The organism is Faecalicoccus acidiformans, assembly GCF_014202635.1.
Lineage (GTDB): Bacteria > Bacillota_I > Bacilli_A > Erysipelotrichales > Erysipelotrichaceae > Faecalicoccus > Faecalicoccus acidiformans.
On the sequence record NZ_JACHHD010000016.1, the window covers coordinates 1 to 40,870 of the forward strand.

At 41.1% G+C, this 40,870-nt stretch carries 46 protein-coding genes and 7 tRNA genes; 35 read left to right on the forward strand and 18 right to left on the reverse strand.

The window, feature by feature from the left end; translation table 11 throughout:
• Nucleotides 1–306: 306 nt before the first annotated feature.
• Nucleotides 307–699 (forward strand): group II intron maturase-specific domain-containing protein, encoded by a 393-nt coding sequence (locus HNQ43_RS09335; protein WP_425321254.1) that lies wholly within the window; start codon nt 307–309, stop codon nt 697–699.
• 211 nt (nt 700–910) lie between these two features.
• On the opposite strand, the gene HNQ43_RS07595 is transcribed toward HNQ43_RS09335, so the two are convergent.
• The gene (locus HNQ43_RS07595; RefSeq protein WP_183376457.1) at nt 911–1,183 is read right to left on the reverse strand and encodes a DUF2500 family protein; all 273 of its coding nucleotides are present in this window, start codon (nt 1,181–1,183) and stop codon (nt 911–913) included.
• 169 nt (nt 1,184–1,352) lie between these two features.
• On the opposite strand from HNQ43_RS07595, the gene HNQ43_RS07600 reads away from it, so the two are divergent.
• Nucleotides 1,353–1,958: a hypothetical protein gene (locus HNQ43_RS07600; RefSeq protein WP_183376459.1), complete on the forward strand. Its 606-nt coding sequence runs from the start codon at nt 1,353–1,355 to the stop codon at nt 1,956–1,958.
• 2 nt (nt 1,959–1,960) lie between these two features.
• Here HNQ43_RS07600 and HNQ43_RS07605 read toward each other — a convergent pair whose 3' ends face one another.
• The 11 genes from HNQ43_RS07605 to HNQ43_RS07655 all read right to left on the reverse strand — a co-directional run bounded on the left by HNQ43_RS07605 (nt 1,961) and on the right by HNQ43_RS07655 (nt 5,387).
• Nucleotides 1,961–2,317, reverse strand: coding sequence for a hypothetical protein (locus HNQ43_RS07605; protein WP_183376460.1), 357 nt, complete (start codon nt 2,315–2,317; stop codon nt 1,961–1,963).
• Nucleotides 2,318–2,330: 13 nt separating this feature from the next.
• On the reverse strand, nt 2,331–2,807 hold the full coding sequence (locus tag HNQ43_RS07610; protein WP_183376461.1) for a helix-turn-helix domain-containing protein: 477 nt from the start codon (nt 2,805–2,807) through the stop codon (nt 2,331–2,333).
• Nucleotides 2,808–3,068: 261 nt separating this feature from the next.
• Nucleotides 3,069–3,551 carry a type III toxin-antitoxin system ToxN/AbiQ family toxin gene (locus tag HNQ43_RS07615; RefSeq protein WP_183376462.1) on the reverse strand — a complete coding sequence of 161 codons (483 nt, stop codon included), beginning with the start codon at nt 3,549–3,551 and terminating at the stop codon, nt 3,069–3,071.
• Nucleotides 3,552–4,033: 482 nt separating this feature from the next.
• Nucleotides 4,034–4,636, reverse strand: coding sequence for a hypothetical protein (locus HNQ43_RS07620; protein WP_183376463.1), 603 nt, complete (start codon nt 4,634–4,636; stop codon nt 4,034–4,036).
• 131 nt (nt 4,637–4,767) lie between these two features.
• Nucleotides 4,768–4,843 (reverse strand) — tRNA-Phe (locus tag HNQ43_RS07625).
• A 1-nt stretch (nt 4,844) separates the two neighbouring features.
• A tRNA-Met gene (locus tag HNQ43_RS07630) sits at nt 4,845–4,921 on the reverse strand.
• An 18-nt stretch (nt 4,922–4,939) separates the two neighbouring features.
• Nucleotides 4,940–5,030, reverse strand: a tRNA-Ser gene (locus HNQ43_RS07635).
• A 15-nt stretch (nt 5,031–5,045) separates the two neighbouring features.
• Nucleotides 5,046–5,122: transfer RNA gene (locus HNQ43_RS07640), tRNA-Ile, on the reverse strand.
• 9 nt (nt 5,123–5,131) lie between these two features.
• Nucleotides 5,132–5,208, reverse strand: a tRNA-Met gene (locus tag HNQ43_RS07645).
• A 13-nt stretch (nt 5,209–5,221) separates the two neighbouring features.
• Nucleotides 5,222–5,298: transfer RNA gene (locus tag HNQ43_RS07650), tRNA-Pro, on the reverse strand.
• A 12-nt stretch (nt 5,299–5,310) separates the two neighbouring features.
• Nucleotides 5,311–5,387: transfer RNA gene (locus HNQ43_RS07655), tRNA-Arg, on the reverse strand.
• A 176-nt stretch (nt 5,388–5,563) separates the two neighbouring features.
• Here HNQ43_RS07655 and HNQ43_RS07660 point away from each other — a divergent pair.
• From HNQ43_RS07660 to mnmM, 8 genes are all read left to right on the forward strand, one after another.
• Nucleotides 5,564–6,238 (forward strand): N-acetylmannosamine-6-phosphate 2-epimerase, encoded by a 675-nt coding sequence (locus tag HNQ43_RS07660; protein ID WP_204686391.1) that lies wholly within the window; start codon nt 5,564–5,566, stop codon nt 6,236–6,238.
• Nucleotides 6,239–6,302: 64 nt separating this feature from the next.
• A complete protein-coding gene (locus HNQ43_RS07665) occupies nt 6,303–7,691 on the forward strand; it encodes a TldD/PmbA family protein (protein WP_183376466.1) in 1,389 nt (462 codons plus the stop codon).
• The gene (locus HNQ43_RS07670; protein WP_183376468.1) at nt 7,684–9,009 is read left to right on the forward strand and encodes a TldD/PmbA family protein; all 1,326 of its coding nucleotides are present in this window, start codon (nt 7,684–7,686) and stop codon (nt 9,007–9,009) included. The genes HNQ43_RS07665 and HNQ43_RS07670 overlap by 8 nt, the downstream gene beginning before the upstream one ends.
• 5 nt (nt 9,010–9,014) lie before the next feature.
• A complete protein-coding gene (locus tag HNQ43_RS07675) occupies nt 9,015–9,785 on the forward strand; it encodes an enhanced serine sensitivity protein SseB C-terminal domain-containing protein (protein ID WP_183376470.1) in 771 nt (256 codons plus the stop codon).
• Nucleotides 9,786–9,817: 32 nt separating this feature from the next.
• Nucleotides 9,818–11,131 (forward strand): CCA tRNA nucleotidyltransferase, encoded by a 1,314-nt coding sequence (locus tag HNQ43_RS07680; RefSeq protein ID WP_183376472.1) that lies wholly within the window; start codon nt 9,818–9,820, stop codon nt 11,129–11,131.
• Complete coding sequence (gene rmuC / locus HNQ43_RS07685) at nt 11,128–12,072, forward strand: DNA recombination protein RmuC (RefSeq protein ID WP_244957059.1); 945 nt, start codon at nt 11,128–11,130, stop codon at nt 12,070–12,072. The genes HNQ43_RS07680 and rmuC overlap by 4 nt, the downstream gene beginning before the upstream one ends.
• Nucleotides 12,069–12,593 (forward strand): macro domain-containing protein, encoded by a 525-nt coding sequence (locus HNQ43_RS07690; protein ID WP_183376474.1) that lies wholly within the window; start codon nt 12,069–12,071, stop codon nt 12,591–12,593. Before rmuC ends, HNQ43_RS07690 begins: the two co-directional genes overlap by 4 nt.
• Nucleotides 12,590–13,135 carry a tRNA 5-(aminomethyl)-2-thiouridylate-methyltransferase MnmM gene (gene mnmM / locus HNQ43_RS07695; protein WP_183376476.1) on the forward strand — a complete coding sequence of 182 codons (546 nt, stop codon included), beginning with the start codon at nt 12,590–12,592 and terminating at the stop codon, nt 13,133–13,135. The genes HNQ43_RS07690 and mnmM overlap by 4 nt, the downstream gene beginning before the upstream one ends.
• Here the strand turns inward: mnmM and HNQ43_RS07700 are convergent.
• Both HNQ43_RS07700 and HNQ43_RS07705 read right to left on the reverse strand, forming a co-directional pair.
• On the reverse strand, nt 13,127–13,729 hold the full coding sequence (locus HNQ43_RS07700; protein ID WP_183376478.1) for a hypothetical protein: 603 nt from the start codon (nt 13,727–13,729) through the stop codon (nt 13,127–13,129). The genes mnmM and HNQ43_RS07700 overlap by 9 nt on opposite strands.
• Nucleotides 13,730–14,119, reverse strand: coding sequence for an HIT family protein (locus tag HNQ43_RS07705; RefSeq protein WP_183376480.1), 390 nt, complete (start codon nt 14,117–14,119; stop codon nt 13,730–13,732).
• A 393-nt stretch (nt 14,120–14,512) separates the two neighbouring features.
• On the opposite strand from HNQ43_RS07705, the gene HNQ43_RS07710 reads away from it, so the two are divergent.
• The 15 genes from HNQ43_RS07710 (at nt 14,513) to HNQ43_RS07780 (ending at nt 28,063) form a co-directional block, all read left to right on the forward strand.
• A complete protein-coding gene (locus tag HNQ43_RS07710; RefSeq protein WP_183376482.1) occupies nt 14,513–15,874 on the forward strand; it encodes a UDP-N-acetylmuramoyl-tripeptide--D-alanyl-D-alanine ligase in 1,362 nt (453 codons plus the stop codon).
• Nucleotides 15,871–16,926: a D-alanine--D-alanine ligase family protein gene (locus HNQ43_RS07715; protein ID WP_183376484.1), complete on the forward strand. Its 1,056-nt coding sequence runs from the start codon at nt 15,871–15,873 to the stop codon at nt 16,924–16,926. The genes HNQ43_RS07710 and HNQ43_RS07715 overlap by 4 nt, the downstream gene beginning before the upstream one ends.
• Nucleotides 16,920–18,071 carry an alanine racemase gene (alr, locus tag HNQ43_RS07720; RefSeq protein ID WP_183376486.1) on the forward strand — a complete coding sequence of 384 codons (1,152 nt, stop codon included), beginning with the start codon at nt 16,920–16,922 and terminating at the stop codon, nt 18,069–18,071. The genes HNQ43_RS07715 and alr overlap by 7 nt, the downstream gene beginning before the upstream one ends.
• A 4-nt stretch (nt 18,072–18,075) precedes the next feature.
• Nucleotides 18,076–19,089, forward strand: a complete 1,014-nt coding sequence (locus tag HNQ43_RS07725; RefSeq protein ID WP_183376488.1) for an acyltransferase — start codon at nt 18,076–18,078, stop codon at nt 19,087–19,089.
• On the forward strand, nt 19,086–20,651 hold the full coding sequence (locus HNQ43_RS07730) for an NAD(P)/FAD-dependent oxidoreductase (protein ID WP_183376490.1): 1,566 nt from the start codon (nt 19,086–19,088) through the stop codon (nt 20,649–20,651). Before HNQ43_RS07725 ends, HNQ43_RS07730 begins: the two co-directional genes overlap by 4 nt.
• A 24-nt stretch (nt 20,652–20,675) precedes the next feature.
• On the forward strand, nt 20,676–21,197 hold the full coding sequence (locus tag HNQ43_RS07735; RefSeq protein ID WP_183376492.1) for a YqeG family HAD IIIA-type phosphatase: 522 nt from the start codon (nt 20,676–20,678) through the stop codon (nt 21,195–21,197).
• Nucleotides 21,190–22,269 carry a ribosome biogenesis GTPase YqeH gene (gene yqeH, locus HNQ43_RS07740; protein WP_183376494.1) on the forward strand — a complete coding sequence of 360 codons (1,080 nt, stop codon included), beginning with the start codon at nt 21,190–21,192 and terminating at the stop codon, nt 22,267–22,269. Before HNQ43_RS07735 ends, yqeH begins: the two co-directional genes overlap by 8 nt.
• Entirely contained in the window at nt 22,269–22,559 is a 291-nt protein-coding gene (locus HNQ43_RS07745) for a YhbY family RNA-binding protein (protein ID WP_183376496.1), read from the forward strand. The genes yqeH and HNQ43_RS07745 overlap by 1 nt, the downstream gene beginning before the upstream one ends.
• On the forward strand, nt 22,556–23,575 hold the full coding sequence (gene nadD, locus HNQ43_RS07750) for a nicotinate (nicotinamide) nucleotide adenylyltransferase (RefSeq protein WP_183376498.1): 1,020 nt from the start codon (nt 22,556–22,558) through the stop codon (nt 23,573–23,575). The genes HNQ43_RS07745 and nadD overlap by 4 nt, the downstream gene beginning before the upstream one ends.
• 4 nt (nt 23,576–23,579) lie before the next feature.
• Nucleotides 23,580–23,918 (forward strand): ribosome silencing factor, encoded by a 339-nt coding sequence (gene rsfS / locus HNQ43_RS07755; protein WP_183376507.1) that lies wholly within the window; start codon nt 23,580–23,582, stop codon nt 23,916–23,918.
• A complete protein-coding gene (locus tag HNQ43_RS07760) occupies nt 23,884–24,609 on the forward strand; it encodes a class I SAM-dependent DNA methyltransferase (RefSeq protein ID WP_342353968.1) in 726 nt (241 codons plus the stop codon). The genes rsfS and HNQ43_RS07760 overlap by 35 nt, the downstream gene beginning before the upstream one ends.
• 1 nt (nt 24,610) lies before the next feature.
• Nucleotides 24,611–25,288 carry a 5'-methylthioadenosine/adenosylhomocysteine nucleosidase gene (locus HNQ43_RS07765; RefSeq protein ID WP_183376509.1) on the forward strand — a complete coding sequence of 226 codons (678 nt, stop codon included), beginning with the start codon at nt 24,611–24,613 and terminating at the stop codon, nt 25,286–25,288.
• Nucleotides 25,289–25,391: 103 nt separating this feature from the next.
• A complete protein-coding gene (locus HNQ43_RS07770; RefSeq protein WP_183376511.1) occupies nt 25,392–26,735 on the forward strand; it encodes an MATE family efflux transporter in 1,344 nt (447 codons plus the stop codon).
• Nucleotides 26,736–26,802: 67 nt separating this feature from the next.
• Nucleotides 26,803–27,267, forward strand: a complete 465-nt coding sequence (locus tag HNQ43_RS07775) for a low molecular weight protein-tyrosine-phosphatase (RefSeq protein ID WP_183376513.1) — start codon at nt 26,803–26,805, stop codon at nt 27,265–27,267.
• The gene (locus HNQ43_RS07780) at nt 27,239–28,063 is read left to right on the forward strand and encodes a histidinol-phosphatase (protein WP_183376515.1); all 825 of its coding nucleotides are present in this window, start codon (nt 27,239–27,241) and stop codon (nt 28,061–28,063) included. The genes HNQ43_RS07775 and HNQ43_RS07780 overlap by 29 nt, the downstream gene beginning before the upstream one ends.
• Here HNQ43_RS07780 and HNQ43_RS07785 read toward each other — a convergent pair.
• Both HNQ43_RS07785 and HNQ43_RS07790 read right to left on the reverse strand, forming a co-directional pair.
• Nucleotides 28,053–29,036, reverse strand: a complete 984-nt coding sequence (locus tag HNQ43_RS07785) for a P1 family peptidase (RefSeq protein ID WP_183376516.1) — start codon at nt 29,034–29,036, stop codon at nt 28,053–28,055. The genes HNQ43_RS07780 and HNQ43_RS07785 overlap by 11 nt on opposite strands.
• A gap of 4 nt (nt 29,037–29,040) precedes the next feature.
• Nucleotides 29,041–29,847 carry a nitrilase-related carbon-nitrogen hydrolase gene (locus HNQ43_RS07790; RefSeq protein ID WP_183376518.1) on the reverse strand — a complete coding sequence of 269 codons (807 nt, stop codon included), beginning with the start codon at nt 29,845–29,847 and terminating at the stop codon, nt 29,041–29,043.
• Between the two features lie 66 nt (nt 29,848–29,913).
• On the opposite strand from HNQ43_RS07790, the gene HNQ43_RS07795 reads away from it, so the two are divergent.
• Genes HNQ43_RS07795 through crcB form a run of 5 tightly spaced genes read left to right on the forward strand, consistent with a single transcriptional unit; the run spans nt 29,914 to nt 33,549 of the window.
• On the forward strand, nt 29,914–30,876 hold the full coding sequence (locus HNQ43_RS07795; protein WP_183376520.1) for a type I phosphomannose isomerase catalytic subunit: 963 nt from the start codon (nt 29,914–29,916) through the stop codon (nt 30,874–30,876).
• 18 nt (nt 30,877–30,894) lie between these two features.
• Complete coding sequence (gene mutY, locus HNQ43_RS07800; protein WP_183376522.1) at nt 30,895–31,899, forward strand: A/G-specific adenine glycosylase; 1,005 nt, start codon at nt 30,895–30,897, stop codon at nt 31,897–31,899.
• Nucleotides 31,881–32,357 (forward strand): S-ribosylhomocysteine lyase, encoded by a 477-nt coding sequence (locus HNQ43_RS07805; protein WP_183376524.1) that lies wholly within the window; start codon nt 31,881–31,883, stop codon nt 32,355–32,357. The genes mutY and HNQ43_RS07805 overlap by 19 nt, the downstream gene beginning before the upstream one ends.
• Nucleotides 32,354–33,190, forward strand: coding sequence for a carbohydrate kinase family protein (locus tag HNQ43_RS07810; protein WP_183376526.1), 837 nt, complete (start codon nt 32,354–32,356; stop codon nt 33,188–33,190). Before HNQ43_RS07805 ends, HNQ43_RS07810 begins: the two co-directional genes overlap by 4 nt.
• Nucleotides 33,187–33,549 (forward strand): fluoride efflux transporter CrcB, encoded by a 363-nt coding sequence (gene crcB / locus HNQ43_RS07815; RefSeq protein WP_183376528.1) that lies wholly within the window; start codon nt 33,187–33,189, stop codon nt 33,547–33,549. Before HNQ43_RS07810 ends, crcB begins: the two co-directional genes overlap by 4 nt.
• A 9-nt stretch (nt 33,550–33,558) precedes the next feature.
• Here crcB and HNQ43_RS07820 read toward each other — a convergent pair whose 3' ends face one another.
• Together HNQ43_RS07820 and HNQ43_RS07825 are read right to left on the reverse strand one after the other, a co-directional pair.
• Nucleotides 33,559–33,777, reverse strand: coding sequence for a helix-turn-helix domain-containing protein (locus HNQ43_RS07820; RefSeq protein WP_183376530.1), 219 nt, complete (start codon nt 33,775–33,777; stop codon nt 33,559–33,561).
• Between the two features lie 9 nt (nt 33,778–33,786).
• Nucleotides 33,787–34,254: a hypothetical protein gene (locus tag HNQ43_RS07825; RefSeq protein ID WP_183376532.1), complete on the reverse strand. Its 468-nt coding sequence runs from the start codon at nt 34,252–34,254 to the stop codon at nt 33,787–33,789.
• A 212-nt stretch (nt 34,255–34,466) separates the two neighbouring features.
• Here HNQ43_RS07825 and secA point away from each other — a divergent pair, with 212 nt between their 5' ends.
• The 5 genes from secA (at nt 34,467) to cysK (ending at nt 40,776) form a co-directional block, all read left to right on the forward strand.
• Nucleotides 34,467–36,860, forward strand: coding sequence for a preprotein translocase subunit SecA (gene secA / locus HNQ43_RS07830; protein ID WP_183376534.1), 2,394 nt, complete (start codon nt 34,467–34,469; stop codon nt 36,858–36,860).
• Nucleotides 36,860–37,961, forward strand: a protein-coding gene (prfB, locus tag HNQ43_RS07835) for a peptide chain release factor 2 (protein WP_183376536.1) whose coding sequence is annotated in 2 segments (ribosomal slippage) — nt 36,860–36,931 and nt 36,933–37,961 — 1,101 coding nt in all. Because the reading frame shifts where the segments join, the coding sequence is not laid out codon by codon here. Before secA ends, prfB begins: the two co-directional genes overlap by 1 nt.
• 91 nt (nt 37,962–38,052) lie before the next feature.
• Nucleotides 38,053–38,862, forward strand: coding sequence for a transketolase (locus HNQ43_RS07840; protein ID WP_183376538.1), 810 nt, complete (start codon nt 38,053–38,055; stop codon nt 38,860–38,862).
• A gap of 1 nt (nt 38,863) precedes the next feature.
• Nucleotides 38,864–39,787 carry a transketolase family protein gene (locus HNQ43_RS07845; RefSeq protein ID WP_183376540.1) on the forward strand — a complete coding sequence of 308 codons (924 nt, stop codon included), beginning with the start codon at nt 38,864–38,866 and terminating at the stop codon, nt 39,785–39,787.
• Nucleotides 39,788–39,849: 62 nt separating this feature from the next.
• Nucleotides 39,850–40,776: a cysteine synthase A gene (gene cysK, locus HNQ43_RS07850; RefSeq protein WP_221248041.1), complete on the forward strand. Its 927-nt coding sequence runs from the start codon at nt 39,850–39,852 to the stop codon at nt 40,774–40,776.
• Nucleotides 40,777–40,870: the final 94 nt, after the last annotated feature.

Sequence of the window (40,870 nt, forward strand, 5' to 3'; positions counted from 1 at the left end):
TTCTTTTTCTTTTTCCGGTCTTCCGGTATATGTTTCTTCGGTGATCTGATTGAAATCAAAATACTGTTCTTTCAGCTCATAAGCTTTTTTCAAATGGTACTGCTTGCAAAGAGCGAGAGAGCGGCTAAACGGCTACTGGAAACAAGCACAACATATCTGGAAAACAAGCTGAAGCTGACTGTCAACAGAAAGAAGAGCAAAGTGACCAGTGTGTATGCGATTCGAAATTTTAAGTTCCTCGGCTTCGCATTGGGAAGGAACGGAAATGGTACATTCATTCGAGTTCATCCGAAGTCGTGGAAGAAGATGAAAGCCAAACTGAAAAGCCTGTCCACCCGCAGACATGTTCAGAGCGTAATACCGGCACTGTGCAAAATCAGAGAGTATATGCGAGGATGGCTTAATTACTATGGAATCGCAGCGATGAAGCATGCAGTTGAAGAGCTGAATGGATGGCTATACCACAGAATACGTATGTGTATATGGAAGATGTGGAAAAGGCCGAGGTCGAAGATGAAGTATCTGATGAAGCTTGGGATACCGAAGTACTATGCACATATGGCGGCTAACAGCCGCAGAGGGCATTGGTTTACATCGGCAACCAGCACAGTAAACAGAGCTTTATCAAAAGAAATACTGGTACGCAAAGGCTTTTATGATTTAGCCGATGCATACCAGCAAATGCACGTCAACTATTGAAACCGCCGTATACGAGAACCGTACGTACGGTGGTGTGAGAGGACGGCGGTTAGTCACCGCCTCCTACTCGATTTGCCAGTCAATTTTAATTTGTCTATGCTTCTTTACGCAGTCATCTAAATACATATTTATCAATGTTTGATAAGGGATGCCTGAGATGATGGATCGTTCTTTTTCGAGTGACATAAAAACTAAGGAGACACTATGTTTTTCATTTCTCTATGTCTTTTATCCATTTGCCAAATGAGATTAATTGATAGCCTTGGAAAACCAATAGGCCTTCCATGCCTATTTCGACCACATTGTATTCAAACATACTAACTTCAAAAGTTTTATTTCCTTCTTCAGTCATGAAAATCAATTCAAATACCTGTTCTGGTGTTGGTATTTTTCCTGGGATACGAAAATATTCATTTTCTTTTTTATCAATCAATTTTGCGCGTAGAGATTCTCTCTTATTATTGTTTTTTGTATACCATTTCATATGAGCGCCTCCTATGTTTTTTCTACTTCTAGTATATAAATTGACATTAGCTTGTATCAATTTGTTTTTATATCACTTTTTGTTTAGGAAAGGAAAAAAGAACAATCAGATTTGTATATTAATATATTATAATATTAGTATAAAACAATACTAATACGAGGTTGCTATTATGCAAAAAGAATGGAAACAATTAAGCAGAGAAAAAAAACAAGTTTTTTCAAAAATAAGAAATCGCATGCGAGGGATGGGTATTAATAATGCTGCGTATAACGATCTTCTAAATACAGTATTTATGGATGTTCAAAATCAGTTTTCTGAACTATCCGATTATGAAAATTATTGTCAAAAGATAGCCGAAAAAACTTTACGTAAAAACTTTTTAGAATGGTTCTTCCTGATAACGGCAGGCACATTACTCATTTTATTTATCGAAATGCTGTCAGATTTCTTATGGCTTGGAAATAATTTACCATATAATGAGATCTGTATTTCTTTATTGGACATCATCTATGGAATTAATCTATTCTTCCTTATATTTTGGATGAACCTTGTTATTTCTTGGAATACTTTCGAATTTAACTTTTATCGATGGATCCTTTGGGGTATGTATGCTTTATTTAGTATCATCTTATTTAAAATCTTTATCCCGGATGTGGTTTTTACAATTTCACTTTATGAACTTATTCTTCTCGGAGTATTCGCTTTAGCATTTATCTTAATTTATAAATACTATAGTAAGTATCGTTATAAAAAACGCGAAACATCCGAACAGTAATTTCAAACTTTGAAGTCTTTATTTTTCAAAACAACGATAATGAGTGAAATAATCGCAATCAATATTCCAAGCGAAAAAAGTGAGATTTGAACAATTTGGTTAAATTCCACGATCCCGCCAAATAGTGCGGCCATCATACCAAATGAAAGAAATGAATCGAGCTTGGTTCGGTTTTCAAAAGGGTTCTTTTTGCGGATATTCCATTCTACGACCAACAAGATTCCTAACATAAATACGGAGATAGATAGACAATAAATCGTGCTCAGTTCAGGGTTCTCTTGGTTTGTAAATATGACCATAATTCCTGCTATGCTGGTAATGAAAACTGTTAAAGATTTAAATATCAGGTATTTTTTCATAAAATGGCTCCTTTCAAAGCAAATCTTTTTCTAGAAAAGAAATTGCCTTTTTGATCTTTATTCGCAGTATGATTCCAAATCCCCATACAAAACCGCCGCAAACCATGATAAGTATTGTCTGAAAAATTGTTTTCGCAAAGAGTTTTGTCAGAGTAATGGTGATAATAATTCCAACAAGAATCAAAAGTTCTGTCAATATTCCAAATGTCAACAATTCCGATTTTGTCTTGAAAATTTCCATTGCGGATTGATCGCCTTGTATTAATTTCTCTTTTTCGTTCATTTTTTTGCCATAGAGAAGTTCAGAAATTTGAATATCAAGGGCGTTGCATAAAGGTTCATATAAAGAAAGGTCCGGCATAGTTTTTCCATTTTCCCATCTGGAAATGGATTTGTCACTAACATTTAGTGTTTCTGCTAATTGCGCTTGTGTAAGACCTTTTTCTTTTCGACATTTATAAATGAATTGTCCTATATCTTTCTGGTTCATAAATTTTTCCTCTGATTATATTCTAGTATAGCTTGTTAAAAAGAACAGGACATAAAATGAGAAAAAGCTGATTAACATAAAAAAGCCTTTATCTAAAGCGATAAAGGCACATTTTAGAGATGGTGGTAATTGTCGGTATCCAGGCGAACCAGATAGGACTTTCTTTATACTAAGAGTATAATCAAATTAGCATATATTAACAAGTATTATTTTCGTTTTTTCAAATTTGGTATTTTTTCTTCAAACTAGCGGATTTGTTGATTATTTATATTTACGGCATTTCTCTTCCAAAAGGAGAAAATCATTACATCTTTTTGTTAAAGAACTTGTTTCTCCACTTATTTTAAGTTTATACACCAAAGAAGCATTTTTGCGTATTTTTTCTTGAATGGATTTTATATATCGATATTCAGCCAAAAGCAAAGATTTATATTTTGAATCTCGTTCTTTCGAAAAATTCAAGTACGTATAATCTTTAGATTGAATAGGAAACATATTATTAAGATTTATAACAGCATATCGTTTGATTTTAATGAAATCTAATGTCTCCTGCATTCGTTTATGTTTTTCCTTGAATGAAGAGAGAGGGGCAAAATAATCAAGTCCGTTTACTTGTAAAACAATTCCGATATATGCTCTATGATGTGTTTGATTTGCGGCTTTGTTTCTAAATAAATGTGGAGCATAGGAAGATAGGTATTCAATATATTTTTCTGAAACTGTATATAGTTTAATGTTTTCCATTTTCAATCACCTCAAAAAAATAGCAGGAACTTTTATGTGCTCCTGCTTTTGTTACAATCGCATTCAGAGCAGCGAAACGCTCACTTGTAAATTTCTTGTATTGAGCTAAGAGAAGCTCGCTAAATAAATTTCTCACTTAGGGCTGAGATACACCCGCTGTTAAGGTATATACCTTGCAATTAAATTATATCTTAGATTTTCAAATAGTCAACAAATCCGATTGTTCTCAAATACAAAATCATTTTTAGAATGTATCAATAGTTAAACCTTCGTCAAAAGATTTCGAATAATAGTATCGCCTCTACATAAATCATATTAACTTACTAACAATTCTAGGAATTAAGAAAAGCAGAAACATCCATGTATACATGTATATTATGGATATTTCTGCATGAAAATTATATTAAAGACTACAAAAAGTCGATCAAGTTTATTAACAAGTTAGGGGTGAGAAGGTTAGTCTACATCTTCTCGCCTAATTGTCAGTTCCAATCACCTTGCTCTATAGTCTCATTTACTTTAAGCGCTGAAGGAAGTTCAGGAGATCTCCATACAGCAAGCCTTTCTCCAAGCGCATCGCCATCTTGGCGATCGGCATGTAGCATAAACTTTCCACCATAACTAGGGCTTACCTCAACATAAACATACATTTCGGATCCATCGCTTTGTAGCATGGAATGGGCTTCACAAACGGGTACATCACCTGCAAATTTGGCTTCAACATCATAATAACCATTTTGTTCCATCCAATTTGCTATAAAATCCAGAGCCTCTTGATTATTCCAAACTTCGTCAATATCTGAAGCTCCTATTCCTGCCAGAAGTTCATCAATAGTTAAGGTATCCGAGCTATCTTCACCGATAATTTCCGGAGTGGTAGCTTCTTGAGTTTCAACTTCTTCGGTTACTTCTGTTTCTGCTTCTTCAACAGGAGGTTCACTATTGCCGCAACCTGTCAGTCCGAAAGCCATTGTTGTCGCGATTCCTAAAGTAAAGAAGATCCGTAAGGACTTCTTATACCCCCCCACAATAAAATTCTGTGGTTTTCCATTTTCTCTTTTTGATTTATTTGTTCCATGATTCAATCCTCCCTAATTTACTTCATTAAACTATAGTTTTATTATACTATAGCTTTTGAAGAAAGACAGAAGAGAAATTGAGAAAAAATATCAAAATAAAAAAACCTCTATCACAATGATAAAGGTTTGTTGACAAGTGGTGGTCTCAGTCGGAATCGAACCAACGACACAAGGATTTTCAGTCCTTTGCTCTACCAACTGAGCTATGAGACCATGGTTGCGGGGGAAGGATTTGAACCAACGACCTCCGGGTTATGAGCCCGACGAGCTACCAGACTGCTCTACCCCGCGATGTGAAATGAAATGAAATGGCGGAGAAGCTGGGATTCGAACCCAGGCGCCGCGCTAACGACCTACCGGTTTTCAAGACCGGACCCTTCAGCCACTTGGGTACTTCTCCAAAAGTTCTTGAGAATGGTGGACCCTGTAGGACTCGAACCTACGACCCGCCGGTTATGAGCCGGATGCTCTGACCAACTGAGCTAAGGGTCCAAAACTCGTTGGTGGCTGAGGTGAGACTCGAACTCACGACCTTCCGGGTATGAACCGGATGCTCTAGCCAACTAAGCTACCCAGCCAAAAAAATAAAAATGGTCGGGACGACAGGATTTGAACCTGCGACCCCTTGATCCCAAATCAAGTGCACTACCAAGCTGTGCTACGTCCCGATTAAAAAAGGATGGCGCGCCCAGCAGGAGTCGAACCCACAACCTTTTGATCCGTAGTCAAACGCTCTATCCAATTGAGCTATGGGCGCACATGCACGATTCGTGCCTACTTAATATAGCACAGCGTTTTCTCTTTTGCAAACGTTTTTTATTCTGAATGAAGAAAAAATTGTAAATCTCGTAAAATAAGATTCGTTTTTTCAAGACTATTCTGATATTTATCGTTATTTTGATTAAGGAGTGATATAATATAAACATGGAAAAGATGAGTCAAGTAAAGGGCAAGCTGATTGTTTCATGTCAGGCTTTGCCGGAAGAACCATTACATTCTTCCTTTATTATGGGACGTATGGCTATTGCAGCCAAACAAGGTGGTGCTCATGGCATCCGTGCTAACAGCGTGAGTGATATTGAGGAGATCAAGAAACAAGTTGATTTGCCGGTGATTGGAATTATTAAAAGACAGTATGGAGATAATCCGGTGTATATCACGCCAACCATGAAGGAAATCGACGAACTAATGACAGTTTCTCCCGAAGTGATTGCCGTTGATGCAACATGCCGGCAACGTCCGGACGGTAAGACTTTGGATGAATTCTATCAGGATATTCGCGCTAAGTATCCTTCTCAGATGTTGATGGCAGATTGTTCAACTTTAGATGAGATGCTTCATGCAGCCAAGCTGGGCTTTGATTTTGTAGGAACAACTTTGGTGGGCTATACGGAAGAATCAAAAGGACTGCACATCGAATCGAATGATTTCGAAATCATTCGTGAACTGTTATCCAAAATCGATAAGCCGGTGATTGCTGAAGGAAATATCGACACTCCGGCAAAGGCAAAACGTGTACTGGAACTTGGTTCGTACAGTGTTGTTGTCGGCTCGATCATCACCCGACCACAAGTAATTACTAAGCGATTCGCTGATGCAATCGGATAGACCACAATCGTGGTCTTTTTTTTCACTTATTGTTATAATAGGAACATTGGAGGTGAAAGCCAAAATGTTGTCAAAAGAAGAATGTGAAGTTTTGTTACAACGGTGTTTAAAAGGGAATGCTGACTTTGCGGAAATATTTGAAGAAGATACAGTCAGTGAAGGAATCTCCATGGTGGATGGCGAAATCGAAGAAGTCAATCGAATCGTTCGTGCCGGCGTTGGAATTCGCTTATATAAAGATGTGCAATCGGTTTACGGGTATACCAATGAATTAGATATGACAAGTTTGAATACTTTGATCGATGGATTGCGAGATGCCTTTGGGCAAGCTGATCACGAAAAAGAAGTTCATTTGGAAAAAGTAGAAATTGATAACCGACATCCGGTCCAGGTGGATCCGATCGAAGCACCTTTGTCACAGAAGGCACAATTGTTGATGAAAGGGTATCAAGCAGCCAAACAATGCGATCAACGAATCGTAAAAGTCACTGGATCGTTGAGTAGTGTACATCAAAATGTTCAAATCGCAAACACGGAAGGACGTTTAGTCCAAGATACTCGCGTGCGCACTCGTTTGGCAATCAGTGCTTATGCGCAAGAAGGAGAAAACATGCAATCGGGAAATGACAGCCCGGGGGCAAGTCAAGGTTTGGAGTTTTATGCGTTACGCACACCAGAATCGATCGGGAAAGAAGCTGCTCGCAGTGCTTTGGTTTTGTTAGAAGCTCAAGATTGCCCATCGGGGAAAATGCCTGTAATTATTGATAATGGATTTGGGGGCGTGATTTTTCACGAAGCGTGTGGACACTCTTTGGAAGCAACTTCCGTTGCGAAAAATCAAAGTGTGTTTACTGGTAAATTAGGGCAGGTGATCGCGAGTCCATGTGTAACGGCCATTGATGATGGAACGATCCCTAATGCATGGGGAAGCGAAAACGTTGATGATGAGGGTTCGCCACAACAAAAACGAGTTTTGATTCGCAATGGAGTCTTGGAAAACTATATGGTGGACCGCTTGAACGGAAGAAGAATGAATCATTCGTCTACGGGATCGGCCCGACGCCAATCGTATAAATTTGAACCCACTTCGCGTATGACAAATACTTATATTGCACCGGGCAAAGATAAATTTGAAGATATGTTCAAAGGAATCGAAAAAGGATTATATGCGCGCAAGATGGGTGGCGGCAGTGTAAACCCGCAGACTGGAGAGTTTAATTTTGCGGTCAATGAAGGATATTTGATCGAGAACGGGCAAATCACTAAACCAGTCAAAGGCGCCAGCTTGATTGGAAACGGAAAAGAAATCTTGATGGATATCGACCGCGTGAGTGATAATTTGTCGCGTGCCCAGGGAATGTGTGGATCTAGTTCAGGAAGCATTCCTGTGGATGTAGGGCAACCGGCGATTCGCGTATCTAAGATCACAGTAGGAGGAACTGCTCATGAATAAACAAGCATGGATCCAATGTGCCTTGGAAAAGGGGATGGATAATTTAGAAATCTATCAATCTTTATCTTCACAGCGTTCTATGACATGGTATGAAGGGAAATTGGACACAATGACGAACAGCCGCGTTATGGGAACTTCGATCCGAGGGGTTTATCAAAACAAAATGGCAAATATGGCTTTTGAGAAAATTGAGGATGAAGATAAAGAAAAAGTTATTGAGCAATTGATTGAGCAAGCTAAATTGCTGTCGACTAAAGAACCGGATCAGATTCGAGAACCAGAATCTTTTGATGTTGTAAAAAAAGATAGGAATTGGGTGCGCCCATCGAATGAACTCGTTCAACAGACTTTACAAATCTTGGAACAAAAGCTCAAGGCCTACGATCCGAGGATCCTCCAAGTCAATGAATTAGGCTATGAAGAAGCTTTTGGTTCGCGAAGTATTTTCAATTCTCTAGGGTTGGATGTACAAGATGAAGATCAGATGCAGATTTTGATGGCTTATGTCGTGGCTGGACAAGGGGAAGATGTTCAAGTCAATTATGAAGTGGAAATAGTGGAAGACTTAGCTAGTTTTGATTTAGATGCTTTTGTGAAGAAAGTATGTGATAAAGCACTCGAAAAGTTGCAAGCCTCTTCCATCCCTTCACAGATGATGCCGGTTATTTTTGAGACAGAGGCAATGACTTCACTGTTTCAATCTTTTGTGGGATTGTTCAATGGAGAACTTTTGTATAAAGGAATTTCCTGTTTGAAGGATAAGATGAATGAAAAGATCTTTTCGGATAAGATCACGATCATAGATGATCCTCGCAATACAGATGCTTTGTCGATTGCCAATTTTGACGATGAAGGGTGCCCGACTCATAAAAAAACACTTGTTGACCAGGGCGTTTTTGTACAGGCTTTACATTCGACAAAAACTGCTAATTGTATGCATACACAAAGTACCGGAAATGGTTTTAAATCCGGATACGCGGCAACGGTTGGGGTGTCACCGATGAATTGTCAAATCTTACCTGGAGATCATTCTCTGGAACAATTGTGCCAACTTATGAAAGATGGTTTGGTGATTACCGATCTGCAAGGGCTGCATGCCGGCATTGATTTTGTATCAACTGATTTTTCTTTACAAGCTTCTGGTTATCTGGTCAAAGATGGCAAACGAAGCCGAAGTGTGACTTTGATTACAGTGGCTGCCAACTTTATGGAATTGATGCGCTCCGTAGTGGCGGTCGGCAACGATTTGGATTGGAGTTATCATACGATCAAAAGTCCAAGTATTTATTTTGAAAAATGTGCAATTAGTGGGGAGTGAAAAATATGGCATATGTGAACACCGGCATGCAAGCCGCTTTAAAGGAATTAAAACAACAAGATACACCACAAATTCGAAATGTGATCATTGAACTCTTATTTACAAGTCCGCTTTACGTAGCTGCCACTTGGGATAAGGAACCCATCCGGGACGAAAAGGGAAATATGACCTTTCCGCCGGATACTCACTTCTCATTGTTGACGATCCAGACAACTGAGAAACAACGCTTTTTTCCAATGTTTACTTCCAAAGAAGAAAGCGAAAAATGGAGTGGATCACAAGGAGCCAAAATGTTGTTGCTGAAATACGACCAATATATACCAATTGTGGAAATGGCTCAAAAGGATATCTCCGGCATCGTACTGGATCCTTATGGATATAATATTCCATTTACAACTGCAATGTTGATGAATTTGAAAAAACATCCGCGACATACGGCTTTGCGGGAGACGAAAATTGAAAAAGGAGAAAAAGTCAGTTTACGTGACCCATCATTTGATGTCACAGATTTAAAAGAAGCTTTGATCCAGTATGGGAAAGAACATCCCAATATCCGTTCAATCGTCTTAAAGGAAAGAATCGTGACCGATCAGCCAAGCCACTGGTTTCTAGTGGTGGATATGGAATCGGAGGATCCGCGTTTTCTTCAAGATATGGCTAGAGCGTGTGCTCGCTGCAGTCATGGGAAACAGTTTGAATTCATTTTTGCCAGTTTGCGTTTGGCTCAAGAAATTCTATCCAAGAATACACCGCTCTATTCCAAGACAGAGGCTTAGCTTCTGTCTTTTTTTCAGTGTATAATATGAATATGTTACTTTCTCAATCCATTCAGTCGATTCTACAAACTTTAAATCAGAACGGGTACCAGGCTTATGTCGTAGGCGGTTGTGTTCGTGATGCACTATTAGGAAAAGAATACACTGATATCGATATCTGTACGAATGCGCTTCCGGAAGTTGTTCAATCTTTATTTGAACATACGGTTCCAACCGGGATTCGTCATGGAACGATCACAGTTTTAATGCCGGAACCGGTAGAAATCACGACTTTTCGTAAGGAATCAGATTACCGTGATCATCGTCATCCTTCTACGATCACTTTCGTTTCTACGATTCAAGAAGATCTTTCCAGACGAGATTTTACGATCAATGCCATGGCATATCATCCGGATACAGGCCTGATCGATCCTTTTGGCGGCCGCCAAGATCTTAAAGACCATAGGATTCGCTGTGTAGGAGATCCGGATACACGGTTTCAAGAAGACGCTTTGCGGCTTATGAGAGCGCACCGTTTTTGTGCCAAACTCCAATTCACCATGGAAGAAAATACCAAGGCTGCATTGATTCGAAATGCATCGCTGATTCGTTACATTGCGGTAGAACGGATTTGTAAAGAGCTGATTCAAATCTTGGAATGGGATCCTTATCAGATTGAACAGATGACGGAAATGCTGTCGCCCTGGATCCCGGAACTGGAAGCTTGCCTACGGTGTGATCAGAATTCTTTATGGCACGATACCAATGTGCTTCATCATTCCTTAAGAGCTGTTTCTTATTTAAAGCCCTTCGATAAAGAATTGGCCTATGCTTTGTTGCTGCACGATATTGGAAAACCCTCTGTGAAAACGACCAAGGAAGGAATCGATCATTTCTATGGTCATCCGCCTGTGAGTGCGGCTATTGCGAGAAGAATCGTACACGATTTAAAACTGCCGTCCAGCTTTCAAAAAGAAATCCCGGCATTGATAGAGTTTCATGATGACAGATTAGCCTGTAAATTAAAAACGATCTATCGCTATCGTATTGAAAAAGGGTGGAGCGATCAAAGGATGCGTCAGTTCTTTCGCCTTCGTCAGTGCGACATCTTGGCTCATTCATCCTATGGACAAAAGTCATTAGAGGATCTAAATGCATTTATAGAATACTATAATTCGCAAAGCAAACGTCCTATGGAATTCAAAGATCTGGCCATAGGCGGGAAGGAAGTTTTAGAGCATACGTCGCAAAAAGGAAGAGCGATCCATGATACTTTAAATCAGCTGTTACAATATGTATTTTATTATCCCCAAAAAAACCAAAAAGAGATTCTGATCTCGTTATTAGAGGAAGGAAGATTTGTATGACGATCGTAATTGTTGCTTGTCTGGCAATATTGATTTTTTGTGTATTGTTTTTGGCAATCCAGATCAAATCACAAAATCAGAAACAAGAAGACTCTCTTGTTCAAATAATGCTTCAAAAAAAAGAAGAAGAAACAAGAAGTGCATTTGAACAACAGCAAATTCAAAAAACATTCCAACAACTAAATAATCAGATCCAGAATTTGGCAAAGGAATCAGCTTTGAGCCAACAGTCATTATCCTGGATGCATGAGAATATTCAATCGATGAATAAAATCATGACCAATACCAAAAGAAGAGGAAATTGGGGAGAATATCAATTGGAATCTTTATTGAAAATCTATGCGGGTGAAAATCCTCGTATTTTTTCAATGCAGTTTATGTTAAACAACCATAAGATCGTCGATGCGATATTACACCTACCGGGCACAGACAAAATATTGTGTATCGATTCCAAATTCCCGGTAGAAAACTTTTTAAAGATTGAAGAAGATCCAGAGAGTTATTCCAAACTGTTTCGAATGAATATGAAAAAACATATCGATGATGTAGCGGCAAAATATATTACCGAACAAACCGTTGAACAAGCAATCTTATTTATTCCCAGTGAAGCAATCTATCAATATGTTTGCGGCTCTATGGATGATATGTTGGATTACGCTTTGAGCAAACACGTTCTTTTGACTTCACCTACGACTTTAGTAGGTGTGATCTTTACATTGCTTGCCAGCACACGCGATTTCTACCGGTCATCCCACATTCAGGAAATTGAAAAAAATATCATGCAACTTCAAGAAGACATCGATCGTTTAAAGCAGAGAAATGAGAAAGTGGTGCGCACTTTAGAGACACTAAATAATCAAGTGGGTTTAGTTACGACAAGCACTCAAAAAATTTCTAAAAAGATGGATGAGATCACAAAAGGAAAGGATGGACAACAATGATTCAAACAATCAAGGGAGATATTACGCGATTAGATTTTGATATTATTGTCAATGCCGCAAATCAGCATCTTTTACCAGGTGGAGGCGTCTGCGGAGCTATTTTTGCGCGAGCCGGACAAGGGCTGGCAGAAGAGTGCCAAAAGATCGGTTATTGTCCGACTGGCCAGGCAGTTTTGACCAAAGGTTATGGGCTTCCGGCCAAAGCTGTGATTCATACGGTCGGTCCCGTTTATCATGGAACTGACCAGGACGCTATTGATTTGCAGGCCTGTTATTGGAACACACTTTCGTTGGCATATGATTATCTGATTGATCAAGATTTGGATTCCTTGAGTTTGGCGTTTCCGTGCATTTCCACGGGGATTTTTGGCTATCCTCACGAAAAGGCGTGTTCGATTGCAGTATCGACTGTACAGAAATTGATGCGCCAATATCCGGATGCGAAAAGAATCCATGTGACTTTTGTCTGTTATTTGGAAGAAGATTATCTTCTCTATAAGAAGGAGTTAAAACTACGATGAGATCAGCCGTCGAAATGAGTCATCTGTTTTTACGAAATGTGCTGCACTCTCAGGCTGTTTGTGTGGATGCCACTTTAGGACACGGGAAAGATGCTCAGTTTTTCTTAGATCAGGGATGCAGACAAGTGATTGCGTTTGAAATACAGGAAGATGTTTTATTGGAAACTGTTCAAAGAATTGGGGATTCTCGTTTAGAGGCACATTGTCAAGGGCACGAGACAATGGAGGAGGTCCTCACGCAGGAAGTGGATGCGATGATCTTTAACTTTGGCTATTGTCCGCATGCTGATTCCAAGATCAAAACTTCCTGGTCGACCAGTCTGATAGCGGTGCAAAAGGGTTTGCAGATGCTGCGAAAGAAAGGTCGTATGGCCCTGGTTTTTTATCCGCATGCACAAGGTCAAATGGAGGCAGAGCGCATTGAATCGTATCTAAGCACATTAGATTCTCAAGATTATTGGGTGATTGCTTTTCATCCTTTGAACCAGAGGGCGGTTCCTTATTTGGTGGGTGTGGAAAAAAGAAAAGAAACCTCATGCTGAAGTTTCTTTTTTTAGATAAGACTCATAATATTGGGCTTTTTTCTCTTGGTCAAGGAATCGATATTGTTTTGCCAGAAGATAGGCAAGAATGGTTTTCTCGCCAGGAGAAGCTTTTTGAAAGGATTGTTCCATAGTTGGCAGGTTATCGGTCTTGTGTTCAATCAAGATGTCGTAGAGCTGATGAGCATGAGCCTGCAAGGTAGAGTTATCGAAGCTGTCGATCTCCTTGAGGTAACGATCACATTCTTCTTTGTTTTCTTCATAGACATAATGTTCAAAGGCAATCGTACAAACTTCCTGACGTTGTTCTTTTTTTCTTGCCAGTTTTGATACAATTTGGAATTGTTTCTGTATTTTCTCGGAATCATCGGATAACAGATAGCGATTTAGCTTCAGGAATTCGATTTGGTAAAGAGGAAAAAACAATCGAACCATCGGAGAACGGATATCTTTGTCAAATTGTTCAAACTCTAAAAATTGAAGCTCTGCCATCCATCGATTCTGTCGATTTTTTCGATAAAGTTGTGAAAATACCAGATAGAAGATAGCTAGTGCGACAAGGATCACAAGAGTCCAGGTGGAATGATTCTCCATTTACTTTAACTTCCTTTTCAATTCCTCAAAATCTATATCTTTTGTTTCGTGAAAATGAATGATCTCAGTGTCCCCTTTATAGCGAGGAATCAGATGGACATGAAAGTGTTCGACGCTTTGCCCGGCTGCTTCGTGAATATTGGAAAGCATGTTGATTCCATCACAATTCAATTGTTTTTCTAAACGGTTGGCCAACATTTGAGCAACTTCAAAAACGTGATTCCTCAATGTGGCTGGGCAATCCAGAAAAGAAGTGCAGTGTTCTTTGGGGATGACTAAGGTATGTCCTTTAGCTGTAGGGTTAATATCTAAAAACGCAAAAACTGTATCATCTTCATAGATGCAATGACTGGGAATTTCTTTATTGACTATTGAACAAAAAATACACATGATAGATCCTCCTGTTTAATATCTTTTATTATACAACAAATACCTATAAAAAGTGAAAAGCCAGGCTAAGGGGGTGCCTGACTTTTCAAAAAATTAAGGGGATAGAAAATAGTATGAATATCAAAATGACTTCATACCGGCAAGGTCTTCTATTCCTTGCTTGCACTAAGTATAGCACAGCTAAAAACAAATAATGTGTGAATTTTATGGGAAAATATGTGAAATCGAATTGAAATATCCACTTTGTGGGGACTAACAACCAGTTTTTCTAGATTTTTTTATAGAACAGACCATAAATGAATCTAAAAAACTGAAAAAAATAAATAAAACAACTTCCTTATGATTTTAGGCTCTACGGATTATGCTATAATAAACATCAAATGGGGGTTCATCATGATAGAGACTACTGTTCGTGAGATCGCATCGATGCTCCATGCGCCTGTTTTAGGGCCCGATACGGTCAAGATTCAAGGAATCTGCATTGATTCTAGAAAAATTGAAAACAGTCATTTGTATGTTCCATTGATAGGGCAAAGAGCGGATGGGCATACTTTTATAGAACAAGTAAAAGAAAAAGGGTGTGCTGCAGCTTTGTGGCAAAAAGATCATACACCTTATCCGGAGAATATAGCTCTTGTCTTAGTGGAAGATACTTTAAAAGCTTTACAAAATCTTGCCAAAGCTTATTTACAACAACTTCAAGGCACAATCGTTGCCATTACCGGGTCTAACGGGAAAACAAGCTGTAAAGATATGCTTTATTCGATCTGTTCTTTGGAGAAAAAAACACAGAAGACACAGGGAAATCAGAATAATGAAATTGGTTTGCCTTTAACGATTTTATCTTTAGATCCCGATGTAGAGATCATTATTCTTGAGATGGGGATGGAGAATCGGAATGAAATATCTTTTTTATGCTCGATTGCACCTCCAGATATTTCCGTGATCACGACGATCGGTTCTGCACATATGGAAAATTTGGGCGGGAAGAAACAAATTGCTCAGGCTAAGTTAGAGATCTTGGATCATTTAAAACCAGGAGGACTTTTCTTATACGATAAAGATAGTCCTGAAATCGATGAGTGTTTAAAGGAAATGCATATAGATCCATCCAAAAAGATCGTTTCTTTTGGAACACAGGGGGATATTTCTTTGACATCCGATGTAAAAGTGATCGAAGATCATATTTGTTTTTCTTGTTCTTTGTGTTCCGATGTAAACATCAACAGTTTGGGGAAGATCCAAGCTCATAATGCCTTGCCTTGTATCTATATTGCCTCTTTTTTAGGAATCTCTATGAAGTCGATCAAAGAGGGGCTTTCGCATTTGGAAATGACGGGCATGCGCATGCAGCTAGATCATATTGCTCAGGCAAAAATCTTGAATGATGCTTACAAATCCAACCCGGAAAGCGCTAAAGCGGCTATTGATGCTTTGATGACTCTTGACGCATCTTTACATATTGCTTGTTTAGGGGATATGCTGGATCTAGGTCCTGATGAAGTCTTGCTCCATGAAGAAATTGGAGATTATGCATTTGATCATGGTGTTGATATTGTTTGTGGGTATGGACCATTGTCTTTGAAGATGATCGAACATTGCAAAGATAAAAAAGGATATTGGTTTGAAACCAAAGAAGAGATGGGAAAATTTCTTCGACCATATCTCCAGCAAGATTGTGCGATCTTAGTGAAAGGGTCCCGAAGTATGGGGATGGATGTGCTTGTTGATATTTTGAAAGGGGAATTGAAATGAATCGATATAATTTAGCTGTTTTATTTGGGGGCCAGAGTTCGGAATACTCCGTCTCTTTACATTCGACGGCATCGTTTTTACGCCAGATCCATGCGGATAAATATAACATTGTCCTGATTGGGATCGACCCCAACGGCATCTTTTATTATTACGACGGAAGCATCGATGCGATTGAACACGATACATGGAGACAAGATGCCACTTGTACACCATGTGCCTTTGTTCATAAAGGGATCATTCGTTTAGATAAACCGGAAGAAAAGATCGAATTGGATGTGGCATTTCCGGTTCTTCATGGAAAAAACGGAGAAGACGGATGCATCCAAGGCCTATTGGAATTGATGAATATCCATTATGTAGGATGCGATGTAATGAGTTCTTCTATTAGTATGGATAAAGAAATCATGCATATTCTTTGCAAGGAAGCGGATATCCCATGTGCTCCATATGTCTGTCTGAAAAAATTCGAAACGAATCCGACTTTCGAAGAAATCGAAAAACAGATCCCGCTTCCGTGGATCATTAAGCCATGCAATGCGGGAAGCAGTTATGGTGTACATAAAGTGGAATCTAAAGATGATTTCGAACCGGCTGTGGAAGATGCCTTCTATTATGACGGGCGCGGGAAGATTTTGGTTGAAAAAGCAATTGACGGCTTTGAAATCGGTTGCGCAGTGATGGGAAATGAAACGGTTTTTACCGGTAGTATCGATGAAATTCAGATCCATGGCAGCATCTTTGACTTTGAGGGGAAATACGAAGATAAAGGAGCCGATATCATCTGCCCGGCTCGTATCGAGCCCAAACAATTTAAAGAGGCACAAGAATTGGCTTATCGAACATACAAGGCGATGAATTGTACCGGCTTAGCACGGGTCGATATGTTTTTGACAAGCGAAGGACGAATCATTTTAAATGAGTTGAATACAATTCCAGGCTTTACGGACACAAGCCGTTATCCTTCCATGATGAGAGAAGCCGGAATCGGCTTTTCTGACTTGATCGATCGTCTGATTGAACTGGCTATGCAAAGGAAGGTTGGCGTATGTTAGAAAGCTATAGTCGAAGTTGGACAGAGATCAATTATTCGGCCATTGCTCATAATGTGAAAGAGATCCAGAAACTTGTAGGAAAGACTAAGATCATGGGAATTGTCAAAGCGAACGCCTATGGGCATGGAGATGTTGAATGTGCTCGGGTCCTGGCAGATTGCGGGATTGACTTTTTTGGAGTCAGCAGCGTCGATGAAGCTTTGCGTTTGCGCCAGGGTGGGATCCGGGAATCGATCCTGATCTTAGGGTATACACCGCCGGAACATTTTCATTACTTGGTTGAAAAGCAGATCACACAGTCTTTGGTCTCCTTAGAGTATGCCAAGAAATTGAGCGCTTATGCGCAAAGTGTACAGAGCTACATTCATTGCCATTGTAAAGTAGATACGGGAATGAATCGGACTGGAATCGTTTACCAAGATCAAGAAAAGAACATGGAAGCCATCTTCGAAGAATATCGTCTTCCGGGTTTGAAAGTGGAAGGAATCTTTTCTCATTTTCCGGTTAGCGATGACCTTGGATCGGAAAGTAAGGCTTTTACACAACATCAGATTGAATTATTTCAGGAAGTCTGCGATCGCCTACAATCAGAAGGACTGGATCCGGGATTAAGGCACATACAAAATAGTTATGGAATTTTAAACTACCAAGATTTGGGCATGGATTATTGTCGTCCAGGTCTATTGTATATGGGGGTAACCAGCGATGATGAGATCCCGATCGTTTCTCAGCCTGATTTTATTCCGATTTTAAGCTGGTATGCCAATATTAGTTTGGTCAAATGGATCCATGAAGGACAGACTGTTAGTTATGGACGACATTTTACCGCTATAAAAGATACAAAAGTGGCAACGATCTCGGTTGGATATGCAGATGGTTTGCATCGAATCGTATCCAATCAAGGTTTAGAAGTATTAGTGCATGGGAAACGATGCCCGATTATTGGAAATATCTGCATGGATCAATGTATGGTCGACGTTACAAACGTTGCAGATGTCCAAGAAGGAGATATTGTTGTGATCGTGGGGCAACAAGGAGATCAGAAAGTAACCATCGACGAGATTTCACGAAAATCACATTCCATAAACAACGAAACTTTGTGTGCGATCTCATCCCGTGTTCCGCGTTTAAGAAAGAGAGATTAGAAACATGGCTAGAAAACAACTGGCGGCCATCGATATTGCCAAATATGTCAGCGCTCTTTTGGTCGTCTGTATTCATACATTTCCATTTATTGATATCAATGAAACGTTCAATACTTATTTCATTCAGACAGTATGCCGAATGGCTGTACCGTTTTTCTTTACAATCAGCGGTTATTTCTTCTTTCGTAAATTGACAAATGATGAAGAAGAAAATAAGGAATTGTTGAAGCGATATCTTTTTCGACTGTTGAAGATCTATTTGATCTGGACTGTCATTTATTTGCCTTATACGATTTATAATTATGTCAGTGCCGGCACAGGCTGGATTGGTATTATATCGTATCTGCGAAACTTTCTGTTGAATGGATCTTATTATCATTTATGGTTTTTGCCGGCTTTGATGACTGGAATGATCATCGCATATTTTCTCTATCAGAAAAAAGGCATGATCTTTATGTTGAAAGTTTCACTGATTCTTTACTTTGTTGGCTATCTTTTGAATGTGTTTGCACCATTGTGGGAATCGATTCCAGTGATCAGTTTCTTGTTCCGGTTCTTTACTGTCACAATTACGACCAGCCGGAATGGATTCTTCTTTGCTCCGATCTTTATTGGAATTGGATGCCTGTTGGCAAGGACCAAACGTTTATCGGGACGGTTTTCACAGATTGCCTTGATCATCAGCTTTGCACTGCTGGTCATGGAAGTGACATTGTATATTATATTGGGCATGATGCGTGATTTAACAAGTATGTATCTCAGTTTGATCCCAACGACTTATTTCCTGGTCAATACTTTATTGACGATGAAGATTCCTTATAAGCCTACTTATCGCAGCATGCGGGAGGATTCGTTGTTGATTTATACTGTCCATATTTTGTTTGTGGTTCCGTTATTGGCTTTGTTGCCCAATGCCCATATCGTCGTGTATTTTTTAACGATTGCTTTGTCTCAAGGTTTTGCCTCTTTAGTGGTAAAATATAAAAAGCAATTTCCTATATTAAAAGAATTATTATGATACGGATTTCACAAATCAAGTGCCTTCGTGAGGATCAAATCGAGGGCCAGATCTTAAAGAAGTTGCATATCTTAAAAAAAGATCTTTTCGCATGGCAGATCCATCGAAGAAGTGTGGATGCCCGCCACCAAAAGATCCTTTTTTCGTATACTGTCGATGCGCAAGTTCGAAATGAAAAACGTTTTTTAAAATTGCGGGATGTCTCTTTAAGCCCGGATGAAACGTATCATGATGTTTGTCCAGGATCTACGCTCTTAAAACATCGCCCCGTGGTTGTCGGCTTTGGTCCTGCCGGCATGTTTGCGGCCTTGCAGTTAGCCAAGCAAGGCTATCGCCCTCTTGTGATTGAAAGAGGAAGTGAGATTTCTCAGCGCCAACAAAAAGTTAAAACATTTTGGAATGGGGGACCTCTGGATCCAGAATGCAATGTTCAGTTTGGGCAAGGCGGTGCTGGAGCCTTTAGTGATGGAAAACTAACAACGCGCTCTAAAGATCCGCGCAGCCGCAAAGTCTTGCGAGAATTTGTAGATTTAGGAGCCGATCCGGATATTTTGATCGATGCCCATCCTCATATCGGAACAGATGGCTTTGTTCCGATCCTCAAACATTTAGACCAGCGATTACGAGCACTGGGGGCGGATATCTATTACGATACGTGTTTGGAGGATCTGGTGATAGAAGATGGGAAGTTAAAAGCAATTCAGACATCGCGAGGAAAAATCTCATGCGAACAACTGATTCTGAGTATTGGGCACAGTGCTTCTGATACGATCCGGATGTGTGCGAAGAACGGATTGCATATGGAAAACAAACCTTTTGCGGTAGGGGTTCGAATCGAGCATAAACAAGCATTTATTGATCAGGCTATTTTACATGAAATGGCTAAAGATGATCGCTTTCGACCTGCCCGTTACCAGTTATCGATGACAGCATCTAACCAAAAAGGGGTGTACACATTCTGTATGTGTCCAGGAGGACTAGTGATTCCATGTTCTTCTTCCGAAGGAAAATTGGTTGTGAATGGAATGAGCTATGCGGCAAGAGATGGAGAAAATGCCAACAGCGCGCTATTGGTTCAGGTGAATGAAAAAGACTATGGGACCAAGCTTTTCGCAGGCTTGGAGTATCAGGAAGCACTCGAGAAAAAAGCATTTTCATTAGGAAAAGATTATCGGGCCTGTGTTCAGTTGAGTAAGGATTATCTGCAGGGAATCTGCTCGAAAGAGTTCGGAACAGTTTCCAGCACTTATTGTCGGCAGACGACATTTGTTGATTTAAATACATTGTTTTCCGATTCAGTAAATCAGGCACTGCATGAAGGACTTGTTCAATTTGAAAAGAGGATTCCTGGATTTAGCTTGGACGATGCGATTATGACTGCGGTTGAATCACGGAGCAGTGCAGCGGTCCGTATCGTAAGAAATGAGGATCTTCAATCCAATATCAAAGGGATCTATCCATGTGGAGAAGGATCGGGCTATGCCGGCGGCATAATGACCAGTGCGATAGATGGTCTTCGGTGTGCGGAAAAGATTATTGAATCTTTTGCGAAACCACTATAAAATGGGAAAAAGTAAGGAGGAACCATGTCACTTTTCAAACCGGACTACTATGTTTCCAGTTATCGAAAGATCGATATCGACCGTCTAAAACAGGCGGGGATCCGTTTGCTTTTGTGTGATATAGACAATACATTGATGGCTTACAACGAGAAGGTCCCTAATCAGGAAGTGATCGCTTTTATCGAAAAGGTGAAAGCTTCAGGGATTACAGTGGCTCTTTGTTCCAATGCGACAAAAAAAAGAGCATATCGTTTTGGTGAAGATCTGCACGTTTCTCAAGTCTATTATCTATCTTGTAAGCCGATGCCATTTCGGTTCTGGAAGGCGGTTAAAGATCACCATTGTCAAAAAAATGAAGTGGCAATTTTGGGGGATCAGCTTTTTACGGATGTCTTGGGAGGCAATTTGGCAGGAATCTATGTAATCTTAACGGCGCCGATTTCCAAAGTGGATCGCTCGACCACGAAGTTTACGAGAAAATTTGAGAATTTTGTTTTCCGAAGATTAGAAAAAAAAGGTTTTCAGAAAGGAGTATACGATGACTAAGTATTGTAAGGGGTGCGGCATCGCTTTACAAAACGATGATCCGCAAGGGTTAGGCTATGTCCCGGCTCTTGATGCCAGTTATTGTCAGCGCTGTTATAAGATTCGCCATTATGATCAGGTGACGATCTCGATGCAGCAAGGCATTGAGTCCAATCAAACTTTAGAAAAGATCAATAAGATCGATGGCATCGTATTCTGGGTCGTTGATTTATTCACTTTTGAAGCCAGCATGATCTCTCGTTTAAATCAAAAACTGCCGGGGAAAGAGATCATTATGATCCTGACCAAACGAGATGTCTTGCCCAAAACGTTACAAGATGAAAAAATTCTACGTTTTGTTCGACAACGCTTGCAAGAAGAGAATATCAATGTCAAAGATATCTTGATTTGCGGGCATCTGTTAAAACATGATGAAAAAAGCACACAGAATTTGATGAAGATCGTGCAAGCCATTCAAACGTATCGCCAAGGACAAGATGTGATTTTTATGGGAGTGGCCAATGCGGGGAAATCTACGATCCTAAATCGTTTAATGGCATCGAAAGATTTGACAATTTCCCGGCATCCGGGAACAACATTGGACCTGGTTCCGATCGAACAAGATGGATATACGATCTTTGATTCGCCAGGAATCGAGAATCGCCACAGCATGCTTTCCATCTTAAATCCTCGTGATCTTAAGACGGTGATTCCCACAAAACCGATCCGTCCCTTTGTTTCTCAAGCTTTTGAGGATCAAAGCTATGCGGTTGGAGGCTTGGCACGTTTAGATGTTGTAGTAAATGGCAAGGCGAGTGTCGTCGGTTATTTTTCTCGATCCTTACCGATCCATAGAGGAAAACTATCTACCGCTGATGCTCTTTGGCAAAAACATCTCAATGAAATGCTGGTGCCTTGTGTTGATACCTCTTTATTGACGATGCATACATACCATGCTCCGATGATTCGGGAAGAAAAGATGGATGTCGTGATTCATGGATTAGGATGGTTTTGTATCAGCGGCGCTATTCAAGATGTTTATGTTCGAGTTCATAAAGGAATTCAAGTGTCCTTTAGAAAGGCGATGATTTAATGCTTACGACACAAAATAAAAAGTTGTTACGAAAAATGGCACAATCCATGCGTCCTCTGTTTCAGATTGGAAAAGATGGATTAAGCTACAATTTGATTCGGTCACTAGATGATTCATTAGAAGCGCATGAACTGGTAAAATGCACTTTGTTGAAAACAAGCCCCATTGATGTTCGTGAAGCGGCCATTGAATGCTCTTCCCAAACGCACAGTGAAATCGTTCATATCGTAGGGCGAACGTTTATTCTTTATCGCCGCAGCAAGGAAAATAAGTTAGGGTTAAAGAAATGAAAATCGCAATCTTAGGCGGTTCTTTTGATCCTGTCCATCTAGGGCATCTTCAAATGGCACATCAGGCTAAAAAACTGCTGGGAGTGGCTCAAGTATGGTTTCTCCCCACTAAAAAAACACCTTTAAAAGATCGGCAGCTAACCAATGATCAAGATCGTTTGGCAATGTTGGAAATGGCTTTAGCCCCCTATCCGGAATATATTGTCTGTACCCTTGAATTAGAAAGAGAAGGAACAAGCTATACGGTCGATACATTGAGAGAACTTCATGCGCGTTATGCAGACCATGAGTTTTTTTGGCTGATCGGCAATGATCAGCTGGAACAATTCGATCGATGGAAAGAACCCAAGACGCTTGTTCAATTGGCGCATTTTGTGTGCTTTGATCGAGATGGAAAATCAAAAAAGACAGCTTATCCGATCCGGCAGATTCACATGTCGCCCATACCTGTATCAAGCAGCGAAATTCGTAAAGGAAAGAAATTGAATTATCTGGCACCGCAAGTGCTGGATTATATATATCAGCATCGGCTGTATCTCAGCGGATTCTTAGAAGAGCGGCTTAAACCCAAACGGGTGGCACATTCATTGTCCGTGGCAAATCTGTGTGAAAAGTTTGCTCGTGCACATAATCTAGATCTAAATCGAGCTTTTTTGATTGGCTGTTTTCATGATATTGCCAAAAACATGACAGAAAGCGAAATGAAACCTTGGATGGAGATCGTTTGTCCTGAAAATATGCGATATCCTTGTCCAGTCTGGCATGGTTTTGTCGCCAGTGAAATCGTGGATCGAATTTTTGGGATCCATGATTTGCAGATTCGGCAGGCTATTTATCATCACGTGCTCGGTACCAGTATCGATCCTTATGCGATGATTGTTTTTTGTGCCGATAAGTTAGACCCTTTGCGAGGATATCCAGTCCAGGAGCAGATCGCTTTGGTAGAACAAGATCTCTCGAAAGGATTCTGGATGGTAAAAGAAGAGAATCAAAAATATTTGGAAGGAAAGGAATAGAGAATTGGAAATTCGTGAAATCGTTTGCAAGGCAATCAGTGAAAAAAAAGGATATGATATCCGTGATTATGACACTCGTACTTTAACGCCTTTTATGGATCATATGATCGTTGCATCTACGGCAAATACAAGACAGAATAACGCGATTTGTCAAAATATAAAAGATCGTCTAAAGGAAGCCGGCATCGCACTTCCTATGCGGATCGAAGGGGATTCAGATTCCCGCTGGATCTTGATCGATCTGCAAGATGTCGTAGTTCATCTGTTTGTCCAGCAGGAAAGAGAGGTGTATCGATTGGATCGTCTGTATGCAGATGTCCCGGTCGAAGTCTATGATCTATGATACGTTGGCCCTTTACTATGATGCTTTAGTTAAAGATGATCAGGCGACTTTGGCATGGGTCAATTGGATCCAGTCTTCCCTTTCGCCATGTAGAGTGCTGGAGTTGGCTTGTGGAAGTGGTGAGATTACCCAAGCACTAGCGCAAAGAGGGTATCAAATGACCGCTCTAGATCAAAGCGAGTCTATGATCCAGCAAGCAAAGGCGAAAAAGAAAGGCGATCCGATCCAGTATCTATGTCAAGATATGCGAAATTTATGCGGCTTGGGAAATTTTGAAGCCATTCTTTGTCTTTGTGACAGCTTTAATTATTTATTGGAGCCGCAAGAAGTTCAACAGTTTTTTTTAGAGGTTCATGATCATTTATCCGAAAATGGATTATTCTTTTTTGACACCCATTCGCTGGATCGGCTCCAAGAGTTTCAAGAAGAATTCAACGAGACGGGGCATGTATTCGATGTGGATTATCAATGGTCCATCACGAGTGAAGAAAATTATATTTATCAAGATTTTGCCTTTTATAAAGAAGACGGAACTGTGATTGAAGAACATCATATGCAGCGAGTGTATGATCCGGCTTGGTTGATCGAAATTTTAGAACTTTATTTTACAATTGAAAAAATCACGACAGATTTTGATCAGGAAGGCATACAAGAAGGAGAAAAATATTTCTTTGTGTGCAGGAGGAAATAAGATGATAGGAATCATTGCGGCCATGGATGTCGAAGTGCAGGCTATTGAGAAACTGTGCCAGATCCAAAGCACTAAAAAAAACGGTTTGTTTGATTTTGTTTACGGGACATGCGGAGGCGTTGATGTGGTCCTCTGTAAAAGCGGCGTCGGCAAGGTCGGAGCTGCCATGGTCACGACAGCGCTTTGTCTGACTCATGATTTGGAAGCGCTGATCAATATTGGAACAGCCGGGGGACTCAAAGAGGAGCAGGATGTTTTGGATATCGTCATCAGTGAGGATGTGGTCCAGGCGGATTTTGATACGACAAGCTTAGATGGACCAGAGGGATTAGGATTGCGTTATCGTGCCGATCGAGATTTGATTCAGAAGGCAGTCGAAGCGGCTCAGGAAAATGAGATTCGTTATCATGTAGGGACGATCGCATCGCAAGATCTATTTATGGCTAAAGAAGAAGATTTTCAAAAGTTGATCAAGAATTTTCCGGATTCAATTTGTTCGGAAATGGAGGCAGGCGCTTTAGCGCAAGTTGCGGATGCTTTTCAGATTCCTTTTGTGATCATTCGTTCACTCAGTGATGTCGCCGTTCATCATGATAACCCGATGGAATTCTCAACGTATGTTCAACATGCAAGCAAACAGTCCAGTCATCTGGTAGAAAGTTTTCTTAAAAAGTTATAATTGACAATCAACAAACAATCTGAAAAAATAAAAATACGACAGCTATATTTTCTCGAATATCAAGAGGAATATAGCTCTTTTTTTGAGTGGAAAAGAGGAGTTTATGAATCAATCGTTTATGAAAACGCGGCCGGTATTGCCGCTTGTTTTATCCATGTCGCTGCCTATGGTTATTTCAATGATGGTATCTGCTTTATATAATATTGTCGATAGCTACTATGTGGCCAAAATCAGTGAAGAGGCAATGACGGCACTCTCCCTTGTCTTTCCAGTTCAAAATCTGATCAATGCGGTTACAATTGGTTTTTCAGTGGGTGCCAATGCGGTGATTGCTTATCATTTGGGAGCACAAGAGAAAAAGAGGGCCGATACGGCGGCTTCCTGGAGCCTGATCTGCAATGGCATGCATGGACTCCTGTTGACTATCGTCTGTATTGGGGTCATCCCTTGGTTTTTGAGTCTGTTCACGACGCAGACTGTTGTAATTGATTTGGGAGTCCGTTATGCGCGGATTGCTTTTGGATTTTCGATTTTTATTGCCATCTCCATGGCAATGGAAAAGATATTTCAAGCCTCAGGAAAGATGATGATCACGATGGTCTGCATGTTGTCAGGATGTATTATCAATATTGTCTTAGATCCGATTCTGATTTTTGGCTGGGGACCATTTCCAAAAATGGGTATCGAGGGGGCTGCCTGGGCAACGGGGATCGGCCAAACAATAGGGGTGTTGATTTATTTGATCTGCTACAAAACAGGCAACTTTCCAGTGCATATTGGCATTCCGAAAAAAGGAGAGGGAAGGATCCTTGTCAAGAAAATGTATGCCGTAGGGATTCCTGCCACTTTGAATCTGGCGTTGCCGTCCTTGTTGATTTCTTGTTTAAATACTATTTTGTCTGTTTTCTCATCCGTTTATATTTTGGTTTTGGGAGTTTATTATAAATTGCAGACCTTCTTATATTTACCAGTAAATGGTATCGTACAAGGAATGCGTCCGATCATAGGTTATAACTTTGGCGCCCAAGAGATGCGTCGAGTCCATGCCATTTATCGAACAGCTCTTTTATTATCAGCCGGGATCATGGTGTTTGGAACAGTATTATGCTGGGGAATTCCTGAAAAACTGATTGGCTTGTTTTCATCAAATCCGGATACGATCCAGGCTGGCGGCACGGCATTGCGCATCATCAGTATCGGTTTTGTGATCTCTTCTTTATCTGTGATTTCCTGCGGCTCTTTAGAAGGATTGGGAAAGGGAGGGCCTTCTTTGGTGATCTCTATATTGCGGTATGTCGTACTGATCTTGCCAATCGCCTATATTTTGTCTTTGTTTTTAGGGGCCGAAGGGGTTTGGCATGCGTTCTGGATCACAGAAGTCATCACGGCTGGGATCTCTTTCTGGATTTATCAACACGCTTTAAAAAAAAGTTTAAACAGTTTGTAAAATATTAGACACTTTCTTTTGAAAAGTGAATAAATGAAATATAATGAACACAAAAGAGGAATGATATATGATCAAAATACTATTTATCTGCCACGGCAACATATGTCGTTCGCCCATGGCAGAATATATTTTTAAAGATTTGATTTTCCAAGAAGGGATTCAAGATCAGTTCTTGGTAGATTCAGCCGCAACAAGTACCGAAGAGATTGGACGCGATATGTATCCTCCGGCCAAGCGGAAATTGAAAGAAAAAGGCATCGCATTCTCTCGTAGACAAGCTCGACAAGTTCGATTTGATGAATATGGAAAATGGGATTATATCATTGGGATGGATCACTGGAATCATCAGAATCTGAAGCGATTGTTTAAAATGGATCCGCAACAGAAAGTCTATTCTTTGTTGGCAGATCGTGATGTGGCAGATCCCTGGTATACCGATGATTTTGAAACAGCTTATCAAGATATCGTTCAAGGTTGCAGAGAATGGTTAGAAAGGATCACAGATGATCAAACAGAATTTACATACGCATAGTGTATATTGTGATGGAAAAGATACGATCGATCAAATGGCACAAACAGCGATTCAAAAGGGGTTTACGGTCTTGGGATTTTCCGGACATGGTCCCTGTCGATTTGATGATGTCGCTATGAAAGAGAAAGATTTAGCTTCTTATCGAAAAGAGATCCTGGAGGCAAAAGAGAAATATAAAGATCAAATCCAGATCTATGTCGGCATCGAAGAAGATATCTGGCAACGAGTAGCTTCGAAAGATTTTTACGATTATGTGATTGGAAGCAAGCATTTTGTTAAAGTCCGGGATCAAGTCAAAAATGTAGATTATTCTCCAGCGATGACCGATGAGATCGTCAGCTTATATGGCGGTGATTTTCTGGCTTATGCCAAAGATTATTATGAAGATATCAAAAGAATCGCGCAGTTTGAAGAAGTCGATATTGTTGGTCATTTGGATCTGTTGATGAAGTTCAATGAAGAGGAACAATATTGTTCTTTTACGGACCCCGCTTATTTAGGATATGCTCAAGAATGCATCGATGTTTTAGTGCAGGCCGGAAAGATTTTTGAAATCAACACCGGGGCCATAGCGCGCGGTTATCGCAAATATCCTTATCCTCACCAAAGATTATTAGAGTATATCTTCCAAAAAGGAGGGAAGATAATCTTGAATAGTGATTGTCATGATCGAAATATGCTGGATTGCCACTATCCTGAATCGATGAAATTGATTCGTGATCTTGGTTTTACATCTATGATGGTCTTGACACCAGAAGGCTTTAAAGAAGCGCCTATTGACCAGTTTAGTCTTTAGGCGCTTTTTTTGATGCTTGAATCTCAGAATAAGTTGTCAAACCATAGAGCGGGGTTGCTTTTATGCACGCATTCTCAATGGCTTTTGCCATAGCTTTGGAAGCTAAAACACCAACTACATCAGGATCTGCTTTTACTTTTTGAGAAGCCATCGCAAAGATCGTATCTCCGTCATTTGAAGTGTGGACCGGACGAATCGTTCGCGCATATCCATTGTGAGCCATAGAGGCAACTTTGTTGATTTGTGCTTTAGAGAGTTCGGCATTGGTGATAATGCAGCCGATGGTCGTATTCATGCCACAGCTATCTATAACCGGCTCATTTTCCAACATCCAATCTGTAGTTGAGATTCGGCATTTTTTTTGGTAGTCATAGATTCCGGCAATAGGCTGGTTCGAATTCTCAAAGTATACATCTCCGCAAGCGTTGACGGCTACGATGGCGGCAAGCTTCAGTTCTCCAACTTGATAAGCCGCTATGCCAAGTCCAGCTTTCATTGCTTTGTCAAACCCGGTAAACTTTCCTACACTGGCTCCTGTGCCAGCACCGACACATCCTTCTTGAGGAAGATTGTTTTGTGCATTTTCACAAGCTTGATAGCCCATTTTTTTCGAAGGATAAGCTTTGGGATCCGATACGCTGCAGTCAAATAAGCAGGCGCCGGATACGATGGGAATCGTGATGCCTTTCATATCAAAACCGATCTTATGTTCACTGAGATATTCCATAACACCACAGCTGGCCTCAAGACCGAAGGCGCTTCCGCCCGCTAAAGTTACGGCATGGATTTGCTGGACCATATTCTTTGGATTCAAAAGATCCGTTTCACGCGTGGCAGGGCCTCCGCCTCGTACATCTACTCCGGCAGTTGCCCCTTGTTCACAAATAATTACGGTGCAGCCTGTACCTTTTTCGAGGTCTTGTGCGTGCCCGATTTTAAAATCGTCTAGTTCTTGGATAGTGATTTCTTTCATTTTTCTAATTCTCCTTGCTTTTATATAGGTCTGTTCTACGAATCTTCCAAAATGGCATACGATCGCGAATTTGTTGAATTCGGCTCAAGTCAATATCGACGACGGCCACAGATTCTTTTTCATCCATTTGACAGAGGATCTTCCCAAAAGGATCAGTGATGATCGAGTGACCATAACTTTCAAAATTCTCAAATTGGTATCGGGCCGGATTGACGCCTACCATAAATACTTGGTTTTCCATAGCCCGGGTCTGAAAAAGAGGAGTCCAGTGCGTTTGGGTGGCTTGTTTATTAAAGGCGGCAGGACAAAAGAGAATCTGGGCTCCTTCCTGGGCTAAAATTCGTGCCGTTTCCGGGAAACGGATGTCATAACAGATCAAGATGCCCATCTTACCCCAGGAAGTAGGAAATGTACAAAGCGAATTTCCGGGGGTAAACACATCTTTTTCTTGATAATCCTTATGATTTGTATGGATCTCGAATAAATGTGTTTTTTGATAGGAAGCGATCCATTCTCCATGATCGTAAATCAAGCATTCGTTATAGATCTTTTGATTGACCTCATGAGCCAAAGTGCCGGCAATGACAAGGCATTGACCTGTCTGCGAAATCGAACGCATCAATTCGGCACATTTGTCATAATATAGGGCGCTTTGACGGATTCTATCGTTCGTATAAGGGCAGTTCCATATTTCAGGGAAAATCAAGATGTCGGCCCGCTTTTCCAAACATTTTTTAGCCAAAGCTTTTGCTTGTTTTAGATTTTCATTGAGGTTGTCTCGGACTTGGATCTGAATCATTCCAATTTTCATAGTTTTATCATACCACGATTTAGAAAAATGATTTATAATAAAGCCGATGAGAACAGGAGTGAAATTATGCCAATTGTGAAACTGGGCCCTGCTTACAAAGATTATATTTGGGGTGGTACAAATTTAAAGGAAAAATATGGAAAGAAAAGCGATTTGGATATTGTAGCAGAAAGTTGGGAAGTCTCCACGCACCCAGATGGGCCAAGCATTGTTTTGACAGGCGAATACGCAGGCAAGACCTTGACTGAATATATTGATGCTCTAGGAAAAGACTGTTTGGGAACGAAAGGAAAAGAATTTGAATTTTTCCCGATGTTGATTAAATTCATCGATTCTAAACAACCATTATCGATCCAAGTGCATCCGGATAATGAATATGCATTGCGTGTCGAAAAAGAATATGGAAAAACAGAAATGTGGTATATCTTGGATTGTGAACCAGGAGCTACCTTATATTTCGGAGTCAATCGTTCGATCACAAAAGAAGAGTTCCGTCAGCGGATCGAAGATAATACGATCTTGGAAGTTCTCAAAGAAGTGCCGGTTCATAAGGGGGATGTTTTCTTTATCCAGGCAGGAACGATCCATGCCATTGGAGCGGGTACGACACTTTGTGAGATCCAGCAGAATTCGAACTCCACTTACCGTGTATACGATTTTGGCCGTGTAGGGAAAGACGGCAAACCGCGTGAATTACATATCGATAAGGCGATTGATGTCTCCAATTTAGAACCGATCGAATCGGATTTCAAACCAGTAGGAGAACCTATCAGCGACGAAACCACATCGACTGTGATGCTTGGCTCATGTGATTATTTTACAAGCTTTGAAACGACCTTAAAAGGGTCAACATCCATTCATGTCGACGAGGAAAGTTTTGGTGCTCTGGTTTTAGTGGAAGGAAATGCCGTGGTAGAAAACCAGGATACAAAACTGGAACTTCAAAAAGGGGATACGATTTTTATCACCGCCAATAGTGGAGAAGTGAAAGTCACTGGCGATTGTCAGTGGATCTACAGCAGGGTTTGATCCTGCTTTTTTGGTTTTATGTTTCAAGAAGAATTATTACGGTGGTATAAACAGAATGCCCGAAAACTGGTCTTCCGGCAAAAAAAAGAAGCGTATTCGATTTGGGTTTCCGAAATCATGGCGCAACAAACCCGAATTGAAGCCATGCTTCCTTACTATGAGCGCTTTATAGAGCGATATCCGAATCTGAAGAGTTTGGCGCAAGCTGAAGATGATGATCTGGTTAAGATCTGGCAAGGCCTGGGCTATTATAATCGGGTGCGAAATATGAAAAGGTGCGCGATTCAATGCGTTGAACAATTTCAGGGTCAGTTTCCCAAGACCAAAAAAGAATTATGCAAACTGCCGGGCATTGGAGAATATACAGCAGGAGCGATTGCTTCGATCGCATTTGATGAAAAAGTCAGTGCTGTGGATGGGAATGTAATTCGTGTCTTTTCTCGTTTTTATCATATTACAGATGATGTTTCCCAGATGAGTACCAAAAAAAAGATTACAGAATTGGTGAATGCTTCTTTGACAGAACCTATCAGCGATTATAACCAGGCATTGATGGAATTAGGGGCCTTGGTCTGCATTCCAAAAAATCCAAGATGCGCAGCCTGTCCAATTCAAAAGGAGTGCCAGTCTTATGCATATGGTGATGCGGATAGTCTTCCTGTTTTGGCAAAAAAGAAACCTAGGCGAGTTGAAAACCCAACTTTTTATATTTGGGTCTGTCAAGACAAGATCCATTTAAAAAAACGTTCTCAAAAAGGACTATTGGCGGGCTTGTTTGGCTTTGATGAAACTCTTCCCGAAGCGGTAGAAGAAAAAAGATCGCTGGAGCCATATACCCACATTTTTTCCCATGTCGAATGGCATATGAAAGGAATTGTCTGTTTTGTAAAAGAAAAGAGCGAAGACTTTTATTCCTTGAGTCAGATCCATGATAAAGTGTCGATTCCCAGTGCTTTTCAGCCCTTCTTAAAACAAACAGAAAAAATTATAAAGGAGAGAGAAAAATGCCAGAAATCATTATAGAGAGTTTTACTTTAGATCATACTAAAGTCCAAGCCCCTTATGTGCGTTTGATTGATACGGAATCAGGAGAGCATGGAGATATTATCTCTAATTACGATGTGCGCCTTTGTCAACCAAATCAAGAAGAGATCCCGACAGGGGCCATGCATACATTAGAACATCTTCTAGCGTTATATTTACGTCCTAGAGTCCCAGGTTATATCGATTGTTCACCATTTGGATGCCGAACGGGATTCCACCTGTTATGCTGGAAAGAACATGATCCTCAAGATATCGCGGTGGCATTAAAAGAAAGCTTGCAGGAAATCGTGAAGACAACTTGGGAACAGGTTCCGGGAACAAAGGAAAAAGAATGCGGGAATTATCGGGATCATTCTTTGTTTGGCGCCCAAGAATGGGCTAAAAAGATTTTGGAAAAAGGGATCTCGTATGATCCTTATGAAAGAAAAACCGTATGAGTGAAAAGCTCATATTGGCCTCTTGCACATGTGACGTTATTCTTTATGTAGATCATCTGCCTTTGACGTGTCAGGATGTCAAGGTAAAGAAGCGCGAAACTAAGATAGGAGGCTGCGGATATCATGTAGCCAAAGCCTGTGAACAAAGCCTATTGGCTTGCCCTTGCGGGACGGGCATGTATGGAGAATTTGTTAAACAAGCGCTTTTACAAGAGGATTTGTCTTTTTACTGCCCACAGGTCTTAGAAGAAAATGGAGTTTGTTTTTGTTTGATTGAGCCAAACGGGGAGCGCACTTTTATGGCCAATCATGGGGCAGAATATCATTTTTCACCAGATATCCTGGAAGATCTTCCCGAAACCGAATGGGTCTATGTATCTGGGATTGACTTAGAGGAAAAACAAAATCATTGCATAATTGAATATCTTAAAGATAAAAAACGAAATGTTTTCTTTTCGCCGGGTCCGCGTGTTGATCAGATTTCATCGGTTTTAGAAGAAATGTTGACATTACATCCTGTTTTGCATATGAACAAAGAAGAATGTGAGGCTTGGACAGGACAGGAGTTCAAAAAAGGGATGGAGATGCTATGGCAGAAAACCCGGAAACTTGTGATTGTCACCGATGCGGCCAGAGGCTCTTATGCATATGATCATAAGCTGGTTTATGTTCCGGCCCAGCCTGTCCGATCTGAAAATGTGACAGGCGCCGGGGATACTCATGCGGGCAGCTGCTTAGATGGCTTGTCACAAAATCTGGATCTAGAGACGATGTTGGAAAGGGCAAATCAAAAAGCCAAAGAAAAGATTACTAAGAAAGAAGGAGTACGATGATCGATTGCTTTGCAGTAGGATTAGGCGGGTTTTTAGGATCTGTTTTGCGATATCTGGCGGGAAAGATACCGTTGGAAACGCATGGTTTTCCGGTTCATACACTTTGTATCAATGTAATTGGTTCTTTTGTGATTGGGTGTATTGCCTGTCTTGTTTCAAAGAATCCGCATATAGACCCACGATGGATCTTGTTTTTTAAAGTGGGAATCTGCGGCGGGTTTACCACTTTTTCTACCTTCTCTTTAGAAACACAACAATTGATGCATACAGGGCAATATATGATGGCTGCACTCTATATACTTCTCAGTATGATTTTAGGTGTATTTGCCGTATTCGCTTCACAATGGATCATCAAATAAACAGGCAGCTCAGACTGCCTGTTTGTCGTCTTGATATTCCAAAATATCGCCCGGCTGACATTCCAGAACCTGACAGATCGCATTCAAAGTAGAAAAACGAATGGCCCTGACTTTCCCGGTCTTTAAATTGGATAAATTGACATTGGAAATTCCAACCTTTTCGGAAAGTTCATTTAAAGATATTTTACGATCGGCCATGATACGATCTAAACGTAATATGATAGCCATTGGATTCACCTACAAAGTCGCATCGGCTTCATTTTGAAGATTGTAGCCTACTTCCAAAATCGAAGCTAACAGTATGAAAATGATGCCTATTAATAGAAACGTTCCATCGGCCAATACAAAATTTCCATAATGGCAAACTGTGATCACGCCTGGCTGATAATCTGGAATTCTCGGTATCACAAAAGCGGCGGTTGTCAGAATCGCTCCAATCAAAAGAATGCCTTTGGAAAAGATATCGGCAAATGACCTGTGTGTCCAGTAAAGCAATAAGATCGTAAAGAAAAACAGGATGATCACACTGCAAAATACCATTGTATAAAGATATTGCGCCCATCCAATATAAGACCAAACGCCTTGTAAAGTATCTTGAACGATCTCTACTAAGGATGAAACAGAACAACCTCCGGTAAATATTAGTGTAATTAACAGAATCCGTCGCATCTTGCGTGTCAAAACTTGTTCAGATTTTTCTTTCATGATGAATCCTCCGTGTTTCTATATTTTATTTATATCCTTCTTGTTTATTAAAATCAATAAAAATTTAATGATAAACGATAAAAAATTATCGATTTTCTACAATATATCAAGAGTTTGTAAGTTCCTGTGGGAATCCTAGTCTTCATTTGAAAAATATGCTACAATGATATAGCGTCTAAATTTGTAAAAAATAAAATTCAGGAGGAATACCTATGGGATTATTTTCAAATCTATTCTCCGAAGAAAAGCGTGAGATCAGTACATTAGAAAAGATCGCAGACCAAGTGCTGTCTCATGAAAAAGAGATGGAAGCTTTATCGGATGAAGAACTAAGAGAAAAAACGACAGAATATAGAAATCGACTGGCTGATGGAGAGACTGTGGACGATCTGTTGCCCGAAGCTTTTGCGACTGCCAGAGAAGCAGCTTATCGTGTGATCAATGAAAAGCCATATCGGGTACAGGTCATGGGTGCTGTAGCCATGCATAAAGGCGATATTGCGGAGATGAAGACGGGAGAAGGAAAGACTTTGACCGCAACGATGGCCGTTTATTTGAATGCGTTGGAAGGCAAAGGTGTCCATGTGATCACGGTCAATGAGTACTTGGCGGGTCGTGATGCGGCTTGGATGGGTGAGATCTATCGTTTCTTGGGTATGAGTGTAGGTGTCAATAAACGAGAACTAAAACCGAATGAAAAACGCGAAGCTTATGCATGTGATATCACATATACGACAAACTCGGAATTAGGTTTTGATTATTTGCGCGATAATATGGTCACTCGTGTAGAGGATCGTGTAATGCGCGGACTTCATATGGCTATTATCGATGAGGTCGATTCCGTATTGATCGACGAGAGTCGAACACCGCTGATCATTTCCGGAGGGAAGAAGCAGACGGCGAACCTATATATACAGGCTGATAAATTTGCCAAGACTTTAACGGCTCCTGAATATGAAACGGATCGTTTTACGCATGAAAAAACGTTGATTTCTGGCGATTATGATATCGACGAAAAAACTCGTCAGGTCATGTTGAGTGAAGAAGGAGTCCATAAAGCGGAAAAGTATTTCCATATCAAAAACTTATATGATATTGAACATACACAGTTGGTGCATCATATCAACCAGGCGTTGAAGGCCAACTATATCTTTACAAACGAAGTAGAATATGTTGTCAGTGAAGAACAAGAAATCGTGATCGTCGACCAGTTTACAGGACGTTTGATGCCGGGTCGTGCCTACAGCGATGGTCTGCATCAGGCCATCGAAGCCAAAGAAGGAGTTCCTATCAAGGAAGAGACTTCTACTTTAGCTACGATCACATATCAGAACTTCTTCCGTTTATATGAAAAATTGGCGGGTATGACAGGTACGGCTAAAACGGAAGAAGAAGAGTTTTTATCGACATATAATATGAAAGTTGTCGTAATTCCTACGAATAAACCAGTTATTCGTGTGGACGAAGATGATGAGATCTATGCCCATAAAGATCGAAAATATCGTGCTCTAGTGGATGAAGTTAAACGTTTATATGAAAAAGGACAACCTGTCCTAGTGGGGACGATTGCGGTCGAAACCAGCGAACTCATTAGTCAGATGCTGAAAAAAGAAGGAATCCCGCATGAGGTATTGAATGCGAAAAACCATGCTCGTGAAGCGGAGATCATCGCTAAGGCGGGACGTTTAAAATCGGTTACGATCGCTACCAATATGGCAGGGCGTGGGACCGATATCAAGCTGACGAATGAAACTCGTGAACTGGGCGGATTGGCTGTTCTTGGATCGGAGCGCCATGAATCTCGCCGTATCGATAATCAGTTGCGTGGACGTAGCGGACGTCAGGGCGATCCTGGCTTCTCTCGCTTCTATGTCTCTTTAGAAGATAGTTTGATGGTTCGTTTTGGCGGCGATAAACTCCAGAAGATGTTTGAAAAACTAGGCGATGAACAAGTGCAATCCAAGGCAGTCACTCGTTCAATCACAATGGCTCAAAAACGAGTTGAAGGTTTCAATTTTGATACGCGAAAACAGCTTCTGGACTATGATGATGTATTGCGTCGTCAGCGCGAGATCATCTATGCTCAAAGAAACCGTATCCTGGAAAGTGAAGAAGTCCACGAAATGGTTCGTACAATTTTTGAAAAAGCAATCGAGCAGACATTGCAAGCCAATTTGCTAGATTCCAAAAAAGGGGAAGTAGACCCTGCTGGTGTCTGCAAATCTTTTGAAGTGATGGGAATGCAAGAAGAAAAGCAGATCAAAGTTGGCGAAATTGAAGGCAAATCTTATCAGGAGATCAAAGATTATGCAATCGATAAAATCTGGGGTGAATATGAAAAAGAGATTCATCCTATGAAGAAACAATTTCTTCCGTTTGAAAGAACGGTTGTATTGCGAAATATCGATCGCAACTGGATCAACCACATCGATCGAATGGATAAGTTGAGAAGTGGTATCTACTTGAGAAGTTACGCACAAAATAACCCGCTTCAACAGTATGTACAAGAAGGATTCGATATGTTTGAGGAAATGAATCGTCGCATTGATCGCGAAATCACGTTCTTCTTATGTAAAGTAAGAATCCGCAGGGAGACAAAGGCATAATGGAACTTTATGAATTAAAACAAGGAGTCAGTACTCACCTGGAGAAGCTTCGCTCTCTAGGTGAGTCACTTTGACTTACCTCAAAAAGAACAACAAATTGAGGAGTACGATAGACAAACTTTAGAAGAAGGATTTTGGAATGATCAGCGTAAGGCACAAGCAATTATCCGGTCGCGAAATTCTCTAAAAGATATTGTTGATAACTACCAATCGCTGTTAGGACAAATGGAGTCCTTGAATGAAACAGCCGATGTCTTAAAAGAGGAGATGGATATAGAGCTTTTAGAGATAGCTAGCGAAGAGTACTCAGAGGTTGAAAAACAATTTTCCGCTTTTGAGATTCAAGTTCTTTTATCGCATGAGTATGATCAGAATAATGCGATTCTTGAACTGCATCCTGGTGCCGGAGGTACAGAATCTTGTGATTGGGCCAGCATGTTGTATCGCATGTATACCCGCTATGCCGAAAAAAAAGGCTGGAAAGTCACAGTGTTGGATTATCTTGCCGGAGAAGAAGCGGGCATCAAGAGTGTGACCTTTCTAGTGGAAGGAGATAAAGCTTACGGATACTTAAAGGGGGAAAAAGGAGTTCATCGTCTTGTGCGAATTTCTCCATTTGATTCCGGGGCCAGACGCCATACCAGTTTTGCATCTTTAGAGGTGATGCCGCAGTTTAATGACGAAATCGAGATTGAAATCAAGCCGGAAGATTTGATCGTGGAGACCAAGCGTGCCAGCGGTGCAGGAGGACAGCACATCAATAAGACCGACAGTGCGGTTCGTATGGTACATAAACCGACCGGCATTGTGGCAACGTGCCAAAATGGCCGAAGCCAGCATGAAAACCGAGAAGAAGCTCTGCGAATCTTGAAATCGCGCCTTTATCAGCTGGAAATCGAAGAAAAGGAAAAGAAATTGCGAGAGATCAAAGGGGAACAAAGTGCCAATGAATGGGGCTCGCAGATCCGTAGTTATGTCCTGCATCCATATTCTTTGATCAAAGATGTACGTACCGGTTATGAAACCAGTCAAGTTCAAGCTGTTTTGGATGGTGATCTGGATGAATTTATCTTTGCCTATTTGAAGAGTCAAGTTCAATAATGTATACAAAGCACTAAAATAAGAAAGTTTGTTCACATATTCTTGGAATGAACTTTCTTTTTTTGTATACTTGAATGCGTGGAGGTCGTTTATGACAGAATTAGAACAACATGCATTGAATATACGAAAGAATATCCTGACGATGGTCTATACGGCACAAAGCGGACATCCGGGCGGATCCTTGTCGGCAGCCGATATCCTGACCTCATTGTATTTCGAGGAGATGGATATCAACAAAGACAACGTGGCAAGCCAGGACCGGGACCGATTTGTCCTGAGCAAGGGACATATCACACCGGGCTATTATGCAACCCTGTGCGAAAAAGGATTCATCCCTAAGGAAGAACTGAAGACGTTCCGTCAGCTGCATTCACCGCTGCAGGGACACCCGAACATGAACTATATCGAAGCAGTCGATATGTCGACCGGATCTTTGGGACAGGGGATCTCGGCAGCCGTAGGGATGGCGCTGGCCAATCGGCTGGACAAGAACGATCATCGCATCTATTTTCTTTTGGGAGATGGAGAAAGCGAAGAAGGAGAGGTCTGGGAAGCGTGCATGGCGGCCGGTCATTACAAGCTGGACAACCTGTGCGGGATCCTGGACTACAACCATCTGCAGATCGACGGAAACATTGCGGATGTCGTAGGACCGGAACCATTTCCGGAAAAGTTCGAGGCGTTCGGATGGCATGTGGTGGAAGTGGATGGTCATGATTTCGAATCGCTGGCCAAGGGATTCGAAGAAGCGCGGAACACAAAAGGACAGCCGACGATGATCATAGCCCATACGATCAAAGGAAAAGGGGTATCCTTTATGGAGAACAACTACAAGTGGCACGGAAGTGCACCGAACCAGGAACAGTATGAAGCAGCTATGAAAGAGCTGGGAGGTGAATAGAATGGCAATGGCAACAAGAGCGGCGTATGGGAAGGCCCTGGCGAAACTGGTACAGGAGAATCAGGATGTCGTAGTATTGGATGCCGACCTGGCAGGATCGACGAAGACCGGGGATGCCAAGGCAGTATGTCCGCAAAGACATTTCGATATGGGGATCGCCGAAGGCAACATGATGGGAGTGGCAGCCGGACTGGCAGCCAGCGGCAAGATCGCCTATGCCTCCAGCTTTGCGATGTTTGCGGCCGGCAGAGCATTCGAACAGATCCGGAACAGCATCTGTTATCCGAATCTGAACGTGAAGGTCTGTGCGACGCATGCGGGGATCACGGTCGGAGAAGACGGGGCAAGTCATCAAAGCGTAGAGGATCTGGCCCTGATGCGAAGCATTCCGAACATGAAGGTGTTCCAGCCCTGTGATGCCGAAGAGACGAAGCAGATCATCGAAGGCATAGCAAAGATCGATGGACCATGTTACGTACGTCTGGGAAGAGCGAGCGTGGAAGATGTGTATGATGAAAGCTACCTATGGCAGCCTGGAAAAGGAAGCGTACTGAAAGAAGGAAGCAAGGTGGCGATCGTAGCGACCGGGATGATGGTGCAGGAGAGTTTGAAGGCCGCAAAAGAGATGGAAGGGATCGAACCGACGGTCGTGAACATCTCAAGTATCAAGCCGATCGATGAAGAGCTGATCAAGAAGCTGGCAAAAGAACACGAAGTGATCGTGACGGCAGAAGAGCATTCCGTGATCGGAGGCCTGGGATCGGCGGTAGCGGAAGTGCTGGCCAAGGAAGGAAGCGGATGCCGACTGAAGATGATCGGGCTGAACGATGAATTTGGGCAGAGCGGAAAGCCGAAAGATCTGCTGGCCTACTATGGTTTGGATGCCTCCAGCATTGCGAAAAAAATACAAGAAATAGATCTTTGATTAACTTCGAAGATCTTTTTTTGTTCATTGTGATACACTTAGAAAGAGGAGTGATGCGCATCATGAAAATCAAAAAATGGATGGATTGTATCGGGAATACACCCATTGTCGAATTGTGTCATATCGAAGAGAATGAACATAGTCTTGCCCATATCTATGCGAAGATCGAAGCCATGAACCCGGCAGGAAGTGCCAAAGACCGGATCGCCAAAAAGATGGTTTTGGAAGCCGAAAAGAAAGGTTTTCTTCATCCGGGAGCGACGATCATTGAACCTACCAGCGGAAATACTGGAATCGGTTTGGCTATGATCTCTGCGATTCGTGGTTATCGTGCAATATTTACGATGCCGGAAACCATGAGTTTGGAACGGCAAAAACTGTTAAAGGCATATGGTGCCAAGATTGTCTTGACGCCGGCAGAAAAAGGCATGTCGGGGGCTATCGAAAAAGCCGATCAACTTCACAAAGAGATTCCTGGATCTTGGATCCCTTCCCAGTTTTCCAATCCAGACAATCCTCAAGCCCATTACGAAACAACAGGACCGGAAATCTGGAGCCAGATGGAAGGGCAAGTTGATATTTTTGTGGCTGGTGTTGGAACTGGCGGAACTATTACGGGAATCGGACGATACTTAAAAGAAAAAAATCCCAATATTCAGGTGGTTGCGGTAGAGCCTGCGGCTTCCAACGTTTTGTCTGGAGGAACCCCTGGGCCACATGATCTGCAAGGAATTGGGGCCGGATTTATCCCAGAGGCTTTGGATCGTTCGATTTATGATCAAGTCATTTGTGTAGAAAGTGAACAAGCCTATCAAATGGCGCGCCAATGTGCAAAAAAAGAAGGAATCCTCGTGGGAATTTCTTCCGGAGCGGCTTTACATGCGGCTGTACAGTTGAGCAAGCAAAAAGTACACGAAGGAAAATCGATCGTTGTTCTTTTGCCGGATACAGGAGAACGATATCTATCGACAGCTTTATGGGAAGAATAAAAGGAGACCAGCTATGAATCTGTCAAGAAAAAATAGCTGATTTTCAATAAATGTTTGTTTATCGTTGATTCCTTAAAATTGGGTATACGAAAAA

What these genes read in the sequence shown, in the direction of transcription:
- HNQ43_RS09335 (WP_425321254.1), top strand. Translation starts at nt 307, where the DNA reads ATGAAAGCCAAACTGAAAAGCCTGTCCACCCGCAGACATGTTCAGAGC.
- HNQ43_RS07595 (WP_183376457.1), bottom strand. Translation starts at nt 1,183, where the DNA reads ATGAAATGGTATACAAAAAACAATAATAAGAGAGAATCTCTACGCGCA.
- HNQ43_RS07600 (WP_183376459.1), top strand. Translation starts at nt 1,353, where the DNA reads ATGCAAAAAGAATGGAAACAATTAAGCAGAGAAAAAAAACAAGTTTTT.
- HNQ43_RS07605 (WP_183376460.1), bottom strand. Translation starts at nt 2,317, where the DNA reads ATGAAAAAATACCTGATATTTAAATCTTTAACAGTTTTCATTACCAGC.
- HNQ43_RS07610 (WP_183376461.1), bottom strand. Translation starts at nt 2,807, where the DNA reads ATGAACCAGAAAGATATAGGACAATTCATTTATAAATGTCGAAAAGAA.
- HNQ43_RS07615 (WP_183376462.1), bottom strand. Translation starts at nt 3,551, where the DNA reads ATGGAAAACATTAAACTATATACAGTTTCAGAAAAATATATTGAATAC.
- HNQ43_RS07660 (WP_204686391.1), top strand. Translation starts at nt 5,564, where the DNA reads ATGAGTCAAGTAAAGGGCAAGCTGATTGTTTCATGTCAGGCTTTGCCG.
- HNQ43_RS07665 (WP_183376466.1), top strand. Translation starts at nt 6,303, where the DNA reads ATGTTGTCAAAAGAAGAATGTGAAGTTTTGTTACAACGGTGTTTAAAA.
- HNQ43_RS07670 (WP_183376468.1), top strand. Translation starts at nt 7,684, where the DNA reads ATGAATAAACAAGCATGGATCCAATGTGCCTTGGAAAAGGGGATGGAT.
- HNQ43_RS07675 (WP_183376470.1), top strand. Translation starts at nt 9,015, where the DNA reads ATGGCATATGTGAACACCGGCATGCAAGCCGCTTTAAAGGAATTAAAA.
- HNQ43_RS07680 (WP_183376472.1), top strand. Translation starts at nt 9,818, where the DNA reads ATGTTACTTTCTCAATCCATTCAGTCGATTCTACAAACTTTAAATCAG.
- rmuC (WP_244957059.1), top strand. Translation starts at nt 11,128, where the DNA reads ATGACGATCGTAATTGTTGCTTGTCTGGCAATATTGATTTTTTGTGTA.
- HNQ43_RS07690 (WP_183376474.1), top strand. Translation starts at nt 12,069, where the DNA reads ATGATTCAAACAATCAAGGGAGATATTACGCGATTAGATTTTGATATT.
- mnmM (WP_183376476.1), top strand. Translation starts at nt 12,590, where the DNA reads ATGAGATCAGCCGTCGAAATGAGTCATCTGTTTTTACGAAATGTGCTG.
- HNQ43_RS07700 (WP_183376478.1), bottom strand. Translation starts at nt 13,729, where the DNA reads ATGGAGAATCATTCCACCTGGACTCTTGTGATCCTTGTCGCACTAGCT.
- HNQ43_RS07705 (WP_183376480.1), bottom strand. Translation starts at nt 14,119, where the DNA reads ATGTGTATTTTTTGTTCAATAGTCAATAAAGAAATTCCCAGTCATTGC.
- HNQ43_RS07710 (WP_183376482.1), top strand. Translation starts at nt 14,513, where the DNA reads ATGATAGAGACTACTGTTCGTGAGATCGCATCGATGCTCCATGCGCCT.
- HNQ43_RS07715 (WP_183376484.1), top strand. Translation starts at nt 15,871, where the DNA reads ATGAATCGATATAATTTAGCTGTTTTATTTGGGGGCCAGAGTTCGGAA.
- alr (WP_183376486.1), top strand. Translation starts at nt 16,920, where the DNA reads ATGTTAGAAAGCTATAGTCGAAGTTGGACAGAGATCAATTATTCGGCC.
- HNQ43_RS07725 (WP_183376488.1), top strand. Translation starts at nt 18,076, where the DNA reads ATGGCTAGAAAACAACTGGCGGCCATCGATATTGCCAAATATGTCAGC.
- HNQ43_RS07730 (WP_183376490.1), top strand. Translation starts at nt 19,086, where the DNA reads ATGATACGGATTTCACAAATCAAGTGCCTTCGTGAGGATCAAATCGAG.
- HNQ43_RS07735 (WP_183376492.1), top strand. Translation starts at nt 20,676, where the DNA reads ATGTCACTTTTCAAACCGGACTACTATGTTTCCAGTTATCGAAAGATC.
- yqeH (WP_183376494.1), top strand. Translation starts at nt 21,190, where the DNA reads ATGACTAAGTATTGTAAGGGGTGCGGCATCGCTTTACAAAACGATGAT.
- HNQ43_RS07745 (WP_183376496.1), top strand. Translation starts at nt 22,269, where the DNA reads ATGCTTACGACACAAAATAAAAAGTTGTTACGAAAAATGGCACAATCC.
- nadD (WP_183376498.1), top strand. Translation starts at nt 22,556, where the DNA reads ATGAAAATCGCAATCTTAGGCGGTTCTTTTGATCCTGTCCATCTAGGG.
- HNQ43_RS07760 (WP_342353968.1), top strand. Translation starts at nt 23,884, where the DNA reads ATGCAGATGTCCCGGTCGAAGTCTATGATCTATGATACGTTGGCCCTT.
- HNQ43_RS07765 (WP_183376509.1), top strand. Translation starts at nt 24,611, where the DNA reads ATGATAGGAATCATTGCGGCCATGGATGTCGAAGTGCAGGCTATTGAG.
- HNQ43_RS07770 (WP_183376511.1), top strand. Translation starts at nt 25,392, where the DNA reads ATGAATCAATCGTTTATGAAAACGCGGCCGGTATTGCCGCTTGTTTTA.
- HNQ43_RS07775 (WP_183376513.1), top strand. Translation starts at nt 26,803, where the DNA reads ATGATCAAAATACTATTTATCTGCCACGGCAACATATGTCGTTCGCCC.
- HNQ43_RS07780 (WP_183376515.1), top strand. Translation starts at nt 27,239, where the DNA reads ATGATCAAACAGAATTTACATACGCATAGTGTATATTGTGATGGAAAA.
- HNQ43_RS07785 (WP_183376516.1), bottom strand. Translation starts at nt 29,036, where the DNA reads ATGAAAGAAATCACTATCCAAGAACTAGACGATTTTAAAATCGGGCAC.
- HNQ43_RS07790 (WP_183376518.1), bottom strand. Translation starts at nt 29,847, where the DNA reads ATGAAAATTGGAATGATTCAGATCCAAGTCCGAGACAACCTCAATGAA.
- HNQ43_RS07795 (WP_183376520.1), top strand. Translation starts at nt 29,914, where the DNA reads ATGCCAATTGTGAAACTGGGCCCTGCTTACAAAGATTATATTTGGGGT.
- mutY (WP_183376522.1), top strand. Translation starts at nt 30,895, where the DNA reads ATGTTTCAAGAAGAATTATTACGGTGGTATAAACAGAATGCCCGAAAA.
- HNQ43_RS07805 (WP_183376524.1), top strand. Translation starts at nt 31,881, where the DNA reads ATGCCAGAAATCATTATAGAGAGTTTTACTTTAGATCATACTAAAGTC.
- HNQ43_RS07810 (WP_183376526.1), top strand. Translation starts at nt 32,354, where the DNA reads ATGAGTGAAAAGCTCATATTGGCCTCTTGCACATGTGACGTTATTCTT.
- crcB (WP_183376528.1), top strand. Translation starts at nt 33,187, where the DNA reads ATGATCGATTGCTTTGCAGTAGGATTAGGCGGGTTTTTAGGATCTGTT.
- HNQ43_RS07820 (WP_183376530.1), bottom strand. Translation starts at nt 33,777, where the DNA reads ATGGCTATCATATTACGTTTAGATCGTATCATGGCCGATCGTAAAATA.
- HNQ43_RS07825 (WP_183376532.1), bottom strand. Translation starts at nt 34,254, where the DNA reads ATGAAAGAAAAATCTGAACAAGTTTTGACACGCAAGATGCGACGGATT.
- secA (WP_183376534.1), top strand. Translation starts at nt 34,467, where the DNA reads ATGGGATTATTTTCAAATCTATTCTCCGAAGAAAAGCGTGAGATCAGT.
- HNQ43_RS07840 (WP_183376538.1), top strand. Translation starts at nt 38,053, where the DNA reads ATGACAGAATTAGAACAACATGCATTGAATATACGAAAGAATATCCTG.
- HNQ43_RS07845 (WP_183376540.1), top strand. Translation starts at nt 38,864, where the DNA reads ATGGCAATGGCAACAAGAGCGGCGTATGGGAAGGCCCTGGCGAAACTG.
- cysK (WP_221248041.1), top strand. Translation starts at nt 39,850, where the DNA reads ATGAAAATCAAAAAATGGATGGATTGTATCGGGAATACACCCATTGTC.